The organism is Aeromonas sp. R7-1 (genome assembly GCF_040908115.1).
GTDB lineage: Bacteria > Pseudomonadota > Gammaproteobacteria > Enterobacterales > Aeromonadaceae > Aeromonas > Aeromonas caviae.
Map to the genome: position 1 here is coordinate 57,672 of NZ_JBFODD010000048.1, position 49,174 is coordinate 106,845.

Annotated in this window: 49 protein-coding genes, 1 tRNA gene and 1 riboswitch (1 of these 51 running past the window's edge); of the genes, 33 read left to right on the plus strand and 17 right to left on the minus strand. The window is 61.4% G+C overall.

Annotated features, from left to right (window positions below; translation table 11 throughout):
- The 5 genes from pdhA to AB5Y51_RS12730 form a co-directional block, all read left to right on the plus strand.
- Positions 1 to 262, plus strand: partial view of a pyruvate dehydrogenase (acetyl-transferring) E1 component subunit alpha gene (gene pdhA / locus AB5Y51_RS12710; RefSeq protein ID WP_319903967.1) — the final stretch only. The gene continues 827 nt to the left of window position 1, outside the view; the window shows 262 of its 1,089 coding nt (coding positions 828-1,089); its start codon lies beyond the left edge, outside the window; it ends in the stop codon at positions 260 to 262.
- The gene (locus AB5Y51_RS12715; RefSeq protein WP_010675313.1) at positions 259 to 1,245 is read left to right on the plus strand and encodes an alpha-ketoacid dehydrogenase subunit beta; all 987 of its coding nucleotides are present in this window, start codon (positions 259 to 261) and stop codon (positions 1,243 to 1,245) included. The genes pdhA and AB5Y51_RS12715 overlap by 4 nt, the downstream gene beginning before the upstream one ends.
- A 94-nt stretch (positions 1,246 to 1,339) precedes the next feature.
- Positions 1,340 to 2,440 (plus strand): dihydrolipoamide acetyltransferase family protein, encoded by a 1,101-nt coding sequence (locus AB5Y51_RS12720; RefSeq protein WP_201969354.1) that lies wholly within the window; start codon positions 1,340 to 1,342, stop codon positions 2,438 to 2,440.
- A gap of 206 nt (positions 2,441 to 2,646) precedes the next feature.
- Positions 2,647 to 2,856 carry a cold-shock protein gene (locus tag AB5Y51_RS12725; RefSeq protein WP_005302803.1) on the plus strand — a complete coding sequence of 70 codons (210 nt, stop codon included), beginning with the start codon at positions 2,647 to 2,649 and terminating at the stop codon, positions 2,854 to 2,856.
- A gap of 76 nt (positions 2,857 to 2,932) precedes the next feature.
- Positions 2,933 to 3,244, plus strand: coding sequence for a hypothetical protein (locus tag AB5Y51_RS12730; protein ID WP_103254967.1), 312 nt, complete (start codon positions 2,933 to 2,935; stop codon positions 3,242 to 3,244).
- Here the strand turns inward: AB5Y51_RS12730 and AB5Y51_RS12735 are convergent.
- Positions 3,231 to 3,479 (minus strand): TIGR02647 family protein, encoded by a 249-nt coding sequence (locus AB5Y51_RS12735; RefSeq protein WP_039040223.1) that lies wholly within the window; start codon positions 3,477 to 3,479, stop codon positions 3,231 to 3,233. The genes AB5Y51_RS12730 and AB5Y51_RS12735 overlap by 14 nt on opposite strands.
- A gap of 246 nt (positions 3,480 to 3,725) precedes the next feature.
- Between AB5Y51_RS12735 and AB5Y51_RS12740 the strand changes: the two genes are divergently transcribed.
- Together AB5Y51_RS12740 and AB5Y51_RS12745 are read left to right on the plus strand one after the other, a co-directional pair.
- A complete protein-coding gene (locus AB5Y51_RS12740) occupies positions 3,726 to 4,274 on the plus strand; it encodes a hypothetical protein (RefSeq protein ID WP_368178547.1) in 549 nt (182 codons plus the stop codon).
- A 94-nt stretch (positions 4,275 to 4,368) separates the two neighbouring features.
- A complete protein-coding gene (locus AB5Y51_RS12745; protein WP_010675308.1) occupies positions 4,369 to 4,761 on the plus strand; it encodes a DUF2750 domain-containing protein in 393 nt (130 codons plus the stop codon).
- Between the two features lie 89 nt (positions 4,762 to 4,850).
- Here AB5Y51_RS12745 and AB5Y51_RS12750 read toward each other — a convergent pair whose 3' ends face one another.
- Both AB5Y51_RS12750 and AB5Y51_RS12755 read right to left on the minus strand, forming a co-directional pair.
- A complete protein-coding gene (locus tag AB5Y51_RS12750; RefSeq protein WP_368178548.1) occupies positions 4,851 to 6,701 on the minus strand; it encodes an extracellular solute-binding protein in 1,851 nt (616 codons plus the stop codon).
- 90 nt (positions 6,702 to 6,791) lie between these two features.
- Entirely contained in the window at positions 6,792 to 7,685 is an 894-nt protein-coding gene (locus AB5Y51_RS12755) for an EamA family transporter (RefSeq protein WP_368178549.1), read from the minus strand.
- Between the two features lie 178 nt (positions 7,686 to 7,863).
- Between AB5Y51_RS12755 and AB5Y51_RS12760 the strand changes: the two genes are divergently transcribed.
- Entirely contained in the window at positions 7,864 to 8,052 is a 189-nt protein-coding gene (locus AB5Y51_RS12760; RefSeq protein WP_257707086.1) for a hypothetical protein, read from the plus strand.
- On the opposite strand, the gene AB5Y51_RS12765 is transcribed toward AB5Y51_RS12760, so the two are convergent.
- A complete protein-coding gene (locus tag AB5Y51_RS12765; RefSeq protein WP_041214868.1) occupies positions 8,049 to 9,239 on the minus strand; it encodes an HD-GYP domain-containing protein in 1,191 nt (396 codons plus the stop codon). The genes AB5Y51_RS12760 and AB5Y51_RS12765 overlap by 4 nt on opposite strands.
- Before the next feature lie 172 nt (positions 9,240 to 9,411).
- Between AB5Y51_RS12765 and rsuA the strand changes: the two genes are divergently transcribed.
- The gene (gene rsuA, locus AB5Y51_RS12770; RefSeq protein ID WP_039040228.1) at positions 9,412 to 10,104 is read left to right on the plus strand and encodes a 16S rRNA pseudouridine(516) synthase RsuA; all 693 of its coding nucleotides are present in this window, start codon (positions 9,412 to 9,414) and stop codon (positions 10,102 to 10,104) included.
- A 101-nt stretch (positions 10,105 to 10,205) separates the two neighbouring features.
- Here the strand turns inward: rsuA and AB5Y51_RS12775 are convergent, their stop codons facing one another.
- Positions 10,206 to 11,108 carry a DMT family transporter gene (locus AB5Y51_RS12775; RefSeq protein WP_039040229.1) on the minus strand — a complete coding sequence of 301 codons (903 nt, stop codon included), beginning with the start codon at positions 11,106 to 11,108 and terminating at the stop codon, positions 10,206 to 10,208.
- A 290-nt stretch (positions 11,109 to 11,398) separates the two neighbouring features.
- Between AB5Y51_RS12775 and AB5Y51_RS12780 the strand changes: the two genes are divergently transcribed.
- Positions 11,399 to 13,036: a peptide ABC transporter substrate-binding protein gene (locus AB5Y51_RS12780; protein ID WP_039040230.1), complete on the plus strand. Its 1,638-nt coding sequence runs from the start codon at positions 11,399 to 11,401 to the stop codon at positions 13,034 to 13,036.
- 10 nt (positions 13,037 to 13,046) lie between these two features.
- Complete coding sequence (gene yfcE / locus AB5Y51_RS12785) at positions 13,047 to 13,589, plus strand: phosphodiesterase (protein WP_183149724.1); 543 nt, start codon at positions 13,047 to 13,049, stop codon at positions 13,587 to 13,589.
- A 43-nt stretch (positions 13,590 to 13,632) separates the two neighbouring features.
- Here yfcE and AB5Y51_RS12790 read toward each other — a convergent pair whose 3' ends face one another.
- From AB5Y51_RS12790 to flgA, 3 genes are all read right to left on the minus strand, one after another.
- Positions 13,633 to 14,049, minus strand: coding sequence for a flagella synthesis protein FlgN (locus tag AB5Y51_RS12790; RefSeq protein ID WP_039040232.1), 417 nt, complete (start codon positions 14,047 to 14,049; stop codon positions 13,633 to 13,635).
- Positions 14,046 to 14,366 carry a flagellar biosynthesis anti-sigma factor FlgM gene (flgM, locus tag AB5Y51_RS12795; protein ID WP_010675298.1) on the minus strand — a complete coding sequence of 107 codons (321 nt, stop codon included), beginning with the start codon at positions 14,364 to 14,366 and terminating at the stop codon, positions 14,046 to 14,048. The genes AB5Y51_RS12790 and flgM overlap by 4 nt, the downstream gene beginning before the upstream one ends.
- Positions 14,367 to 14,460: 94 nt before the next feature.
- Positions 14,461 to 15,066 carry a flagellar basal body P-ring formation chaperone FlgA gene (gene flgA / locus AB5Y51_RS12800; RefSeq protein WP_039040281.1) on the minus strand — a complete coding sequence of 202 codons (606 nt, stop codon included), beginning with the start codon at positions 15,064 to 15,066 and terminating at the stop codon, positions 14,461 to 14,463.
- Between the two features lie 237 nt (positions 15,067 to 15,303).
- Here flgA and AB5Y51_RS12805 point away from each other — a divergent pair, with 237 nt between their 5' ends.
- The 14 genes from AB5Y51_RS12805 (at position 15,304) to mgtE (ending at position 29,837) form a co-directional block, all read left to right on the plus strand.
- Entirely contained in the window at positions 15,304 to 16,215 is a 912-nt protein-coding gene (locus AB5Y51_RS12805; RefSeq protein ID WP_010675296.1) for a chemotaxis protein CheV, read from the plus strand.
- Positions 16,216 to 16,232: 17 nt separating this feature from the next.
- Positions 16,233 to 17,057 carry a protein-glutamate O-methyltransferase CheR gene (locus AB5Y51_RS12810; protein WP_010675295.1) on the plus strand — a complete coding sequence of 275 codons (825 nt, stop codon included), beginning with the start codon at positions 16,233 to 16,235 and terminating at the stop codon, positions 17,055 to 17,057.
- Positions 17,058 to 17,118: 61 nt separating this feature from the next.
- A complete protein-coding gene (gene flgB, locus AB5Y51_RS12815) occupies positions 17,119 to 17,520 on the plus strand; it encodes a flagellar basal body rod protein FlgB (protein WP_010675294.1) in 402 nt (133 codons plus the stop codon).
- Positions 17,517 to 17,936: a flagellar basal body rod protein FlgC gene (gene flgC / locus AB5Y51_RS12820; protein WP_005329775.1), complete on the plus strand. Its 420-nt coding sequence runs from the start codon at positions 17,517 to 17,519 to the stop codon at positions 17,934 to 17,936. The genes flgB and flgC overlap by 4 nt, the downstream gene beginning before the upstream one ends.
- Before the next feature lie 90 nt (positions 17,937 to 18,026).
- A complete protein-coding gene (locus tag AB5Y51_RS12825; RefSeq protein WP_183149726.1) occupies positions 18,027 to 18,764 on the plus strand; it encodes a flagellar hook assembly protein FlgD in 738 nt (245 codons plus the stop codon).
- Between the two features lie 10 nt (positions 18,765 to 18,774).
- A complete protein-coding gene (flgE, locus tag AB5Y51_RS12830) occupies positions 18,775 to 20,121 on the plus strand; it encodes a flagellar hook protein FlgE (RefSeq protein WP_039040233.1) in 1,347 nt (448 codons plus the stop codon).
- Between the two features lie 146 nt (positions 20,122 to 20,267).
- The gene (gene flgF, locus AB5Y51_RS12835) at positions 20,268 to 21,014 is read left to right on the plus strand and encodes a flagellar basal-body rod protein FlgF (protein ID WP_010675291.1); all 747 of its coding nucleotides are present in this window, start codon (positions 20,268 to 20,270) and stop codon (positions 21,012 to 21,014) included.
- 14 nt (positions 21,015 to 21,028) lie between these two features.
- Positions 21,029 to 21,817, plus strand: a complete 789-nt coding sequence (flgG, locus tag AB5Y51_RS12840; RefSeq protein ID WP_010675290.1) for a flagellar basal-body rod protein FlgG — start codon at positions 21,029 to 21,031, stop codon at positions 21,815 to 21,817.
- Positions 21,818 to 21,833: 16 nt separating this feature from the next.
- Positions 21,834 to 22,505, plus strand: coding sequence for a flagellar basal body L-ring protein FlgH (gene flgH, locus AB5Y51_RS12845; RefSeq protein ID WP_010675289.1), 672 nt, complete (start codon positions 21,834 to 21,836; stop codon positions 22,503 to 22,505).
- 60 nt (positions 22,506 to 22,565) lie between these two features.
- Positions 22,566 to 23,663, plus strand: a complete 1,098-nt coding sequence (locus tag AB5Y51_RS12850) for a flagellar basal body P-ring protein FlgI (protein ID WP_010675288.1) — start codon at positions 22,566 to 22,568, stop codon at positions 23,661 to 23,663.
- Between the two features lie 46 nt (positions 23,664 to 23,709).
- Positions 23,710 to 24,810, plus strand: coding sequence for a flagellar assembly peptidoglycan hydrolase FlgJ (gene flgJ / locus AB5Y51_RS12855; RefSeq protein ID WP_042879594.1), 1,101 nt, complete (start codon positions 23,710 to 23,712; stop codon positions 24,808 to 24,810).
- A 3-nt stretch (positions 24,811 to 24,813) separates the two neighbouring features.
- Positions 24,814 to 26,811, plus strand: a complete 1,998-nt coding sequence (gene flgK / locus AB5Y51_RS12860; RefSeq protein WP_042017550.1) for a flagellar hook-associated protein FlgK — start codon at positions 24,814 to 24,816, stop codon at positions 26,809 to 26,811.
- Between the two features lie 3 nt (positions 26,812 to 26,814).
- Positions 26,815 to 28,023 carry a flagellar hook-associated protein FlgL gene (gene flgL / locus AB5Y51_RS12865; RefSeq protein WP_010675285.1) on the plus strand — a complete coding sequence of 403 codons (1,209 nt, stop codon included), beginning with the start codon at positions 26,815 to 26,817 and terminating at the stop codon, positions 28,021 to 28,023.
- A 177-nt stretch (positions 28,024 to 28,200) separates the two neighbouring features.
- Positions 28,201 to 28,370, plus strand: a riboswitch (M-box (ykoK) riboswitch).
- A gap of 123 nt (positions 28,371 to 28,493) precedes the next feature.
- Positions 28,494 to 29,837: a magnesium transporter gene (gene mgtE, locus AB5Y51_RS12870; RefSeq protein ID WP_368178550.1), complete on the plus strand. Its 1,344-nt coding sequence runs from the start codon at positions 28,494 to 28,496 to the stop codon at positions 29,835 to 29,837.
- 60 nt (positions 29,838 to 29,897) lie between these two features.
- On the opposite strand, the gene ppx is transcribed toward mgtE, so the two are convergent.
- The 3 genes from ppx to AB5Y51_RS12885 all read right to left on the minus strand — a co-directional run bounded on the left by ppx (position 29,898) and on the right by AB5Y51_RS12885 (position 34,036).
- Positions 29,898 to 31,388, minus strand: a complete 1,491-nt coding sequence (gene ppx / locus AB5Y51_RS12875) for an exopolyphosphatase (protein WP_010675283.1) — start codon at positions 31,386 to 31,388, stop codon at positions 29,898 to 29,900.
- Positions 31,378 to 33,447, minus strand: a complete 2,070-nt coding sequence (ppk1, locus tag AB5Y51_RS12880) for a polyphosphate kinase 1 (protein WP_368178551.1) — start codon at positions 33,445 to 33,447, stop codon at positions 31,378 to 31,380. The genes ppx and ppk1 overlap by 11 nt, the downstream gene beginning before the upstream one ends.
- Positions 33,448 to 33,523: 76 nt before the next feature.
- On the minus strand, positions 33,524 to 34,036 hold the full coding sequence (locus tag AB5Y51_RS12885) for a glycine cleavage system protein R (protein ID WP_010675281.1): 513 nt from the start codon (positions 34,034 to 34,036) through the stop codon (positions 33,524 to 33,526).
- Positions 34,037 to 34,294: 258 nt separating this feature from the next.
- Here AB5Y51_RS12885 and AB5Y51_RS12890 point away from each other — a divergent pair, with 258 nt between their 5' ends.
- From AB5Y51_RS12890 to AB5Y51_RS12910, 5 genes are all read left to right on the plus strand, one after another.
- The gene (locus AB5Y51_RS12890; RefSeq protein ID WP_368178552.1) at positions 34,295 to 35,134 is read left to right on the plus strand and encodes a DUF2726 domain-containing protein; all 840 of its coding nucleotides are present in this window, start codon (positions 34,295 to 34,297) and stop codon (positions 35,132 to 35,134) included.
- A 239-nt stretch (positions 35,135 to 35,373) separates the two neighbouring features.
- On the plus strand, positions 35,374 to 36,792 hold the full coding sequence (locus tag AB5Y51_RS12895; RefSeq protein WP_041213159.1) for a sigma-54 dependent transcriptional regulator: 1,419 nt from the start codon (positions 35,374 to 35,376) through the stop codon (positions 36,790 to 36,792).
- A 105-nt stretch (positions 36,793 to 36,897) separates the two neighbouring features.
- Positions 36,898 to 37,932, plus strand: coding sequence for a PAS domain-containing sensor histidine kinase (locus tag AB5Y51_RS12900; RefSeq protein ID WP_368178553.1), 1,035 nt, complete (start codon positions 36,898 to 36,900; stop codon positions 37,930 to 37,932).
- A gap of 70 nt (positions 37,933 to 38,002) precedes the next feature.
- Positions 38,003 to 39,337, plus strand: a complete 1,335-nt coding sequence (locus AB5Y51_RS12905) for a sigma-54 dependent transcriptional regulator (protein ID WP_182936089.1) — start codon at positions 38,003 to 38,005, stop codon at positions 39,335 to 39,337.
- Between the two features lie 107 nt (positions 39,338 to 39,444).
- Positions 39,445 to 40,206 (plus strand): Nif3-like dinuclear metal center hexameric protein, encoded by a 762-nt coding sequence (locus tag AB5Y51_RS12910; RefSeq protein WP_368178554.1) that lies wholly within the window; start codon positions 39,445 to 39,447, stop codon positions 40,204 to 40,206.
- Between the two features lie 114 nt (positions 40,207 to 40,320).
- On the opposite strand, the gene purN is transcribed toward AB5Y51_RS12910, so the two are convergent.
- Both purN and purM read right to left on the minus strand, forming a co-directional pair.
- Positions 40,321 to 40,959: a phosphoribosylglycinamide formyltransferase gene (gene purN / locus AB5Y51_RS12915; RefSeq protein WP_048208753.1), complete on the minus strand. Its 639-nt coding sequence runs from the start codon at positions 40,957 to 40,959 to the stop codon at positions 40,321 to 40,323.
- 32 nt (positions 40,960 to 40,991) lie between these two features.
- Complete coding sequence (gene purM, locus AB5Y51_RS12920) at positions 40,992 to 42,029, minus strand: phosphoribosylformylglycinamidine cyclo-ligase (protein WP_368178555.1); 1,038 nt, start codon at positions 42,027 to 42,029, stop codon at positions 40,992 to 40,994.
- Between the two features lie 176 nt (positions 42,030 to 42,205).
- Between purM and upp the strand changes: the two genes are divergently transcribed.
- From upp to hda, 3 genes are all read left to right on the plus strand, one after another.
- Positions 42,206 to 42,832, plus strand: a complete 627-nt coding sequence (gene upp, locus AB5Y51_RS12925; protein WP_005302745.1) for a uracil phosphoribosyltransferase — start codon at positions 42,206 to 42,208, stop codon at positions 42,830 to 42,832.
- 140 nt (positions 42,833 to 42,972) lie between these two features.
- Positions 42,973 to 44,001 carry a DUF2066 domain-containing protein gene (locus tag AB5Y51_RS12930; RefSeq protein ID WP_042864114.1) on the plus strand — a complete coding sequence of 343 codons (1,029 nt, stop codon included), beginning with the start codon at positions 42,973 to 42,975 and terminating at the stop codon, positions 43,999 to 44,001.
- Positions 44,002 to 44,103: 102 nt separating this feature from the next.
- The gene (gene hda, locus AB5Y51_RS12935; protein WP_010675272.1) at positions 44,104 to 44,805 is read left to right on the plus strand and encodes a DnaA inactivator Hda; all 702 of its coding nucleotides are present in this window, start codon (positions 44,104 to 44,106) and stop codon (positions 44,803 to 44,805) included.
- Between the two features lie 206 nt (positions 44,806 to 45,011).
- Here the strand turns inward: hda and aceA are convergent, their stop codons facing one another.
- The 4 genes from aceA to AB5Y51_RS12955 form a co-directional block, all read right to left on the minus strand.
- Positions 45,012 to 46,325, minus strand: a complete 1,314-nt coding sequence (gene aceA / locus AB5Y51_RS12940) for an isocitrate lyase (RefSeq protein WP_042864113.1) — start codon at positions 46,323 to 46,325, stop codon at positions 45,012 to 45,014.
- A 69-nt stretch (positions 46,326 to 46,394) separates the two neighbouring features.
- The gene (aceB, locus tag AB5Y51_RS12945; protein ID WP_042864112.1) at positions 46,395 to 48,002 is read right to left on the minus strand and encodes a malate synthase A; all 1,608 of its coding nucleotides are present in this window, start codon (positions 48,000 to 48,002) and stop codon (positions 46,395 to 46,397) included.
- A 692-nt stretch (positions 48,003 to 48,694) separates the two neighbouring features.
- On the minus strand, positions 48,695 to 48,835 hold the full coding sequence (locus tag AB5Y51_RS12950) for a hypothetical protein (protein WP_010675269.1): 141 nt from the start codon (positions 48,833 to 48,835) through the stop codon (positions 48,695 to 48,697).
- A 257-nt stretch (positions 48,836 to 49,092) separates the two neighbouring features.
- Positions 49,093 to 49,169, minus strand: a tRNA-Pro gene (locus tag AB5Y51_RS12955).
- Positions 49,170 to 49,174 lie beyond the last annotated feature (5 nt).

The following is a 49,174-nucleotide window of genomic DNA, read 5'->3' on the forward strand; positions in this document are numbered from 1 at the left end:
AGCGGCCTGGGCCAGGGAACCGGTCAAGCGGCTGCGCCAGTTCATGTTTGAACGGGGCTGGTGGGACGAGCAGCAGGAACAGGCGCTGCTGGCAGAGGCGGGCCGGGAAGTGGAACGCGCCGTTGCCGCCTATGAGGCCATCACGCCCCAGGCGCCGGAGACCCTGCTCGATTACCAGTTTGCCGAGCTGCCGAAGGCCTATCTTGCCCAGCGCCAGCGCATCATCGCCAAGGGCATGCAGCAGAGCGGGGAGGGACTATGAGCGATATCACGCTGCTCGAAGCGATCAATCTGGCGTTGCACCACGAGATGGCACGCGATCCTGATGTGGTGGTACTGGGGGAGGATGTGGGGGTCAACGGCGGTGTGTTTCGCGCCACTGTGGGGCTTCGCGATAAATTCGGGTTCAAGCGGGTCATCGATACGCCGCTGGCCGAAGGACTCATCGCCGGGGTGGCGGTGGGCATGGCGACCCAGGGGCTCAAACCCGTGGCCGAATTCCAGTTCCAGGGCTTCATCTTCCCGGGCATGGAGCAGATCATCTGCCAGGCGGCACGGATGCGAAACCGGACCCGTGGCCGCGTCACCTGTCCCATCGTTTACCGCTCCCCCTACGGCGCCGGCATCCATTCACCCGAGCACCACAGCGAGAGCGTCGAGGCCCTGTTTGCCCATATCCCCGGGCTGCGGGTCGTGATCCCTTCGAGCCCGAAGCGGGCTTACGGCCTGCTGCTGTCGGCCATTCGGGATCCGGATCCCGTGATGTTCTTCGAGCCGGATCGCATCTATCGCTCCATGAAGTCGGATGTGGTGGATGACGGCGTCGGCCTGCCGCTGGATGTCTGCTTCACCCTGCGTCCCGGCCGGGACATCACTGTGGTGGCCTGGGGTGCCTGCATCCAGGAAGTCATGCGTGCGGCGCACCTGCTGGCGGAGCAGGACATCCAGTGCGAGGTGCTGGATCTTGCCACCATCAAACCCCTGGACATGGAGAGCATCCTGACCTCGGTACGCAAGACCGGGAGGCTGCTGGTGGTACACGAAGCCTGTGGCAGTTTCGGTGTGGGTGCCGAAATCGTGTCCCAGGTGACCGAAGAGGCGATGACTGCCCTCAAGGCGCCGCCAAGACGCCTCACCGGCGTGGATGCCGCCGTCCCCTACTATCGCAACGAGGAGTATTACCTCATCACCGAGCAGGAGATCGCGCAGGCGGCTCGGCAACTGATGGAGAACCAGTGGCTATGACGCACGACAGGTACGGATGCGCAAGTGCCAGGGCCACAGGGCTCCATGGTGTCTGTCAATGTTTGGTGATGTCCCAGCAGAGGGAGAGCAGGTCATGAAATTTTTCAAATTGCCGGATCTGGGCGAAGGACTGGCCGAGGCCGAGATCGTCGAGTGGAAGGTGAGCGCCGGTGATACGGTGCAGGTAGATCAGGTACTGCTGTCGGTGGAGACAGCCAAGGCGCTGGTGGATGTGCCCTCACCGGTGGCCGGGGTCATCGCCAGATTGTGCGGGCAGGAGGGGGACATCCTCCACATCGGGGCACCGCTGGTGGAGTTTGAAGGGGGCGAGGATGACGGCACCGTCGTTGGCAAGGTCAGCGCCCATCAGCAGCATATCGAGGATCATTTCGTGGTGGGGGCCATGGCGCCCGGCGGCACGCTGGTGCAAGCCATGCCAGCGGTCCGTCTGCTGGCGCAAAAACTGGGGCTGGACATCGACAAGGTCAAGGGAACCGGCAGCGCTGGCATGGTGACCGAGCAGGATGTGCAACAGGCGTTCGAGGCCCAGCAGGAGAGCGGCAACGAATTCCTGAAAGGCTCGCGCCGGGCCATGGCCAAGGCGATGGAGCTCTCGCACCGGACTGTGGTGCCGGTGAGCATCACCGACGAAGTGGACTTGCGCCACTGGCGCCCGGATGAAGATGTGACGGTGCGCCTCATCAAGGCGATCGGCGTGGCGTGTCGGGCCGAACCCTCCATGAACGCGTGGTTTGACGGAGAGACCCTGTCGCGGCGCCTGTTCAGGGAGGTCAACGTGGCCATTGCGGTCGACTCCAGACATGGGCTCTATGTGCCCGTGATGGAGAACGTGGCAGAGCGGGACCCGGCTGACATACGGCAGGGGCTGGATCGGATGATCGCCGATGTGAAGGCCCGTGCCGTGCCGCGGGAAATGCTGCAGGGGGCAACCATCACCCTCACCAACTTTGGCGCCATCGCCGGCCGTTACGCCAGCCCCATCGTCACACCACCCCAGGTGGCCATCATAGGAGCGGGCAAGTTGTTCGAGAAGGTGGTGTTCATCCACGGCGAGGCGCGCCCGGTGCGTGCACTTCCCCTGTCGATGACGTTTGACCACAGAGCCTGCACCGGTGGAGAGGCGGCTCGCTTCCTCAAAGCTCTGGTTCAGGCACTGGAGTCGGCACAGGTCTAAACCGCCGTACCCCGCTGCTGGCGGGGTACAAATTTGTTTGCGTAATCGACAAAGGCACGTATAATCTCAACCAGCTTGAAAGGGCGATAGTTATGTCAATGAATATGATGTTTTACATCTTTTCCTGTTGTTCATAAGTAATCCCGTTTTTTGAGCTTTACCCGCTGAAAAGCATAAGTAATTATTTTGAATACAGGTTTAAAGATATGTCTAACATGATCACCGGTACCGTTAAGTTTTTCAACGAAACCAAAGGTTTTGGCTTCATCCAGCAAGAAAACGGCCCGGACGTTTTCGTTCACTTCAGCGCCATCCAAGGTAACGGCTTCCGTACCCTGGCTGAAGGTCAGCGCGTACAGTTCTCTGTGACCCAAGGTCAAAAAGGCCCGCAGGCTGAGAACGTAACTGCTCTGTAATTCTTGCAGAATTTAAGAAAGCCGTGGTACCTCTGGTGCCACGGCTTTTTGTTTTCATGGCTTCTCAATACGCGTCATGACCCTGATCTCCTCCCTCTTGCTGACCGTGGCGTTGACCGGTCAGGCCAGCACGCCAACGCCGGATCCTGCGGTGAATGATGCCGTGTCCGTGTGTCAACAGTTTGTACATGTTCGTCTGGGAAACGCGGTGAAACCCGATGAGATCAGGGTACAGCCGGTGCCAAAACGGGCGGGAGAGTGGCTGGTCGATGGCAAGATAAAAGGACCCGAAGGTCCTTTGCTGTTTGCTTGTCTGCTGCGGCAAGGAGAGCGCTGGGAGTTGCTCAACTTCTCGCTCTGGGCACCACAACCGCTCAATTCGGCTTGAGTGCGACCAGCAGGTGTTGGAGATGCTCCAGCATGGTCATGCCGAAAGGGGTCAGATAGCCGCCATCTACCGCGGTGATCAGGCCCTGGCTGTGCAGGCGCGCTGCCGCCTGGCAAAGCGCTTCCGACATGTCGCTGCGCAGCTTGATCCCCAGGCTCATGTTGGCCGGATCAAAACACGCCAGTATTTTCAGCTCATTCACAAAATCGTCAGAAACCTGGTTGATCCCACTCATGGATGCACTCCTTACGCTAAAGATGTATGCAACCTAGCATCCCCGGTGCCTCTTTAGTGGGCGCTGGCTCAAACAATTGGCCTTTATCGGGGCCGCTCTGGTTCAAACGCTGCTTTTTTGGACGCTATCTATCACCGGCCCGGCTGGACGCAAACGCCCCCAGCAAGGCAAACATGCTAGAATGGCACCCTCGTTCACCCTCATGACCAGGCGTGATGCCAGGTCATTTTGTTCAAGGCGCGTCTCATGATCACTGTTACTCTGGTCTCTCTGCTGCACTCTCTGGGTCCCCGTTTTCCTGTTTATGCTCCCTCCTTGCTGCTCCCTCTCCTGGCGCAACATCAAGGAGATCTCTGGCTGCCGGCCATTCGTGGGGAAGACGTGACAACCCTGCGTCAGCATGGCAAGGATGCCCAGAGTCTGGCTACCTTGTCGGCAGGCTGGTGTGAATTCGCGGCCCAGAGCAAAGAGACGCCGGAGCTCGATGCGCTGGCAAGCTACGATGAGGAGATGCTGGACAACCTGCAGATGTACTGGCGCCACCCGAGCAAGATAAACAGCCCGATCACCGATAACCTGTTCGAGCTGCGCCGTGAGGTGGTGGACGAGGCCCATGGCGGCAAGCTGGTTGCTGCCTGGAGTGCCGCCCAGCAAGCACGGCTTGAGCAGATCATGGTGGGGGTCGCTGCGGGGCGGGATCAGCTCTGCTTTGTGGAGGTGGAGTCTGCCTACTGGCTGAGGGAGCGACTGGGTGAGACCGCGGGACTCCGGCTGTTGACCCCCGAGCTGAGGTGAGGCGATGGAAAGACGGTTGACCCATTACTCCTGCTGGACAAGGGGTCGGCAAGATGTGAACATGTCGCCCTTTATTGAACGAGAGACTTGACCGATGAGCTATGAACTTAGCGACACCGAGCGCAATGCCGCGCTGCAACTGAACGCCGATTACCGCTTTGATCACTTCATCAGCAAGCTGGTCGAGCACGAAGAGCTGTTTGTCCTGACCGACGAACACGGCGTCATGATGCTGACGACCGAAGAGGAAGACTGCATCCCGGTATGGCCGCATCCCGACTACGCCAAGGCCTGGGCCGAAGGGGAATGGGCCGAGTGCAAGCCGCAATCCATCACTCTCAAGGTGTGGCTGGATCGCTGGGTGGACGGCATGGAGCAGGATGATCTCTGCGTGGCCGTGTTCCCGACGCCGGATCAGGAAGGCATTGTGCTGGACCCGGCCGACGTCGCCGACGCCATTGCGCAAAAGCAGGCCAAACGCGGCTGAGTGCCCTCTGCCTGGTGCCATCCCGGTTGTAACAAAGACCCCGCCAATGTGCGGGGTCTTTTGTTTTGGGGCCGACGGTGCCAGCTGCCCTATTTTTGCTGGTAGGTGGTATCCGTGATGGTCACCGGCGGGAAGGTCTGCCCCCCTTTGATGGCGGCCCGGGTCTGCGCCTTTGCCGCTTCGTCAATCCAGAGCAGGCCGCCGAAGCTGTAACCCGAGTTGGAGCCGTCAAGGGGCCAGTAGAGCAAGTCGCTCTGGGGGGTTGCCGGCACCTTGGGCAGGCGTACCCAGCGCCAGGCGCCGGCCCGGGTATAGGGCACCTGATAGGCGGGGACGAAGCTGGCGAGCTCATAGAGTCGCTGCTGGATCTGGCGGGAGAGGTCGGCCTTCTTGCCGAAATCGAACGCCTTGTCGTATTGCTCCACCAGGGCCGAGATCCTGTCGTCATCGATGTTCATGATGTTGTTGGTCTGGGGCTTGTTGGCATTGACCCTGTGGAAGTGTTCCCAATAGGCGGGATAGCGACCGCCGCTCCAGGCCATCCAGGCACTCTGGTGTTTTTTCTCCAGCATGGATTTGAAGCCGGCAGACGCATCCATCAGATTGAGCTCGAGGTTGAGCCCCGCCTTTTTCGCCTCTTCCCGCAACAGGGTTAGGCGCTGGGCATGTTCCGCCGTGGTGTAGGTGATGCTGAGGGAGAGGGGCTGGCCCTTGTCGTTTCGCAAGATGCCATCCGGTCCGGTCTTGGTAAAGCCGGCCTTGGCAAAGAATTCGCGAGCAAGTGCGGGATCGAAGGGGCGCGCCTTGAGGTCGGTATTGGTGAAATCTCCCTGGCCCGAGCCATAGGTGTTGAGACGCTGGTAGTCCCCCCGCAGCAAGGTCGCGATCATCTTGTCCAGGGCGAGGGCGTGCTGGATGCCGAGTCTGACGTCGAGATTGCTCAGCAAGGGATCGGCCGTGTTGAGATAGAGCCCCATGGGGGGCTGAGGCGTCTGGTTGTAGAACCAGAGCCGCTCGATATAGCCCTTCTCGAATTCGGCGGTCTTGCTCTTGTCGTGCCACCAGTTGGGCATCACGAGGGGGAAGGTGTCGAGCTCACCGCGCAGGAAGTGCTGCCAGGCGATGTTCTGATCCCTGAGCACCTTGATCTCGATGCGATCCGGATTGAAGCGGTGCTGAAAGTAGCGCTCGTCGTTCCCCCACCAATCCTTGACCCGGTCGAAGGTAACCGACTTGCCCTTCTTGAGCTCGCCAATCTGGTAGGGGCCGGTGACCGGCAGCACCTTCCAGTTGTATTCCTTGACCCAGCTGGCGGTCAGCTTGATGGCGTGGCTGGGCTCCGGGGTGAAGGGGAGGGCTTCGAGCAGATCTTCCCGGCTCTTCTCGGTGCCGCTAGTGATGGCGAGGGTGTGATCGTCAAACTTGGTCACTTCGCTTATCTGGGTGCTGTAGTAGTTGTTGTACCAGGGGTCGTTGATCTCCTTGCTGCGCATCATCTTGAGGGTGAAGACCCAGTCGTCCGCAGTGACGGGCTGGCCGTCCGACCAGCGGGCCTTGGGGTTGATGCGAAAATAGAGCGTCTTGTTATCCGCGCCGAAAGCCCACTGATTGGCCAGCATGGGGATGGGGTTGCGCGTCACGGGATGGGTGCTCAGGAGCGGCAGGTTGGTCTCGCGCACGTAGGCTGCAAAGCCGCCGTTGGAATCCGGCCCGTATTTGCGCAAGGTGAGCGGAAAGCTCGACATGAAATCCCGGAAGGTGCCGCCTCGCTTGGCCTCTGGGTCTGCATAGACGGGATCGGTGTCGTTGCTCTCCCATTTGAGATCTGCCGGCAGGGTGGCACTCCAGCCGAACGGGCTCCAGCAGAAGGGGAGCAGCATGGCCGTGACCCGCATGATGCCTGGTAAAGAGGGGATGATCGAAAGTGACGGATGACGCATGTCCTTGCTCTCCTGATGATGGCGTCCTGCCGAAATAACGGGGTGGGCCCAAGAGGGCCTGACCCATGATGGGAAGTTTCCCGGGCGAGGTCAATCCTCGGTTTGGGTCTTCAAGAAGCGCATCTTGCCCCCCAGCAGATGCACCACGAAGCCGAGCAGCACCAGACCCGAGCCCAGCCATTGCAGGGGAGTGGGGTGTTCATCGAGCAGCAGGGCGGCGGCCACCATGCCGACACAGGGAACCAGCAGGGAGAGGGGGGCAACTTGGGCCACCGGATAGCGCATCAGCAGCCTCCCCCACAGGCCATAACCGAGCCAGGTGGCGATAAACGAGAGATAGAGCACGCACAAGACGCCCTGCCAACGGATGTTGAGCAGGCTGCTTGCGATGAGTTCGGGCCCCTCGAACAGCCAGGAGAGCGCGAAGAAGGGCAGGATGGGCACCAGCCCGCCCCAGGCGACCAGGCTTGGCAGAGAGGTGCGATAGCGCAGACCTATCTGGCGATTGATGACGTTGCCAAGGCCCCAGCAGGTGGCTGCGCACAGCGTCAGCACAAACCCGATGAGGGTGAGGTTGCCCTCGCCATGGGTGGCGATGAGATAAAGACCTGCTCCCGCCAGCGGCAGTGCCACCCAGTGGTGGGGCTGCCAGCGCTCTCCCAGCCAGATCATGGCGAACAGCAGGGTGAAGACCACCTGGGATTGCAGCACCAGGGAGGCCATGCCGGCGGGCATGCCGAATTTCATGGCGCAGAACAGGAAGGCAAACTGGCCCAGGCTGATGGCACCGCCATAGGCCAGCAGCCAGCGCCAGGGCATGGCAGGCCTGGGAACCAGCAGAATGGCGGGGAAGACGACTCCGACGAAACGTAGTGCTCCCAGCAGCAGTGGGGGGATGCCTTCCAGCCCCCACTTGATGGCAACGAAGTTGAGTCCCCAGCAGAGAATGACCAGGGCGGCCAGACACTTGTCCTTGGTTTGCATGCAGCATCCTTGTTTGAGCGGCGCCGGCACGGCAGGGCGCCGAAGGGGTCGAGCATACCTGCTATAGGGTGGGCACCGTCAAGGGCGCAGGTGTCTGCCGGGCGAGTGCGGGCGGGCTAAGCTAAAAGTGAGAGCCCGGATTGACGGGCTGGCGTCGATGGCTGACCGGAGGTGTTCCATGAGCGACCATACCCTGCTGCCCCATGGTGAAGACTTGCGCCGCGCGGTGCGCTGGCTCAGCGAACACCATCAACACGACATCCGGGCCATCGAAGAGGCCTGCCTGCGCTTCGATCTCTCCCCGCTGGATGAGGAGTTCCTGATTCGCCATTGCCGCGAGCAGCAGCCAACAAGCCGAACAGGTTAGACGAAGTTGGCCAGGTTGATGCCAAACTCCTTGGGGTCCACCGTGCTCTCTATGGTCTCCTGAACCCCGTTTTTGGCGAGATCCAGCCACTGCACCTCGAGATAATGGCGATGGCCTGCGTGATAGATCACCTTGACCACGGGCTTGAGCGGTTGCTGTTCGTTGCGCTGCATCACGATGGCCAGGCGCTGGTTGGAGAGCTGCACCAGGGTACCCACCGGATAGACCCCCATGCACTTGATGAACCTGGTTACCAGGTCGGCATCAAAATGCAGATCAACCCCCTTGAGCAGAATGCGAAACGCTTGGGTTGGCTGCATGCCCTGTTTGTAGACTCTGTCTGCCGTCACCGCATCGTAGACATCGACGATGCCGCTCATGCGGGTGTAGAGGGAGAGCTGATCCCCCTTGAGGCGCCGCGGGTAGCCGGTGCCATCGATCCGCTCGTGATGGTTGGCGGCCACCTCCAGCATGATGGGGGTGATGCCGGCGGTGGCGGCCAGGATGTCGTGGCTGTGGACCACGTGCTCGCGCATCACCTCCAGCTCCTCATCGGTGAGCTTGCCCGGTTTGTTGAGCACCTCGTCCGGGGTCATGATCTTGCCCACGTCGTGGAGCAGGCCACCGAGGGTCAGCTCCTTGAGCACGCTGCGATCCAGCCCCAGGTAGCGGCCGAAGTTCGCCAGGAGGATGGCGACATTCATGGAGTGCTCCATCAGGTAGGCATCCTTGGCACGGATCCGCGCCAGACAGAGCATGGCATCGCCGTGGGTGAACATGGTATCGACCATCTCTTCGGCCACGGCGGCAAGGGGCGTGATGTCGATGGGCTCTCCGGCTTTGAGATGGCGAATGAACTTGCCCTGGAGTTCGCGCGCTTCCTGATAGAGCCGACGGATCTTGAGCTCGCGCCCTTCACCACTGCCGATCTGACGAGAGGAGCCCGCCCCGTTTGTCACCACATCCGCCGGGCTTGCCGAGCCCCCTCCCGGCAGCTTGCTGCGGGCAAGATCCACCCGCACCGTCAGCACGCCGCGCCGGATCAGCGCCTCCACCTGCTGGGGGTTGGTCACCATGCCGGTCTGGGCAATCTCCATGGCGCCGGTCTGGCTGGCAATGGCAATGACGTACATGCCAGGTTTTAGCTGGCTGACGGGGATGACGGGGTGAGACTTCGTCGGCTTCATGGGTACATCCTGAGCTTATTATTATGTGTGATGTCGGTCTGCTGACGGCAGTCTATCACTGGCACATCATGGCGTCAGGCGCCATCTTGAGTCCCTGTCGCTTAGTACTGGTGTTGTCGGGTCTGACCGATATAATGTCGCCCCCAATCATGATGGATTCCGAGGTTTTTGCATGCGGCTCGACAAATTTCTTTGCGATTGCTCCGATTTGACCCGTTCCCAGGCGGGCAAGCTGATCCGTCAGGGGGAAGTGCTGGTAGACGGCGTGCTGGTCAAGCAGCCCGCCTTTCACATCAATGAGCAACACCAGATCGAGTTTGACGGTGTGACCTTGACCCTGAACCTGCAGAATCGCTACTTCATGCTGCACAAGCCGGAAGGATATGTCTGCTCCAACGAGGACCCGGATCACGCCACCGTGTTCCACCTGCTCGACGAGCCGGCCATGGGTAAACTGCACGTGGTGGGGCGCCTCGATCTCGATACCACCGGGCTGGTGCTGATCACCGATGACGGCCAGTGGTCCCATCGCATCACGTCGCCCCGGCACGAGTGTGCGAAGACCTACCACGTCTGGCTGGCTGATCCCGTGAGTGAAGAGGCCATCTCGCTCTTTGCCGACGGTATCTACCTGCGCAACGAGAACGACAAGACCCGCCCTGCGGAGCTGGAAATCCTTGACGAGCGGGAAGCACGCCTGACTATCCACGAGGGCAAGTATCACCAGGTGAAGCGGATGTTCGCCGCCATCGGCAACAAGGTGGTCGGGCTGCATCGGGAACGCATCGGCGATCTGGCTCTGGACGATGAGCTGGCACCGGGGGAATACCGGGAGCTGACCGAAGAGGAAGTGGCCCTGTTCTAGGGACGCGATCGCCTCTCTCCCTGTCCGGCAAGGGTGAGCATCGGCGGCTCAGTGCCGCCGATGGGCGTGTTGGTCCTTCCTTCTTGCAGGAGAGACGGAGCTCAGTTCCCCATTCCCAGCACCAGGGCCGTGCCCAGGGTGGCCAGCAGGGCTCCGGCCCAGGCGGGGAGCGAGGGACGCATCCCCGAGTGCCACCACAGCAAGGGCAGCAGAATGACCGGTGTGGTGGAAGACAAGATGGCCACCATGCCCACATCTCCCTGACGCAGGGCCACCAGGATCAGGGTCATTCCCAGCGTCATCGCCAGAAATCCGTTGATGCCTATCATGCCGAGCACCTGCCGGTTGATGGGGTTGTGCGGCATGGCGAGCGGCAGGCGCAGCGCCCGCAAGACGCAGTGTGCCAAGAGGGCGCTGGCCATGCGCACGCCGGAAGCGCTCACCGCGTCCACGGTGCCGCTCATCATCACCGGCTTGGCGATGATGGCTCCCAGGCTCTGGCACAGGGCTGCGGTGAGGCCAAGGGCTATGCCGACCACGAGGCGGCCGCGCACCTGCTCCCATTCGTTCTGCTGGTTGTCGCCACGACGACCAAACAGGATGGCGAGCATGACCCCGGCCAGGACCAGCAAGGCGCCTGGCAGGCGCCAACCATCGAGCCGCTCGCCAAAGAGCCAGAGCCCGAGCAGGGCGGAGAAGAGGGCGTGGCAGGAGAAGAGCAGACCGCTGCGCCTGGGGCCGAGTCGGTTCATGCAGGCAAAGAGGGCGGTGTCGCCGACGAAGATGCCGATGAGGCCGGAGAGGGCCAGCAGGGGAAGGGCGCTCTCGGTGAGGGTCTGCCAGCCTCCCGTCACCAGACTTGCGCTGGCCAGCATCAGGCTGACCAGGAACATCCGCCAGCGGCTGTAGGCAAAGGCCCCCAGATGGCGAGCCGGTTTGACGGAGATGAGGGCGGCGATCGCCCATAAACTGGCGGCAGCCAGCGCCAGCCATTCGTAACCCATAAAGACCCCTGAAACGGTAGACGACAACCGGACTTGCAGGCGACACATCGCCCCGGGGCGATTGCCAAGGGGGCAGGGGAGTGCGCCTTCTGGCGATTGCGCCCACCCGTGGCGGCCGTGTCGTCATAAAACCTTGAAAAAAATAGCCCGAAAGACTCCCTCTATCGGGCAGGCCCGATACAATACGGGTCGTCTTCGGGGATAACAAGCGCGGCATGTTGCATTCGGTTCCAGGCGCGCCGCCGGCCTTCCCCCCATTGCAGTCAAAAGAATTGAACGAGGTTGATGTCATGTTTTACCGTTTCGCCGCCAGGCCAGCCCGCCGCTGGCTCTCTCCCTTGCTGTTCGGGTTGATGGCGGTGCCGCCGCTTCAGGCCACTACCGTGGTGCAGCAGCCCGTGCTGTCGGACAGGCAGACCCTGGTCAAGGGCAATGGCGCCGAACCCGAGTCCCTCGATCCGGCCCTGATCCGCTCCGGTTTCCCGGGGGAGGTGGTGCTGGTGGACCTGTTCGAGGGGCTGGTGAGCGAGGATGGTCAGGGCAAGATAGTGCCCGCCCAGGCCCAGCGCTGGGAGACCAGCGAGGATGGGCTGGTGTGGCGCTTCTTCCTGCGTCCCCAGCTCAAATGGTCCAACGGCGAGCCCCTCACCGCCCGGGATTTCGTCTACGCCTGGCGGCGGCTGCTGAACCCGGCGCAGGCTTCCCCCTCCGCCGGCCTGCTGCTGGCGACCGGCATCAACAATGCCCAGTCCATCTATGCCGGGGCGCTCGACCTCGATGCCCTGGGGGTGGAGGCAGAAAGCGACCAGATCCTGAAAGTGACCCTGGAGCGCCCTGTTCCCTATTTCCTGCAACTGGTCAGCCAGCGCCCCTTCGTGCCGGTCAACGAGCGGGTCATCGCCCAGTTTGGCAAGCAGTGGACCCAGCCAGGCAAGATGGTGAGCAATGGCCCCTACAAGCTGGCGAGCTGGGTGGTGAACGAGCGCATCGAAGCCGAACGCAACCCCCAGTACTGGGATGACGCCCATACCCGGATCCAGCGGGTGACCTACCTGCCGCTCGCTTCCCAGCATGGGGAGCGGCTGCGTTACGAAGCGGGGGAGATCCAGCTCACCAACAAGGTGGCGCTGGAGTACTACCAGAAGACCATGCAGGAGGCACCGGAGCGGATCTGGGGTCTGCCGCTGCTTGGCACCTATCTTTATACTTTCAATCTCAATCGCCCCGAGTTGCAGGATGTGCGGGTGCGCCAGGCGCTCTCCATGGCCATCGATCGCCACCTGCTGACCGAGAAGGTGAGCGGCCAGGGGGAGCGCTCTGCCTGGTCACTGCTGCCCGCCATGCCGGGTTATGACGAGCTGGATATCCCCCTCTCCCGGGAAGACCAGCCGACCCGGTTGGCCCGGGCCGCCGCGCTGTTGGCCCAGGCGGGCTACAACAGCGCCCATCCCCTCAGGCTGACGCTGACCTACAACACGTCGGAGAACCACAAGAAGCTGGCCCTGGCGGTGGCGGCCATGTGGAAACCGCTGGGGGTCGAGGTCTCCCTCAACAACATGGAGTGGAATGCCTATCAGGTCGCCAAGGACAGTGGTGATTTCATGCTGGCTCGTTCATTTTTGTTTGGTGATTATGTCGAGCCGTCGTCCATGCTTGGCAGTTTCCGCTGCCAGGATCCCCAGAACGAGAGCGGCTACTGCAACCCCGCCTTCGATGGTCTGCTGCAGCAGGCCTCCGAGACCCTGGATGCCAACGCCCGGTCCGGGATCTATCATCAGGCCGAGCAACTGCTGATGGAGGAGGTGCCCGTCATCCCCGTCTATCACTACAACCAGATGCGACTGGTGGACCCGGCACTGCGCGGCTTGCCGAGCCGCAACCTCAAGGGCGCCATCGCCACCAAGGATCTCTATTTCAGCCAGCCATGAGGAGTGTGGAATGAAGATTGCCATCATCTCGGATCTGCACGGCAGTCTGACTGCCCTCGAGCAGGTGCTGGCGCAACTCGCTCCCTGGCAGCCTGATCACTATCTGCTGCTCGGGGATCTGCTCAATCACGGGCCGCGTAATCCGGTGCCGGCGGGGTATGATCCTGCCGCTGTGGCGGCAAGGCTCAACGAGCTGGCCCCCCGCATCATGGCGGTGCGTGGCAATTGTGATTCGGAGGTGGACCAGATGCTGCTCCACTTCCCCATCACGGCGCCCTACAACCAGCTGCTGGTGGATGGGCGGCGCTGGTTTGTCAGCCACGGTCATCTCTATGAGCCCGGCAACGTGCCCCTGCCAGCAGAGAGCCTGTTCATCAGCGGTCATACCCATGTGCCTGTGCTGCGCCAGGAGGGAGAGATTTTCCTGATGAACCCGGGGTCTATCTGTTTTCCAAGGGGCGAGTGGGTGGCCAGTTATGGGCGCTATGACGACGGCTGCATGAGCATCCATGCCTGCAAGGATGGAGAAACCCTGATGCAGCTAGTGCTCTGATGAGGGGCTGGCAAGGAGAGAAAACCAGAAGGGGGAGAGGAGATCAGGCCTTGATCCCGAAAGAGCGGGTGCCTGAGCGGGTATTGCCTTTGGCGTCATAGGTCAGGGAGCTGCTGTCTCTGAGCTTGCTGAGGAAGCTGGCGAGACGGCGATTGGAAACAATGCTGAGTTCGAGCAGACGTCCATTGAGGTTGTTCTGCTCCTGACAGGCTTCCAGCTTGGCTTGAAGGGCCTGCAATTGGGTCGGGAAGGCGCCCAGCTGTTGCTGCAGGTCGGGTAGCTCTGCCAGAGTCTTGTCCAGCGTCTCGATGGCCACCAACAGTTGCTGCTTGCGATCGGCGAGTGCCGGCAAGGCAAGGGCCCGGTGAGCCTTGAGCAGGTCGAACTCCTCTGCCAGCAAGCCTTGCATCTGGGAGAGGTTGTCGTCCTGAGCGCGCAGCAGCGAAGGGAGGTCCATCATCCCAACCGTTTATCCAGATCGGCTTCGAAGCTGAACATCTTTCTGGCCACGGCTTCGCTGTTGACCTTGTACTCCCCACTGGCCACGGCCTTCTTCAGGCTCTCGACGCGGCTCTCGTTACCGGTGGAGGCGGTGTTGAGGGTCTTCTGCATCTGTTGCAATTGCTGCGCCTCACTGGTCAAGGAGACAGAGTCGCTCTTGACGGTCGTCGCACGGCTGCTCTCGCTGGAGGTCGCCGACTTGGTGGCTACACCTTGGCTGCTGCCGCTGTTTTGCAGGCGGTTGTTAGCCAAGTTGTTGATATTGTTGATAGCCATAAGGTTTACCTTCGTCTGCTTTGCTGTTCGCTTACCTGTATATCGGTGACGGCGGTCAGAACTTTAGAAAAAAATTGCGCAGTGCATTCATGTGTCAGAATGTCACGACCACGGAACCCACTGCACTGACCTGGCCTTGCACCGTTCTGCCCGAGCGCGTGTTGACAAGCCGGATCATGTCTCCGAAGCTGCCATCTTGCAAGGCGCGGGCCATGGTTTTGATCTGCATGCTGCTGTTTTCGGCGCTCAGGGTGACCTGGTCCCCTTTGCAGACCACGCATACCTGGGTGAGCCTGATTGGCTGGCCCGGTTTGAGCTCACGCTTGCTGCGTACCCCGATGAGGGCGGTCGGGTCGGTAAGGTAGTCGCCACGGATCAGGGTCTGGTCCTGGTATGCCAGGGTCAGCATGGGTTCACTCAAAATGTCTCCCTTGGCAACCGGGACGGCGACGGTGACATAGGGTTTCTGGATGCTGACCCGGACCGGTAGATAGAGATCCCAGGATTTCTCTCCCTCGCACTTGAGGTAGACGGTGGTGTTGCGACGGATCTCCATCCTGGCGGGGAGGGAAATGGTGAGGGCATCTTCGCAGCGCGTGAGGGGGAGACGCTCGTCAATGGTACCGGCCTTGACGTCGGCCTGTGCATCGAGGGGAATATCGAGCTGGTCGAGCACGAACGCCTGTGCCTGTTCTTGCAAATAGTCGGTGACCTCGGACGCCATGGCGTGAGACAGACTGCAAAACGGCAGTAAGATAAGGAAAAGTCTACTAATCATTTTTGCTTACCGGTCGATAAGTTATTCACGTATACCACCGTAGTTAACTATGCTTGCTCCAGAATTATTCGGTTGTTGAAACAACGATGATCTGATGCAAGCCAATGTGCATGCATAATGACATGCACGATCAGTGCCAAGCATTTTTAGGGAGTGTTTATGGCGAGTATTCTGGACTCGGTCAACCAGCGAACCCAGCTAGTGGGACAAAACAGGCTGGAGCTGCTGTTGTTTCGTCTCAATGGACGTCAAAGATTTGGCATCAACGTATTCAAGGTACGCGAGGTGCTGCAGTGTCCCCCTCTGACCGTCATGCCCAAGCTCAACTCCTGCATTCGCGGCGTGGCACATATCCGCGGCCAGACCATCTCGGTGATCGATCTCAGCATGGCGATGGGCAAACGCCCCATCCAGGACCTCTCCAAGTGCTTCATCATCATCTCCGAGTACAACCGCTCCATTCAGGGGTTCCTGGTCCACTCGGTCGAGCGCATCATCAACATGAACTGGGAGTCCATCCTGCCGCCACCCAAAGGGGCAGGTCGCATCAACTACATGACGGCGGTGACCGAGGTAGATGGTGAGCTGGTGGAGATCCTGGACGTGGAGCGCATTCTCAACGAGATCTCGCCGGTCTCCACCGAGGTGTCCACCGAACTGGTGGAAGCAAGCGTGGAGCGCAATCCTCACGGGCGTCCCGTGCTGGTTGCGGACGACTCTTCGGTTGCGCGCAAGCAGGTTCAACGGGCACTGGAGGCTATCGGGGTGCAATGCGTGCTGGCCAAGGATGGACGGGAAGCGCTCAACATGTTGCTGGAGATGTCCAAGAACGGTCCCATCAAGGATCAGATAGCCCTGGTCATTTCGGACATCGAGATGCCGGAGATGGACGGTTATACCTTCACCGCCGAGATCCGCAACAATCCCAACCTCAAGGATTTGCATGTTATCCTGCACACTTCCCTCAGTGGGGTGTTCAATCAGGCCATGGTGCAGAAAGTCGGAGCGAACAATTTCATTGCCAAATTCCAGCCGGATGAATTGGCCAAGGCCGTACAAGGCGCTCTCTAATCAAGAAGAACAACTGCATGAAGACACTTTCGGACGACTTATACAGGCAATTCAGCAATTTTCTGGCGCAACAGAGCGGCATAGTGCTGGGTGACAACAAACAGTATCTGGTCAAGAGCCGCCTGTCGCCCTTGATGACTCAGTTTGGTATCGAGAGTCTGTCTGATCTGGTCACCCGGGCGATGAGCGTGCGCGAGCGGGAGCTCAAGATGGCGGTGGTCGATGCCATGACCACCAACGAGACCCTGTGGTTTCGCGATACCTATCCGTTCCAGCTGCTGAGCGACAAGATTTTCCCGGAGCTTGGCAAGAGCGGTCGTCCCATCAAGATATGGTCTGCCGCCTCTTCATCCGGGCAGGAACCCTACTCCATCGCCATGACGGCGCTGGAGCAGCAAGTCAAGCGGCCGGGTACCTTGCCGGGCGGGGTGCAGATAGTGGGGACCGATATCTCCAGCACCATGCTCAACCAGTGCAAGGAGGGTGTCTACGATAGCCTGGCGCTGGCTCGCGGGCTCTCCCCCGAGCGCAAGCGACTCTTTTTCGAACCCTGTGGCGACAACAAGATGCGGGTGGTGGAGCGTGTCAGAAAATTGACCAGCTTCCGTCCCCTCAACCTGCTGGAGAGCTACAGCCTGCTCGGCAAGTTTGACATCATCTTCTGCCGCAACGTGCTCATCTACTTTGCGCCCGAAGTGAAATCCAAGATCCTCAACCAGTTCGCCAGCAGCCTCAATCCTGGCGGCTACCTGATGCTGGGGGCCTCAGAGTCTCTGGCCGGCCTCACCGACAAGTTCGAGATGATCCGCTGCAACCCCGGCATCGTCTACAAGGTCAAATAACCCCGCTCAATACCCTCTTGGCACACCTCTTGCTAAATATTCATGAAGCAGGAGGTGTGCTATGGCAATTTCATTCGACAAGGCATTCGGTGTTCATCAGTACACGCTGAGCGTGCGCGCCAAGCGTGCTGAGGTGTTGTCCAGCAACATCGCCAATGCGGACACGCCGGGCTTCAAGGCCCGTGACATCGACTTCTCACAGGCGTTGCAGGATGCCCAGGGCCAGCAAGGGTTCGGGCTCAGCACCACCAGCGAAAAGCACTTCGCCTTGCAGATGGATACCCCGGGCACGACCCAGTACCGCAATCCCCTGCAACCGGATACCGGTGACGGCAACACGGTGGACGTGCAGCAGGAGCGCAGCGAGTTCCTGCGCAACAGCCTCGAATACCAGGCCTCCCTTGAATTCATGAACAGCAAGATAAGCGGCCTGCTCAAGGCACTGAAAGGAGAGCAAGGATGAGTTTGTTCAAGGTCTTTGACATTGCAGGCTCTGCCATGAGCGCGCAGTCCGTTCGTCTCAACACGGTGGCGAGCAACATGGCCAACGCTGACAGCGTCAGCTCCAGCGTGGAAAAAACTTACCACGCCAGGCGGCCAGTCTTTGCCGCCCAGCTGGATCAGGCCATGTCCGACAAGCAGGCCTCGGTCGGGGTGGATGTGAAGGGCATTGTCGAGAGTGATGCGCCCCTGCTCAAGGAGTACAACCCGAATCACCCCATGGCGGACAAGGATGGCTTCATCTTCAAGCCCAACGTCAACATGGTGGAAGAGATGGCGGACATGATAGCGGCGTCGCGCAGCTACCAGACCAACGTCCAGGTGGCCGATGCGGCCAAGAAAATGTTGCAGCAGACCCTGGGTCTGGGCAAGTCCTGACAGAGGTGAACCCGGATGAGAGTGACCCGTGATCGCCTGCCAGGCGGCAACAATCGGCCCAGTGGGCACGCCCTAGAGGGGGGAGCATAAGTGGCAGATACCTATGACAGCCTGCTGGGCGTCAACCGGACGACGTCGGCCCAGACCAGTACGGTCAACACCAGTACCCAGAAAAAGGAGCTGGATCAGGAGTCCTTCCTGAAGCTGCTGACCATGCAGCTCTCCTATCAGGATCCGTTCAAACCGGTGGACAACGCCCAGATGCTTTCCCAGATGACCTCGATGTCGACGTCTCAGGGGATCAGCAGCCTCTCCACCCAGATGGAGAGCCTCAACAGCCTGATGACCTCCAGCCAGGCGCTGCAGGCCTCCGCGCTGGTGGGACAGAACGTGCTGATCCCGTCCAACACGGGTTACGTGGAGAAGGGGGGTACCCTCACGGGGGTCATCGCCACCGGCGATGGCGGCAGCAACATCAAGGTGACGGTGAAGGACGAGAGCGGCCAGGTCATCAGGGAGTTCTCCATCGAAGGGAGCCACAAGGGGAACGTGGCCTTCGAATGGGATGGCAAGGACAAGTCCGGCAACCAGGCCAAGAGCGGCAAATATTCGATAGAGGCGCATGCCACCGTCGACGGCAAGTCGGAGAGCGTCCCCGCCCTGACTTACGCCAAGGTGGAGAGCGTCACCCTGGGAACGAGCACCAACCCCAGCACCCTCAAACTCAAGGGACTGGGTGGCATCTACCTGACCGATGTATTGGAAATTGGCGCGACGACCGGCAAGACCACCACCCAGTCGGCTTCGTCCTCTAACGCAGTGATCTAAGGAGAAAGACATGTCATTCAACAATGCCCTCAGCGGCATCAATGCGGCTCAAAAAGACCTGAACGTCACCGCGAACAACATTGCCAACGTCAATACCACCGGCTTCAAGGAGTCCCGTGCCGAGTTTGCCGACGTCTATGCCAACTCCATCTTCGTCAACGCCAAGACCCAGGTCGGCAACGGGGTGGCGACTGGCGCGGTGGCCCAGCAGTTCCACCAGGGCGCGCTGCAATTCACCAACAACGCGCTGGATCTCGCCATCCAGGGCAACGGCTTCTTCGTGACCTCGGACGGCCTGACCAACCTGGATCGCACCTACACCCGTGCGGGCGCCTTCAAGCTCAATGAAAGCAGCTACATGGTCAGCAACTCCGGCGGTTATCTGCAAGGGTACGAGATCAACTCTGATGGCACCCCCAAGGCGGTGAGCATCAACGCTACCAAGCCCATCCAGATCCCGGACAAGGCCGGTGAGCCGGTGCAGACCACGACGGTCGAGGCTGGTTTCAACCTGCCTTCCAGCACGAAAACGCTGATGGATGTCAATGCCTCCAAATTCGATCCCACTGACTCGACCACCTACTCCTCCTCTACTTCCGTGGTGGTCTATGACTCCCTGGGCGAGCCACACACCATCACCCAGTACTTCACCAAGGAAGCGGATCCGGCCGATCCTACCCAAGCGGCGGTGCCGACTGCCTGGCGTATGTACCTCTATGAAGGGGACAAGCCCATCGACATCGTAGGCGGTACGGCCACCACCATGGCGACCGGTCTGAGCCAGGCTCCCCTGAGCGCCCGGGTGACCTTCGATGCCTCCGGCAAGATGGTCACACCCACCACCCCGGCGGTCATCAAGACGGAACCCCTGGGGGCGACAGGGGCTGGTATCATCACCAATGGCGCCGATGGCACCCAGGAGATTGAGTTCAAGCTTGGTACCGTGACCCAGTACGCCTCCCCCTTTGAAGTGAGCAAGCTGACCCAGGACGGCTCCACCGTCGGTCGCCTGACCAAGGTGGAGATCGGGGCGGATGGCATTGTCTCCGCCACTTACAGCAACGCCACCACCGTCAAGGTGGCCATGGTGGCCATGGCGAAGTTTGCCAATGCCCAGGGGCTCACCCAGGTCGGCGACACCTCCTGGCGCCAGTCCCTGCTCTCTGGCGATGCCTTGCCCGGCACCCCGAACTCCGGCACGTTCGGCTCCATCAAGTCGTCGGCACTGGAGCAGTCCAACGTGGACCTCACCACCGAGCTGGTCGATCTCATCACTGCCCAGCGCAACTTCCAGGCGAACTCCCGTTCCCTGGAAGTGAACAGCTCCCTGCAGCAGAACATACTGCAGATCCGCTAAGACGGCGGGTAGTTGGCAGGGGCGCTTCGGCGCCCCTTGTCATTTCCGTCCCGCCTCATTTCCTCCTTTCATTCCGTCTTTGTCATCTCTCTTGGCATTCAACTTGCAGTTGAGCTGTGAGAGTCATCTGTTTGACGGAGGATCCCATGGATCACCTGCTTTACATCGCCATGTCCGGGGCCAAGGAGAACATGAACAGCCTGGCTGTTCGTGGCAACAACCTTGCCAACGCCAACACCATTGGCTTCAAGTCTGACTTCGAGCAGGCGCGCAGCATGCAGGCGTTTGGCGAAGGGCTGCCCACGCGGGTGTTCGCCATGACCGAGCGGCCGGGCCAGAACCTGCAGCACGGCATGCTGATGACCACGGGTCGGGATCTTGACGTTGCCGTCGATGGGCCAGGCTGGATTGCGGTGCAGGATCCCAACGGTGCGGAAGCCTATACCCGCATGGGCAACCTCCAGCTCAATGCCACCGGCAATCTGCAGACTTCCACCGGTCTGAATGTGGTGGATGATGCCGGTCAGCCCATCGTGCTGCCCCTGCCCATGGAGAAAATTGAGATCAATCGTGACGGTACCATCAGCGGCCGTCCCGAGGGGGCAGCCGCCAACCTGCCGGAAGATTTCCAGCGTATCAAGCTGGTCAACCCGGCGGCAGATGCGGTGGAGAAAGGCCAGGACGGCCTGTTTCGCCGAAAGGATGGCCAGAATGAGGCCGCGTCTGCGGATGTGGGCCTGATCGCCGGCTCCCTCGAGGGGAGCAACGTCAACGTGGTCGACGAGATGACCAACCTTATTCGCTTGCAACGTCAGTTTGAAACTCAGGTCAAGATCATGAAGACCGCCGAGGAGAACGACGAGGCACAAACCCAGCTGCTGCGTATCAGCTAATCAAGGAGCACCCCATGAATCCTGCACTCTGGATCAGCAAGACCGGCCTCGATGCCCAGCAGACCAACATCTCGGTCACCTCGAACAACCTGGCGAACGCCAGCACAGTGGGCTACAAGAAGGCGCGAGCCATCTTCGAGGATCTGCTGTATCAGAACATCAACCAGCCTGGCGGTCGTTCCTCGGCGGACACCGAGCTCCCTTCCGGCCTGATGCTGGGGGCGGGGGCCAAGGTGGTCGCCACCCAGAAAAACCACAGTCAGGGCAACGTCCAGACCACGGACAACTCCCTTGATCTGATGATCAGCGGCCGCGGCTACTTCGAAATCCAGCTGCCCGATGGCAGCGCCGCCTATACCCGCAACGGCCAGTTCACCCTGAACGACGAGGGGACCATCGTCACCCCGGGCAACGGTTACCCGCTGCAACCGGAGATCCAGATCCCCGAGAACGCCCAGAGCGTCACCGTGGGGGAGGATGGCCAGGTCTCCGTCCAGCTCAAGGGGGATGGCCAATCCCAGGTGGTGGGCCAGATCAACACCACGGACTTCGTCAACCCCACCGGCCTGCAGCCCATGGGGGAGAACCTCTTCCTCGAGACCCAGTCCAGCGGCGCCCCCATTCAGGGGACTGCCGGCGCGGACGGGCTGGGGGTGATCAAGCAGGGGATGCTGGAGACCTCCAACGTCAACGTGACCGAGGAGCTGGTGAATCTCATCCAGGCTCAGCGGGTCTACGAGATGAACTCCAAGGTCATCTCCGCCGTCGACTCCATGATGTCCTTCCTGACCCAGCGGACCTGATGAAAGGAGTGTCATGATGAAAGCCATATGGATGCTGGGACTGCTGACGCTGGCGGGTTGCACCAGTACCCCCAATACCGCCAAACCGGATGACCCGGATTTCGCCCCCGTCTACGGGGAGTCAGAGCCGGTGTCGGTGCGCCCGACCGGCGCCATCTTCCAGCCCGAGCAGGTCAACGGCATCTACTCGGACATCAAGGCGCACCGGGTGGGTGACATCATCACCATCCAGTTGGCGGAGTCGACCTCGGCGTCGAAAAAGGCCAACACCCAGAGCGGCAAGGACAACAAGCTGGCGCTCGACCCCGTCACCCTGGGTGGCGTGCCGGTCACGGCGGGGCCCTACGATCTGTCGGCCTCCATCGGCCAGAACAGTGCCTTCAAGGGGCAGGCCAAGGCGGATCAGAGCAACAGCCTGCAGGGCAACATTTCGGTCAGCGTGGTCAAGGTACTGCCAAACGGCAACCTGCTGGTGCGCGGCGAGAAGTGGATCATGCTCAACAATGGCAACGAATACATCCGTATCACCGGTCTGGTGCGCCCGGAGGACGTGAGCTCGGAAAACAGCGTCTCCTCCCAGCGGGTGGCCAATGCGCGTATCTATTACGGCGGTACCGGGGATCTGGCGAACACCCAGGAACAGGGCTGGCTCACCAGCTTCTTCAACGGCCCCTGGTGGCCCATTTAAGACTCAAGAGTCCGGGGCGTTCACGGGCCCTGGATCAGGAAGGTTTTGTTAGGAGATGTCATGAACCGATTCCGTCTGCTTGCCCTGCTGTGCTGCCTGCTGCCCTTCGGGCTGGCGCACGCATCCCGCATCAAGGACCTCGCCTCGGTGGAAGGGGTGCGCAGCAACCAGCTGATCGGTTACGGTCTGGTGGTGGGCCTGCCCGGCACGGGGGAGAAGAACAACGCCTTCACCGAGCAGACCTTCAGGACCATGCTCAACAACTTCGGCATCAAGGTGCCTGACAACATCAAGCCCAAGATCAAGGACGTGGCACCGGTGGCCATCCACGCGGATCTGCCCCCCTTCTCCAAGCCGGGCCAGACCATAGACGTCACCGTCTCCGCCATCGGCGAGGCGAAGAGCCTGCGTGGCGGCACCCTGCTCCAGACCTTCCTGAAAGGGCTGGATGGCCGCGTCTATGCGGTGGCCCAGGGCAGCCTGGTGGTCGGTGGCCTCGGGGCCGAAGGGGCGGACGGCTCCAAGGTAGTGGTGAACACGCCCACAGTGGGGCGCATCGCCAACGGGGCGACTGTGGAGCGGGAGGTTCCCAACTCCTTCAGCCAGGGCGACACCATCACCTTCAACCTGAACCGGCCGGACTTCACCACCGCCCGCCGTCTGGCGGACGTGGTCAACGATCTGGTGGGTCCGAACACCGCCCAGGCGATGGACGCCACCTCCATCAAGGTATTCGCACCGCGGGATCCGGCCCAGCGGGTCTCCTACCTCTCCACCATCGAGAACCTGGAAGTGGACCCGGCGAGCGAGTCCGCCAAGATCATCGTGAATTCGCGTACCGGGACCATCGTCATCGGCAGCGAGGTCAAGCTGCGCCCGGCGGCCATCAGCCACGGTGGGCTGACGGTCACCATCGCCGAGAACCAGCAGGTCTCCCAACCCAATCCGCTCGCTGGCGGGCAGACGGCGGTCACCAACAACTCCACCATCAACGTGCAGCAGGATCCCGGTCGGATGTTCAAGCTCGATACCGGCGCGACCCTGGACGACCTGGTGCGGGCGGTGAACCAGGTGGGGGTCGCCCCCGGGGATCTGATGGCGATCCTGGAGGCGCTGCAGCAGGCGGGCGCGATCCAGGGCCAACTGGTCATTCTGTAATTTCGTGAGCGGCAAGCGGTTGCCACGGGCGGCAAAGAGGTAGGTTATGGCAGAGTTCGACACCCAGAGCGGTATCAATATTGGCATGGTGCAGGATGTCCAGAACCTGGACAAACTGCGCCAGATGAGCCTGAGCAAGGAGGGGAAGCAAGGGGCCCTGATGGCGGCCGCCCGCCAGTTCGAATCCATCTTCACCCAGACCCTGTTCAAGGGGATGCGCCAGGCCAACTCGGTGCTCACCGAGGGCAACCCGATGAACAGCAGCTACACCCAGTTCTATGAAGGGATGCTGGACGAGCAGCGGGTTGCCGACATGTCGAGCAAGGGGGGGCTGGGCATTGCAGAGATGGTGGCCAGGCAGCTCTCACCCGAGCAGACCTTCACCCATCAGGATGGCCGGGTACTCAAGCTGCCCCAGCGTACCGAGCGGGTCTACAAGCCCTATCAACCCCCCAGTGCCTCCAACGATCTGATTGCTGCCGCCAAAGTTGGCAAAGATTTTGCTGATAACGAAATGAAGGGTGAGCTGAATGGGGCCGAGCGTACGCTGGCCCTGCCAAGACGCCCCCACCGCACCGTGCCGCCCATGGGCAGCAGCCAGAGGCCTTCGGCCCTGGATGGCAGCGCCAAGGTGTTTGACAGCCCGGAAGAGTTCGTCGACAGGCTGATGCCGCTGGCCAAGAAGGCGGCGGACAAGCTGGGGTTGAGCCCGGCGGTGCTGGTGGCCCAGGCCGCCCTTGAGAGTGGCTGGGGCAAGCGGGTGATCAAGGATGCAGACGGAAACGTGACGCACAACCTGTTCGGCATCAAGGCCGATCCGCGTTGGGAAGGCCCCAAGGCGGTGGTGAGCACCCTGGAATACGAGCAAGGGGTGGCCTCGCGCCAGAAGGCGGCGTTTCGCTCCTACGAGTCGTTCGAAGAGAGCTTCAACGACTACGTGGATTTCCTGACCTCTGGGAGTCGCTACAAGGGGGCGCTGGCCAAGGTGGACAGCCCGGAACGTTACTTCGAGGCGTTGCAGCAGGCCGGTTATGCCACCGATCCCCAGTACGCCAGGAAACTTAAACAAGTGTTGCGCAGTGATGCCATCGCCGGTTACTCGACGCCCGGCAACATTGCAGACAGGAACACAGAGATGGAGCTGTAAGCTATGGCAAGCGATCTGCTTGGAATTGGGACCTCGGGTGTGTTGGCCCAGCAGCGACTGCTGCAGACCACCAGCAACAACATAGTGAACGTCAATAGCCAGGGCTATGTACGTGAACGCACCCTGATCTACACCAATTCCGTCGGATTGGGGACGGGCGACATGGTGAGCGAGCGGATCATCAACGCCTATGCCCAGGCCGAGGTGCGCCGGGATACGTCCGCCTATCAGGCGGCCAACACCCGCTACGATCAACTGTTCCGGCTCGACAGCCTGCTCGGTGATGCCAGCAACAGCGTGGGGACCACCATCACCTCCTATTTCAAGGCTTTCCACACCGCCAACGAGTCACCGTCCGAGATCGGGGGGCGCAAGACGACCCTGAGTGAACTGAGCGGCATGGTGGACAGATTCCATACCCTCTCCGCCCAGCTCGACAAGCAGTCCGATACCATCAACGCCACCATAGGGGACGAGACGGACAGGGTGAACAGCCTGCTGAACAGCATCAACGATCTGAACCAGGCCATCGTCCGCACCCAAGGCTCCCCTGAAGAGAACCTGATGCTGTTCGATCAGCGGGATGAGGCCATTCGCCAGCTCTCCGAGAAGATGGAGATCCGCACCGTGACCCAGCCCAATGGCAGCATGCTGGTCAACATGAGCACAGGGCACTCCCTGGTGCTCGATGGCGGCGTGGCCCAGTTCAAGGTGGTGCCGGGGGACCCGGATTCCCGTGAGCCTTCCCTGCAGCTGACCCTGGGCAAGAACCAGGCCAGCATCAACGACCAGGATATTGGCGGTGCCATCGGTGGCCTCTTCACCGCGCGCCGGGATCTGGAGCCCGCCAAGCGGGAGCTGGGGCAGCTGGCCGTCGCCCTGGGGGATGCCATGAACCAGCAGAACCGGCTGGGGATGGATCTCGACAACGAGCTTGGGGGGGATCTCTTCACCCTCAAGGGAAGCCAGGGGCTGCCCTACGCCAGCAACCAGGGTAACGGGGCGGCCAGCGTCAACTTCGTCCCCGGCAAGGGGAGCGAGGTCACCACCTTCGACTACGAGGTGCGGTTCAACAGCGCCACCGGTTACGAGGTATTCGCCATCGACGGTAGCGGGCAGCGTACCTCGCTTGCCACGGGGACCACGCCGCCAGCCACCTTCGAGGTGGCGGGGCACGGCATCGAAATCGATCTCTCCGGCACTCCGGTCGCGGGTGACAAGATCTTGTTGCAACCCACCCGGAATGCGGCTGCCAACCTGGAGCAGGCGATCACCCGTCCCGAGGATATCGCGCTGGCATCCCCCCTGAAGGCGGACAAGGGATCCCAGAACCTGGGCTCGGGCGAGATAACGCTGGGCGGTGTCTACAACACCGGCACGGGCTCGGGTTTTGGCACCAACACTCTGGACCCGAGTGCACCCCAGGTCATCAAGATCGACGGCAGCGGCAACTACGAGGTCTATGACAAGAACAACAACCTGCTCGGTGTGGCCCCCGCCTCCAGCAAGGGAAAGAACCTGATGGCCGCCCTCGAGAGCCCCCTGGGGGGGCCCAAGGTCTACGCCGATCCGACCCAGAGCCCGGGCTATGAGTTCAGCATCACCGGCAAGGTGGAGGCCAACGACAGCTTCACGCTCAGCTACAACAAGGATGGCTTTGCGGACAACGCCAACGGCCTGGCGCTGGCGGAGCTGCAGAACAAGGAGCTGGTGCGCAAGAACAACAACGCCGCCACCAGCAACGACAAGATGACCTTCAACGATGCCTACTCGGGTCTGGTGAGCGGCATTGGCAACAAGACCAGCCAGGCCAAGACCCTGTTGCAGGCCAACGAGGCGAAGCTGACCCAGAGTACCGCCATCTTCGAGAGTGTCTCCGGCGTCAATCTGGAGGAGGAGGCGGCCAACCTCATCCGCTTCCAGCAGTCCTATGCGGCCTCGGCCCAGATAGTGAACACCGCCAAGACCATCTTCGACACCCTGCTCTCCTCCGTGAGGTAAGTCATGCGCATCACCACCAACATGATCTATGACCGCAATCTTGCCTCCATGAGCAAGGTGAGCGAGCGCCAGAACACCGCCTACAACCAGTTGATGACGGGGGATAAATTCTCCCGTTCCGGGGAGGACCCGGCCGGTATGAGCCAGAAGATGGCGCTGACCAAGGAGATCGATCTCTTCAAGCAGTACGGCGTCAACGGCAGCCTGCTGGAGAACAGCCTTGGCCACGAGGAGACGGTGCTCACCTCCCTCAACAACGCCATGCTGAGTGCCCAGACCCTGATCCAGAAGGCGAACAACTCCGCCATGGGCTCCGAGGAGCGCAACGCCATCGCGAGCGAACTGGAGGGGCTGCAAAAGCAGATGTTCGACCTGATGAACAGCAAGAACTCCCAGGGGGAGTACATCTTCGGCGGCAATCAGAGCAAGACCCAGCCCTTCGTCAAGGATGCCAGCGGCAACTATGTGTTCCAGGGGGACACGGGGCAGCGCAACATCCAGGTCTCTCCCACGGTGCAGATCCCGGCCAACGACTCCGGTTTCGATCTGTTCGAGATGGTGGCGACCCGGCGCACCGCCAGCGCCGCCAGTGGCAACATCCAGGTGTCGGTGGCGGATCAGGGGAACTTCGAGAGCTTCTATCGCAACAACTATGATGCTTCCCTGCCGAGCAACCAGTATGCGGTCAGCACCCTGGCCGGGCCGCCGGACACCTACGAGATCCGTGACAGCGGTGGCACCCTGCTGCAAAGCGGCGACTATGTGGCGGGCAACAAGATCCCCTTCAACGGCCTGGCGCTCACCCTCGACCTCCCTGCGGGGTCGGCGACCCAGAACTTCGTGCTGGATACCCCGAAAAACGACAACATCCTCAATGGCATGTCCGATTTCATCTCCGCCATGCGCGATCCGACCCTGTCGGAGAGCGATTTCCAGCTGGCGGTCTCCGATGCCACCACCCACATGAGCAACGCCAGAACCAAGATAGACCGGGGACTGGGGGAGCTGGGGGGAAGGATGAACAGCCTGGAGCAGGTGATGAGCTCCAACGACGGACTCAGCACCCTGAACCAGCAGGCGCGGGCCAAGGTGTCCGAGGCGGACATGTACGAGGTGATCGCGGCCCTCTCCAAGGAGGATGCAGCCATGAGCGCCTCCCAGCTCGCCTTCAGCAAGATAAGCAAGCTGACCCTCTTCGACTATATCCGCTGACGCTTGTCCGTTGACCGCAGGCTCCCCCGTGCCACGCACGGGGGAGCCTCGTTTCATGAAAGGCCCGCCGTCCGGCCAATTTGTAACAACCCGTTGCCAGGGGCCCGTTTGCCTTGACTCGACCTGCGCCTGGGCAGATGATGCCGCCCGCACGGTAGCGCCGTGCAATCAATGTTCGCAGCATCTCGTTAGGCGAGGCTCCTGCATAAACACAGGCCACTGATCTCACGACGTCCAGAGACGCCCAAGATCAGGACAGTTTTCATCGGATTAAGGTGTCAACCCAAGTGGCTTCCGGCATGCCGGATACGTTATGCAGTGCTAAAGCTGGTACGTGGGGATGAAAACACGCCGGACGGCGTCATTTCCTGCCTGTTACTCGTCAATCAAATTGCTGTTTTCTTGCCGTTGCATCCGGCCAGGTGCCGGAGGCGTTCAGGTTCGCCTGAAATCACATGAGGACATCTGTGATGAAGAAAACACACACCCTGCTCAATCGTCATCAACTGCTCGACCCGGTTGCCCTGCGCAACTGGTTGGCGCACAACCTGGATCCGGTGGCCCGTGCCGATCAGCTTCTGACCCTGCGCCCGGAAGAGCTCAACTGCATCTTCGATACTCTCTCCATGCCGGAAGGGGCGTCCTTGCTCGCCTCCCTCCCGGCGGAGTGTGCCGGCCATCTGCTGCTCAGGCTGTATGGCAGCATCGTGGGAATACTGCAGGGCACCCTGGCCCGTCGGGACCTGCTGGCCATCCTGCGCAGGCTCGACGAGCACGATCGCAAGACTCTGCTCGCCCGGCTGCCGGAGCCCGCCCGCAAAGCCTTCCAGTCCCTGCTGGCCTGGCCGAACGAGTCGGTGGGGGCCAACATGCGCCACGAATACCTGGCAGTGGAGGCCGATGCGACGGTGGAAAGCGCCAAGCAGCTGATCCACGGGGCCTGGGATCAGGCCAGGCTGTTCGGTCATCTCTATGTGGTTGACGGCGAGCAGCGCCTGCTTGGCAGCGTCTCCCTCAAGTCGCTGCTGATCGCCGATCCGCTGCTGCCGGTAGGGGACCTGATGGAGGGGGAGGCGGTGCGCATCAACGCCCGGGCGGATCAGGAGCTGGCGGCCCGCCTGCTCATTGATCGCGACCTCTCGCTCCTGCCGGTGGAAGATCAGGGTCGTCTGGTGGGGGTCTTCCACGTGGACGATGCCGCCGACATCCTGGAGCTGGAGTCCACCGAGGATGCGGAGCTGCAAGGGGGCTCCTCGCCGCTGGATACCCCCTATCTGCAGGCCACCCCCTGGCAGTTGTGGCGCAAGCGGGTGGGCTGGTTGCTGATCCTGTTCGTGGCGGAAGCCTACACAGGCACCGTGCTGCGAGCCTTTGAAGAGCAGCTGGAGGCAGCCATCGCCCTGGCCTTCTTCATCCCGCTCCTCATCGGTACCGGTGGCAACAGCGGTACCCAGATCACCACCACCATAGTGCGTGCCATGGCGGTGGGGGAGGTGAGCCTGAAAAACCTCGGCACCGTGCTGAAAAAGGAGATCTCCACCGGTCTGCTCATCTCGGCCGCCATCGCACTGGCGGCCTGGGTGCGGGCCTGGAGCCTGGGGGTGGGGCCCGAGATCGGCATGGTGGTGACCCTGACCATCGTCGCCATCGTGCTCTGGAGCGCCACTGTCGCCTCGGTGATCCCCATGGTGCTGCGTCGCTTTCGCATCGACCCGGCGGTGGTCTCCGCCCCCTTCATCGCCACCCTGGTGGACGGTACCGGCCTCATCATCTACTTCGAGATAGCCAAGCTGATCCTGCCGGATCTGCAGTAGGAAAGGACAAGAGACAAAAAGGCAGCCATCGGCTGCCTTTTTTTTTCGTAGAGGAGCGGATCACCCGAGCTGGAACAGCAGGGGCCAACCCTGCTCGTGGCAGTAGCGGTGCTCCTTTTCCAGATTCTGCATCAGCAACTTGTTCTCGTCGCACCAGTCGAGCGGCAGGGTGACCACCAGCTGATCCCCGGCGGCCTGCACGTTCCACTCGGGCAGCAGGTTGTCCTGACGCCTGTGGTGGGCCGCCACCGCGAGGCGCAGGATGCGGATGCAGCGCAGCACCGTCTGCTCGTCGTGGTTGGGCAGGGCCGGCAGCTCGGAGAGCTTGAGCCCCTTGCGATGAAAGCGCACCAGGGCCGCCAGCAGGGCCTGATCGTCCTGGTTGAAGCCGGGCAGGTCGGTGTTTTGCAAGATGTAGGCGGAGTGTTTGTGGATGCCGCTGTAGTTGATGGCAAGGCCGATTTCGTGCAGCCGCGCCGCCCAGCCGAGGATGGCGCGATAGGGCTCTTCCGGCATCTCCCAGGGGCCGCTCAGGGCGTCGAACAGGGAGAGGACGCTGCGTTCTACCCGGGTGGCCTGGCGCTTGTCGATGCGATAGTGGGTGCTGAGGGCGAGCGCGGTACGTTCGCGAATGTCGTGATGCTGCAGGCGCTCCTCGAACTCGTAGAGCAACCCTTCGCGCAGGGCGCCGTCGGAGTACTCCATCCGCTCGATGGGCAGGGAAGTGAAGAGCCCGAGCAGGATGGCCACCGCGGCGGCGAACACCCCCTGACGCTCCTCGGTGAGGCCCGCCAGCTTGAGCTGATCGACCCGCTTGTGCTTGAGCATCTCTTCCTTCAGCCGCTCCAGTCCCGCCAGGGTGATGGCACCATCGGTCCACTCTTCTCCCTGCAACACGTCGCGCACGGTGCGGATGGAGCCCGAGCTGCCGAGGCAGCTCTGCCAGCCCAGCTTGCGGTACTGGTTGATGATGGGGGCGAGCTGGTGCTGGGCTTCCAGCACGGCGGCGTTGAAGGCCTTCTCGCCGAGCTTGCCGTTGCCAAAGAAGCTCTGGGTGAAGCTCACGCAGCCCATCTTGCGGCTGGTGAGCGCCTTGTGCTCAAACCCTTCGCCGATGATGAGCTCGGTGCTGCCGCCGCCGATGTCCACCACCAGCACCTGACCTTCGATGTGCTGGGTGTGGGCCACTCCCTGATAGATGAGGCGGGCCTCTTCCTGGCCGCTTATGATCTCGATGGGGTGGTTGAGCACCTTGGCCGCCTCGCGCACGAAGTCGCGGGCGTTGCTGGCGCGGCGCAATGTGTAGGTGCCGGCGATGCGGATCTGATCCGGCTTGATGTTGGTGAGCCGCTCGGCGAACAGGGCGAGGCAGTCCAGCCCGCGGGCCATGGCCTCCGGGGACATGCGGCGCTGCTCATCCATCCCTTCGGCGAGGCGCACTCGCTCCTTGATGCGATCGATGATCTGCATCCGCCCCTCGGTGAGGCGGGCAATGACCATGTGGAAGCTGTTCGAGCCCAGATCGACAGCGGCGTACAGACTATTGTCCATGGTTTGACTCTATGCGTTTGAGGTAGTCGTAAATCGCCACTTGGGAACGGACCTTGCGGCGGTTGCCCCGCTTCACGTACTCGTTCCTCTGGTCGGCATCGATCACCCGCGCCTTGCAGGTATCACTCAGTTGTAGCTCGAGAATGTCGAGGATGCGCTGCTTGAGCCGCTCGTCATAGATGGGGGTGCCCACCTCGATGCGACCGTCGATGTTGCGGCTCATCCAGTCGGCACTGGAGATATAGAGCTGGGGATTGCCCTTGTTGTGAAACACCATCACCCGCGGATGTTCGAGGAAACGGTCGATGATGCTGATGACCCGGATGTTGTCGCTCAGACCCGGCACCCCCGGGCGCAGGGCGCACATGCCCCGGATGATCATCTGGATGGGCACCCCGGCCTGGCCGGCGGCATAGAGCCGGTTGATGAGGTCTCTGTCCACCAGGTTGTTGATCTTGAGGGTGATACCGCTGGGTTGCCCCGCCTTGGCGTTGGTCAGCTCGTTGTCGATGAGGCGATAGAGCTGGCGGCGGCTGTTGATGGGGGAGACCAGCAGGTGGTTGAACTTGTAGCGCCGGTACGGGTACTCGATGTACTCGAACACGCTCTCCACCTCGGCGGTGATGTCCGGATGGCGGGTCAGCAGGGAGAAGTCGGTGTAGATCTTGGCGGTCTTCTCGTTGAAGTTGCCGGTCCCGATATGGGCGTAGCGCACCGCCTCGCCGTTCTCGTGGCGGGTGATGAGGCAGAGCTTGGAGTGGATCTTGAGGCTGGGCACCCCGAACACCACCTTGACGCCTGCGTCGGTCAGGATGTTGGCCCAGTCGATGTTGGCCGCCTCGTCGAAGCGGGCGCGCAGCTCCACCACCACGGTCACTTTCTTGCCGTTGTTGGCGGCGTCGATGAGGGAGTGGATGATCCGCGACTTCTTGGCCACCCGGTAGATGTTGATGCGAATGGCGCTGACCGCCGGGTCGAAGGCCGCCTGGCGCACCAGCTCGGTGAAGTGGTGGAACTTGTGGTACGGGTAGTAGAGCAGGATGTCCTGCTTGGCGATGGCGTCGAAGGCGTTGACGAAGCCGTCAAAGTCGCGGCAGTCCAGGGCCGGCAGCTTGGGGTTTTCCAGATAATCCCGGCCCACATTGGGGAAGCCGATGAAATCCTTGAAGTTGTGATAGCGCCCACCGGGCATGATGGCGTCGTAGGAGCTGATCTGCAGCTTGAGCTTCAAGAAGCTTATCATGGCCGCCGGCATTTCCCGCTCGTAGACGAAGCGCACCGGCATGGCGGTGAGGCGCTGTTTCAAGCCGTCACTCATCTTGTCCACCAGGCTCAAGTCCAGCTGGTCGGAGAGGTCATATTCGGCATCCCGGGTCAGCTTGACCGCGTAGGCGGCAATCTCGTCGTAGTCGAAGAAGCCCTTGAAGATCTCGTCCAGACAGAAGCGGATAACGTTGTCCAGGATGATGATCTGCTTCTTGCGACGGGTGCCCTCCGGCGGTAGCTGGAAGAAGCGGGGCAGATCGTCGGTGGGTACTTCCACCAGGGCGTACTGGATCACCTGGCCGTTCTTCTTCATCTCGATGGCGAGATAGGTGTGCTCGTCTTTCAGGAACTTGACCGGGTTGACCTCCTTGTTGAGGAGGATGGGAATGATGTGGCGCAGCACCTTTTCCCGGAAGAAGATCCGCAGCCACTGCTGGATGGACTCGGAGAGCTGGCTTTCGTTCACCAGGAAGATGTTGTGGCGAGCCAGCGCGATCAGCAGCTCCTTGTAGGTGTTGTCGAACGCCTCGCCGAGCGCCATCACCTTCTGCTGGATGGCGCGCAGCAGCACCTTGGCCTCGTCGTCGCCGCCGTGGACTTCGTTGATGAGGATGCGGCGCTTGACGTCCGACACCCGTACCTTGAAGAACTCGTCCTGATTGGAGGAGAAAATCCCGAGGAAGCGGACCCGCTCGATGAGGGGTACCGTCTTGTCCATCGCCTCTTGCAACACCCGTTCATTGAATGAGAGCCAGCTAAGCTCTTTCTCTTCATACTGCTTGTCGGTGCTCATCTGGTGCCTCTTTGCTCTGGTTGCGTCTGCGCGGAAGTTATGGCGTCAAACCATGACAAATTTATGACAGGCGACACTATTCGCTCAGATCCTGATCGATGTCGACGACGAGGTCGTCGGAGAGGGACTCCAGGGCCGTGACGAGATCGTCCAGTTCGAGCTGCGGCGGCAGGGCCACCAGGGCGTGGGCATAGAAGAGGGGGGCGCCTGAGTGGGGCGCAGGTTCGCAACCTGTGGTGAGGTCGGCGACGTTGATGTTGAGCTGTCGCAGGATGCTGGCCACTTCGTGGACGATGCCCGGTCTGTCGTTGCCGGTGACGCTCAGCATCACCTGATGGGCCGGTTGCGGGCTGAGCTGCCCTTCGGCGAAGCTCACGGTGAGGCCAGGCAGCATCACCAGGGCCTCGCACAGGCTGCGGTAATGCTCGTCAGGCACGGCGACGTGCAAAATGCCGGCAAATTGCCCCGCCAGCTCGCTCATGGAGCTGGCCAGCCAGTTGCCCTGCTGCCGGGTGATGGTATCGGCCAGGCTCTCGACGATCCCGGGTTTGTCTGCGCCGATCACGGTGACGACCAATTGCTTTTGCATCCTGCTCTCCTTGAATGGGGCTGCGTGGGGTCCGTTGACACCTGGCGGCGACGGGGTGCGCGCCAGAACGTCCATGGGCTCTAGCATTGTGCCTGCTGTGACAGGTCATATGAAGCCCGCCTTGCGCAAATTCAGTGAAAAAACGCGAATGCCGGGACGGGCTTGATTTCTGCGCTGCCTGAGTCGCTTTCCCCGTGGTAGAGTGTGCCCCTTCCTCTGGTGTGAACTGAATTTGTCTTGTAAACGGGATGTGCGTGTATGAATAGCCTTGTCGTATCGGGAGCCGTGTTGCTGGGGTTGCTCCTGCTGGTGATCGTCTGGCGCAGGGAGAAAGGGGGCAAGGCCGAGCCCTATGATCTGCAGGAAACCTTGATGAGCCCAGCGGAGCGCACCTTCTTCGGGGTGCTTGATCAGGCGGTGGGGGACAAGGCCCATGTCTTTGCCAAGGTACGAGCCTCCTATGTACTGACGCCCGAGGCGCACCTTGGCAAGGGCAAGCGCCAGCAGGCGCTCGGCAAGATAGGGGAGAAGCACTTCGATTTTCTGCTCTGCCACCCGGCGGATCTCTCTTTCCTGTGTGCCGTGGAGCTGGATGACGAGGGGCACCGCCACCAGAAGCGCAAGGCGCGGGATCTCTTCCTGAAGGCGGCCTGCGATGGCGCCGGCCTGCCGCTGTTGCAGATCCCGGCCAGCAGCCACTACCAGGTCGACGAGTTGCGGGAGCAACTGCTGCCCCTGCTGGCGAGAACGACGGCGCCGGTGGATGACCTGCTGCCCGGCGAGCGCCGCGAACCGACCTTCAGCCCGCTGCTGCTCGATGGTGTCGATCTGGGCACGTCACACCCGGGGGTTGCCAGGGAGCCCCAGGTGCCGCCCCCCCAGGCCGAAGAGGCAATGCCCGTGTTGATGGAGGAGAATCCCTTCCTCGATCCGGATGAGGAGGAGCCCCGGGAGACGATCCCCCATTGCCCCCGCTGTGCCGCGCCCCTGGTGGCACGGGAAGCACGAAAGGGTCCCCACGCCGGTCGCCTGTTCCTCGCCTGCAGCCGGTTTCCCGAGTGCCGCTATGCCGCTCCCCAGGAGAGCGTGAAGCACTGATCCCTCCTCTGACGCCGCGCCCTGTCGGCGTCATTCTTTCCCCTTCGCTGGTTTTCATCCGATACTTAATCTGGCTGGAAGCGTGATCCCCGTCCCGCCAGGGTCCGGGAGGATGCGACAAGTTTTGACAATCCGCCAGAATTTTGGCACTTTGTCCCCCTTATGACACAGTGCGAAATTGGTTTTAATAAGCACTTAAAAAACAATAACTTGGCGTCAGGTGTGAAAATATGGATAGGATGGCTATGGGTGTGCTGCTTGTTGATGCCGATGATGTGCGGCGCCAGCAACTGGGGACTGTGCTCTCCTTCATGGGGATCCCCTGGCAGGAGGTGGTAGAGAGCGATCTCGATGTGGCCATCGAGACTGCCGGGCCCTTGCAGGGGATTCTGGCCGGGGAACTGCGCGAGCGCGCCCTGAGTGAGCTGCTTGCCGCCCACCCTCGTCTGCCCTTTCTCTCCCTGATGCCAGCGAGCCATGGCTGCAGCAACTTCATCGGGGTGGCCGAGGCCCCCTTTACCTATGAGTCCCTCACCCGTCACCTGCACTTCTGCCAGGCCTTCATCTCCCTGCATCCCCGTCATCAGACCCACGACAAGGGTCAGACCCTGCTGCGCCTGCTGGTGGGCAAGGGGAGGGGCATCCAGGAGGTGCGCCGTCTCATCGGCCAGGTGGCCGAGACCGACGCCAACGTACTGATCCTCGGTGAGTCCGGGACCGGCAAGGAGGTGGTGGCTCGCGCCATCCACGAGCTGTCCGCCCGAAGCGCGGGGCCCTTCGTGCCCATCAACTGCGGCGCCATTCCGGCGGAGCTGCTCGAGAGCGAGCTGTTCGGTCACGAGAAGGGGGCCTTCACCGGTGCCATTGCCGCCCGGCGCGGCCGCTTCGAACTGGCCCAGGGGGGCACCCTCTTCCTCGACGAAATCGGCGACATGCCGCTGCCGATGCAGGTCAAGTTGCTGCGGGTGCTGCAGGAGCGCCAGTTCGACCGGGTCGGGGGCGGCAAGGCCGTCCAGGCAGATGTGAGGGTGATCGCGGCGACCCACCGGGATCTGGAAGCCATGATCCGCACCCAGGCATTTCGCGAAGATCTCTACTACCGCCTCAACGTGTTCCCCATCGAGACGCCCCCCCTGCGGGATCGGGCCGACGACATCCCGCTGCTGCTGCAGGAGCTGCTCAATCGCCATGCCGAACAGCACAAGGGGATCATCCGTCTGACCCAGCGCGCCATGGAGTCCCTGATGCAGTACGCCTGGCCCGGCAACGTGCGCGAGCTGTCCAACCTCATCGAGCGCCTGCTCATCCTCTATCCGAACCAGATCGTCGATGTGGCGGATCTGCCCGGCCGCTATCGCCTGCTGCCCTGCGAGCCACGAGATGAACGGCTCACCGAGATGGACGAGCGGGACGCCTTGGCTGCCGTGTTCCAGTCCCCACCAGAGCTGGATCCCGGCATCGCCATGCCCCTGCCCATGCAGTTGCCCCAGGAAGGAGTCAACCTCAAGGAGATGCTGGCCGACCTCGAGGTGGAGCTGATCCGCCAGGCCCTGGAGTCCCAGGACGGGGTGGTGGCCCGCGCCGCCGACCTGCTCAGCATGCGCCGTACCACCCTGGTGGAGAAGATGAAGAAGTACGGCATGAGCAAGGACAATTGAGGTCAATGCTTTGACGCATTGACCCAATGCATTGATAAATAACGTCTATTTTGCTGGCATGGAAATTGAATAAGCTGACTCAATCGCCAGTTTGAGGTCAGCTTTATGACAATCTTGCAGCAGGATGCCCCCCTCCAGTCACATGAAGTGAGTCAGCTTTACGCCATCTTCACGGCGCTGCCGACCGGCGTGCTGCTGCTCGATGGCGAGGGGCTGATCACCCGCGCAAACCCTGCCGCCCTGGCGCTGCTGGGGGAGCCACTGGAGGGCCTCTCCTGGCGCCAGATCATCGCCCGCTGCTTCGAACCCCGTGAGGATGACGGTCACGAGATCTCCTTGCGAGACGGCCGTCGGGTCCAGCTGTCGACCCAGCCGCTGCCGGATCAGCCCGGCCAACTGGTGTTCATTACCGACTTGACCGAGACCCGCCAGTTGCAGGACAGGGTCAACCACATGAAGCGCCTCTCCGCCCTTGGCAACATGGCGGCTTCTCTGGCGCACCAGATCCGCACCCCGCTCTCCGCCGCCATGCTCTATGCGGCCAACCTGGCCAACCGCACCCTCAAGCCTGAATCCCGCAGCCAGTTCCAGCAAAAATTGATGGCCAGGTTGCAAGACCTGGAAAAACAGATCAACGACATCCTGCTGTTTGCCCGCAATGGCGACAACCAGGTGGTGGCGCCCCTCTCGGTGCAGGGCTTGCTGGCGGAAGTGCAGGCGGGGGCCGAAGCCTTCTGCCAGCAGCAGGGCTGCGCCTTGCATCTGGAGGCCCCTGAGCCCGATCTCTGTCTGCTTGCCAACAGCAGTGCCCTGGCGGGGGCCATCAACAACCTCATCGCCAACGCCCGGCAGGCCGGTGCCGATTCGCTCCTGGTGAGCGCTGCACGCAGCGGCAACCGGGTGGAGATGCGGGTCATCGACAACGGCAAGGGGATGGCCCCCTCCCTGCTCAACCAGATCTTCGAACCCTTCTTTACCACCCGTTCCCAGGGCACGGGCCTCGGTCTTGCGGTGGTGCAGTCGGTGGTACGAGCCCATCAGGGGGAGGTAAGCGTGGCCTCGGTCCCTGGCGAGGGCACCTGTTTTACCCTGTCCTTCCCCCTGCATCAGCAACAGGTTCAGTTGGGGGGCGTGGCATGATGCGCGCAAAAGCCGGAGCGCCGGTGAAGATGATTCTCGACAAGGCCATGTTGGTTGTAGGAGGTGTGGCATGACCCAGGCTCGTATTCTGGTGGTGGAAGATGACAACGGCCTGCGCGAGGCGCTGGTGGATACCCTGCTGCTCGGTGGCTATGAGTGCCGCGAGGTGGACAGCGGCGAGCGGGCCCTGCTTGCCCTGTCCCGTCAGCGCTTTGACATGGTGATCTCCGACATCCAGATGGGGGGCATGGATGGTCTGACCCTGCTCGCCAACATCCGCCAGCAATATCCCCAGGTGCCTGTGCTCCTGATGACGGCCTACGCCAACATCGACGGGGCGGTGCGCGCCATGCGCGAGGGGGCGATCGACTATCTGGCCAAGCCCTTCTCCCCCGAGGTGCTGCTCAACCAGGTCAGCCGTTATGTGCCGGCCCAGAAGGTGGAGAAGCGTGCCGTGGTGTACGGGGACCCCAGGACTGCGGAGCTGTTCCAGCTGGCGACCCGGGTGGCGAGAAGCGAAGCTACCGTCATGGTGACCGGACCGAGCGGGACGGGCAAGGAGGTGTTGGCTCGCTACATTCACGACCACTCCAGCCGGGCAGAGCAGGCCTTCGTCGCCATCAACTGCGCCGCCATTCCGGAGAACATGCTGGAGGCGACCCTGTTTGGCTACGAGAAGGGCGCCTTCACCGGTGCGGTGCAGGGGTGCCCTGGCAAGTTCGAGCAGGCTCAGGGAGGAACCCTGCTGCTCGACGAGATCACCGAGATGGATCTGGGGTTGCAGGCCAAGCTGCTGCGGGTCTTGCAGGAGAAAGAGGTGGAGCGGCTCGGCAGCCGCAAGATGATCCCCCTCGATGTGCGGGTCATTGCCACCAGCAACCGGGATCTGAAAAAAGCGGTGCAGGACGGGTTGTTCCGCGAGGATCTCTACTACCGCCTCAACGTCTTCCCCCTGCGCTGGACGGCGCTCTGGGAGCGCCCGGGGGACATCCTTCCCCTGGCGGAGCATCTGCTGGCGCTGCATGCCAGCCAGATGGGGCTGTCGACGCCGCAGCTCGCAGAGGACGCCCGAGAGCGTCTGATGGCTCACCCCTGGCCCGGCAACGTGCGCGAGCTCGACAACGTGGTGCAGCGCGCCCTGATCCTCAGTCCAGACGGCCTCATCGACTGTGAGCACCTGATCCTGGAGGAGACGGACGAGACCCTGGTGCGGCCGCTCGAGCGGCTGTCAGGGGAGGGGCTTGGCGGCGAACTCAAGCAGCAGGAGCACCAGATCATTCTGGACACCCTGCAGGAGTGCAACGGCAGTCGCAAAGCGGTGGCCGACAAGCTCGGCATCAGCCCGCGCACCCTGCGCTACAAGCTGGCCCAGATGCGTGACGCCGGCATCGAGCTGCCCGCCTAGGCCTGACAGGCGCATGGCCTTGCCGGTCCGGCTCGATTATCATGGGCCCTGACGATCGGAATCCGGCTCCCCGCACAGTGCGTGGGGAGCCCAGCTAGGAGACCCCCATGATCTCTCATCGTAAACTGGAAAGCCTGCTCAACCACCTGCTCGAACCCCATGCCATCAAGGATTACTGCCCCAACGGCCTGCAGGTGGAGGGGCGCGAGCGCATTCGCAAGGTGGTGACCGGCGTCACCGCCAGCCAGGCCCTCATCGATGCCGCCGTGGCCGCCGATGCTGACGCCATCCTGGTCCATCACGGCTACTTCTGGAGCGGCGAGCCGGCCCAGATCACCGGCATGAAGCAGCGTCGTCTCAAGACCCTCTTGACCCACGACATCAACCTGTTTGCCTACCACCTGCCGCTGGACGTGCACCCCGAGGTGGGGAACAACGCCCAGCTTGCCAGGCTGCTCGGCATCAAGGTGCGTCGCGGCCTCGAACCCTGGAACAGCAAGAGCGTCGCCATGGTGGGGAAGCTGGAGGAGCCCATGAGCGGCAGCGATTTTGCCAAGCTGATTGCCGAGCGTCTCGGTCGCGAGCCGCTTCATTGTGGTGACAGTGGTCCCGAGCTCATCCGCTCCGTGGCCTGGTGCACCGGCGGTGGTCAGAGCTACATCAGCCAGGCGGCGGAGCAGGGCATCGATGCCTTCATCTCCGGCGAAGCCTCCGAGCAGACCATCCACACCGCCCGCGAGATGGGCATGCACTTCTACGCCGCAGGCCACCACGCCACCGAACGTTACGGCGTCAAGACGCTGGGAGAGTGGCTCGCCACCGTACACGGGTTGGAGGTGACCTTTATCGATATCGACAATCCGGTGTAGGGCCGATTAGCCGCGCAGCGGCGTCATTGGACGTGATGACAACCATTGCGCTGGTCGATGGAAATGACAAGGGAGGCCTAAGCCTCCCTTGTTGTGTCTTACTGCTGCTAGCGGTTACTCGCTGGCATAGCCTGCCAGGCCAAGCTGCTTGCCATCGAGGAAGGCAGACCCTTCTCGCATCTGCAAGCGCCCTTCACAGAACCACTGCACCACCAGGGGGTAGATGCTGTGCTCCTGCACCTGGACCCGGGCGGCGACCTCGTCGGCACTGTCCCCTTCGAAGATGGGGACCCGTGCCTGGAGGATCACCGGGCCGCCGTCAAGCTCTTCGGTGACGAAGTGGACGCTGGCGCCGTGCTCGTCATCACCGGCCTCGATGGCGCGCTGGTGGGTGTGCAGACCCTGGTATTTCGGCAGCAACGAGGGGTGGATATTGATCATCCTCCCCGCGAAGTGGCGCACGAGGTCGGCGCTCAGGATCCGCATAAAGCCGGCCAGCACCACCAGATCCGGCTGATAATCCGCCATCAGAGCCAGCAGGGCGACATCATACTCCTCCCGGCTGGCGAACTGCTGCTGGGCCAGGATGGCGGTTGCCACCCCGGCTTCCCTGGCCCGCACCAGGCCATAGGCATCAGCCTTATTGCTGATGACGCCGACCACCTGACCGGCAATCTTGCCGCCGGCACAGCCGTCGAGGATGGCCTGCAGGTTGCTGCCGCTGCCTGAGATGAGGACGAGGATGCGTTTCATAGGGGAGGTCATCTGGCCGTTGATCCGATCATTCATTGAATGATGACCTGCTCCTCACCATCGGCCGCCTTGGCGATGTGGCCGATGTGCCAGGCGTTCTCGCCTTCGGCCTTGAGCAGGGCCAGGGCCTTGTCAAGCTGATCCGCCGGCAGGGCGATGATCATGCCGACGCCGCAGTTGAAAGTGCGATACATCTCGTGGCGGGTGACGTTGCCTGCCTGTTGCAGCCAGCTGAACACCGCCGGCCACTGCCAGCTCTGCTCGTCGATCACCGCCTGGGTGTTGGCGGGCAGCACGCGCGGGATGTTCTCCCAGAAGCCGCCGCCGGTGATGTGGGACAGGGCGTGGATCTCGCACTCCTTGATGAGCTTGAGCACGGGCTTCACGTAGATGTGGGTCGGCTCCAGCAGGGCGTTGGCCAGGGTGGTCTCACCCAGCGGCTGCTGCACGTCGGCCTTGGAGACTTCCAGGATCTTGCGAATGAGGGAGAAGCCGTTGGAGTGGGGACCGCTGGCGGCCAGGGCGATCAGGGCATCCCCTTCGCCAACCTTGCTGCCGTCGATGATCTCGCTCTTTTCCACCACGCCGACGCAGAAACCGGCGATGTCGTAATCTTCCCCTTCATACATGCCAGGCATTTCGGCAGTTTCACCGCCAACCAGGGCACAGCCGGACTGTTCGCAGCCGGCGCCGATGCCGGTGACCACGGCAGCGGCAGTGTCCACGTCCAGTTTGCCGGTGGCATAGTAGTCGAGGAAGAAGAGGGGCTCGGCGCCCTGCACGATGAGGTCATTGACGCACATGGCGACCAAGTCGATCCCCACGGTGTCGTGCTTCTTCAGGTCGATGGCCAGACGCAGCTTGGTGCCCACCCCGTCGGTACCGGAGACCAGTACCGGTTCCTTGTAGCCAGCAGGGATTTGACACAGGGCCCCAAAGCCGCCAAGACCACCAAGGACTTCAGGACGACGAGTGCGTTTTGACACGCCCTTGATACGTTCAACCAGTGCATTGCCGGCATCGATATCTACGCCAGCATCCTTGTAGCTCAGTGAGGTTTTGTCAGTCACGCGTATTCCCCGTCATATAAAGAAGTGGAGGGTAAAATTCGGGGCGTATTCTACCAGCGGGCACGAAAAACCAGAAAGAAAATCGTTTGCGCGTTTTTGAATCGAAAAGCTCTACAAGCCGTGGCTTTTGTTGTATGATTCCGCGATTTTTTTGGCGCCGGTTAGAGGAGATAATAATGAAAGTCGTTGAAGTCAAACACCCCCTGGTCAAGCACAAGATCGGCCTGATGCGCGAAGGCGACATCAGCACCAAGCGTTTCCGTGAACTGGCCAAGGAAGTGGGCAGTTTGTTGACCTACGAAGCGACCTCTGACTTCGAAACCGAAAAAGTGACCATCGATGGCTGGAACGGCCCTGTGGAAGTCGACCAGATCAAGGGCAAGAAGGTCACCGTCGTGCCCATCCTGCGCGCCGGTCTTGGCATGATGGACGGCGTGCTGGAGCACATGCCGAGCGCCCGCGTCAGCGTGGTCGGTATCTATCGCGATGAAGAGACCCTGCAGCCTGTCCCCTACTTCGAGAAGATCGTCAGCAACATCGAAGAGCGTCTTGCCCTGGTCATCGACCCCATGCTGGCCACCGGCGGCTCCATGATCGCCACCATCGATCTGCTCAAGAAGAAAGGTTGCCAGTCCATCAAGGTGCTGGTGCTGGTTGCCGCGCCGGAAGGCATCAAGGCCCTGGAAGCCGCTCACCCGGACGTGGAGCTGTTCTGTGCCTCCATCGACCAGGGGTTGAACGAGAAAGGCTATATCGTCCCGGGTCTGGGGGATGCTGGCGACAAGATCTTCGGCACCAAGTAAGCATCACCCCATCGCCGCGCCCAAGGCGCGCAAACGGAGCCGGCACCCTGCCGGCTCCGCTGTTTCTCCCCCCTTTGCTTGCTGCCATGCGCGCCTTGCCGCTACCATAAGCACCATCCCCCATTTCGAGAATCTTCTTTATGCTGAAACGCTTAGCGACTCTCCTCTGCTGCTGTCTGCCACTCGTGGTGTCGGCCGCCCAGGTAACCGACCTCTATCAGGGCAAGGCTCCCACCAGTGGCGACATGACGGCCGCCCAGTCCCAGGCGCTGGGGGATGTGCTCGTCAAGGTGACGGGCAAGCGCGATATCCTCACCCAGCCGGATGTGGTGAAGGCCCTGGCGGCGCCGGCGGATTACGTGCAGCAATACAGCTATCAGGACATCGGCTCGGTCAAGTTTCTCAAGGCGGATTTCAATGTGGCCAAGGTGAACGCCCTGGTCGGCCAGAGCAAGTTTGCCCTGCTGGGCCCGGTGCGGCCGCAGGTCGCCATCTGGCTGGTGGTCGACGAAGGGGAGCGGCGCATTCTGCCGGATCAGTCCGGCGATGGCTGGTCCGAGGCGCTGCGTGCTCAGACCCAGGCCATGGGGCTGCCGGTCAGTCTCCCGCTGATGGACTTGGATGACAACATGGCGGTCAATGCCACCGATGTCTGGGGCCGCTTTGCCGATCCCGTGCTCAAGGCGAGCCAGCGTTACGGCGCCGAAATGGTGGTGCTCGGCAAACTGAGCCCGGAGGGGGAGGCCTGGAGCATCGACTGGGGTCTTTATGGGACCAAGCCGGGGGCGCAGGCAGGAGAGCTGACCGAGCTGACCAAGGGCTCGGGTTCAGGTACCCAGGCCGAGGTGGCAAAGGGCTTTGCCGATGCCCTTGCCGGTTGGCTGGTGCAGCAGTACGGTACCCGTCTCTCCGGTGTCGCCTCCAGCCAGACCCTGGTGGTGGAGGGGCTGTCCGACATCGATGGCATGATCCAGATCCAGAAGCTGCTGCAGGGGATGGCCAGTGTCACCAAGGTGGCCATCGGCAAGCTGGAAGGGGACAAGGTGACCTTCAACCTCTCGCTGCAGGGGGACAAGGCCGAGCTGGTGAGGGGGTTGCAACTGGAGAGTCGCCTGCATCAGGTGGAAGACAACGAGAGCGGCCTGCGCTATCAATGGTCGCAGCCCTGATCCCGGGGAAGGATCCTGACCGCCCGGCATGGTCCGGGCGGTTCTCTATCTGCCCCGCTGGTGATACACTTGCCCGCAAATATCACAGTCAAAGCCCAACGAGTGAAGCAACCGGCCCAACTGTCTTTAGCCGTACAACTACCGGATGATGAAACCTTCGTCAGTTTTTATCCCGGCAACAACGCCCATCTGATCACCGCCCTCAAGAATGCGGCCATCGGTCAGGGCTCGCCCTTCCTCTATTTCTGGGGAGCCAAGGGGTCGGGCCGCTCCCATCTGCTCCATGCTACCTGTGCCGAGGTCAACGCCCGCGACGCGGCGGCTGCCTATCTCTCCCTCGATCAATTCGAACAGCTCGACCCCAGCATGCTCGATGCCCTGGAGAGCCTGCCCCTGGTCTGTCTTGACAGCCTGGAGGCGATCGCCGGCAACGCCCTGTGGGAGCGGGCGCTGTTCGACTTCTACAATCGCTGGAAGGAGAAGGGGGAGGGGACGCTCATCGTTACCGGCTGCAGCGCGCCACGCAAGCTGGGGCTGCAACTGCCGGATCTCGCGTCCCGTCTCGACTGGGGAGTGAGCTTCCACCTCGACGAGCTGGACGACGAGGGCAAACTCAGCGCCCTGCAACTGCGCGCCGAGCTGCGGGGTTTCAAGCTGCCCATCGACGTGGGCCGTTTCCTGCTCAATCGCCTCTCCCGCGACATGCGCACCCTGCTTGCCACCCTCAATCGTCTCGACAACGCCTCCTTCCGTGCCAAGCGCAAGCTGACCATCCCTTTCGTCAAAGAGATCCTCGAGCTCTGAAAACCTATCCCATTAGGCTATCTTATTCGCCATTTTGAACCTGGGCAGTGCTCGAAATCCTCACGTACTACAGTACGCTCCGGTTTCTGCGCGCTGTCCGTGTTCAAACTGCCTTCAACGATTACGCCTACTGGGAGAGGTTCTAAGCCCCATAACGACAAACCCCGGGACTTGGCCGGGGTTTGTTTGCGAGCATTACTCAGCTATCAGTGGAACTGATCCTCTTCGGTCGAGCCGGTCAGCGCGGTCACCGACGACTGGCCGCCCTGAATGACGGTGGTCACCTTGTCGAAGTAACCGGTACCCACTTCCTGCTGGTGTGCCACGAAGGTGTAGCCCCGCTCGGCGGCGGCGAATTCCGGCTGCTGCACCATCTCGACATAGTGCTTCATTCCCTCGCCACGGGCGTACTGGTAGGCCAGCTCGTACATGTGGAACCACATGTTGTGGATACCCGCCAGGGTGATGAACTGGTACTTGTAGCCCATGTCGGAGAGCTCCTGCTGGAAGCAGGCGATGGTGGCATCGTCCAGGTTCTTCTTCCAGTTGAAGCTCGGGGAACAGTTGTAGGCCAGGATCTTGTCCGGGTACTGGGCCTTGATGGCCTCGGCAAATTTGCGCGCCTCGTCCAGATCGGGCTTGGCGGTCTCGCACCACACCATGTCGGCGTAAGGGGCGTAGGCCAGGCCGCGGGAGATGGCCTGCTCGATGCCGGCCTGCACCTTGTAGAAGCCCTCACTGGTGCGCTCACCGGTCAGGAAGCCGGCATCGTAGGGGTCGGCATCCGTGGTCAGCAGATCCGCTGCGTTGGCGTCGGTGCGGGCGATCACCAGGGTGGTGGTGCCGCAGACATCTGCCGCGAGGCGGGCTGCGATGAGCTTTTGCACCGCTTCCTGGGTCGGGACCAGTACCTTGCCGCCCATGTGGCCGCACTTTTTCACGGACGCGAGCTGATCTTCGAAGTGCACGCCGGCGGCGCCCGCTTCAATCATCCCCTTCATCAGCTCGAAGGCGTTCAGCACGCCGCCGAAACCTGCCTCCGCATCCGCTACGATGGGCAGGAAGTAGTCGATGAAGCCCTTGTCCTCTGGTCCAACCTTGTTGGCCCACTGGATCTGGTCGGCCCGGGCGAAGGAGTTGTTGATGCGCTCCACCACGGACGGCACCGAGTTGGCCGGGTAGAGGGACTGATCCGGGTACATGGTGGAGGAGAGGTTGTTGTCCGCCGCCACCTGCCAGCCGGAGAGATAGATGGCTTCGATGCCGGCCTTGGCCTGCTGCACCGCCTGGCCGCCGGTCAGGGCGCCGAGGCAGTTTACATAGCCTTTCTTGGCGCCGCCGTGGATCAGCTCCCACAGTTTGTCGGCGCCGCGTTGGGCCAGAGTGTGTGCCGGCTGCAGGCTGCCACGCAGGTTCACCACGTCCTCGGCGCTGTAGCCGCGCTTGATCCCTTTCCAGCGGGGGTTTTCTGCCCAGTCTTTCTCGATAGCCTGGATCTGTTGCTCACGGGTCAGTGCCATATCAGTTCCCTCTTTCATTGATTTCACGTTTCCATTGACTTGTTATGGGGGCCGTTACCGGCCCGGGTCTCACAGCCGCTCGTAGCCGGGCAGCGTCAGAAAATCGATGAGTGTGTCGGCGCAGGTGATCTCGTCCATCAGGGCGCTCGCCTCGGCGAAACGGCCCGATTGCCAGCGGGCCTCGCCCACTTCGCCTCTGACCACCTCCTGCTCCTCGGCCAGCATCTGGCGGAACAGCGCCTTGGTCACCGCCTGACCGTTGGAGAGGGTCTTGCCGTGGCGGATCCACTGCCAGATGGAGGTGCGGGAGATCTCGGCGGTGGCGGCATCTTCCATCAGTCCGTAGATGGGCACGCAGCCGTTGCCGTTGATCCAGGCTTCCAGATATTGCAGGGCGACGCGGATATTGGTGCGCATGCCCGCCTCGGTGCGCTCGCCCTCACAGGGGGCCAGCAGGTCGGCGGCCGTGATGGGGGCATCCTGCTCGCGCAGCACGCCGATCTGGTTCTGGGCACCCGCCGGAATGGTGGCGTTGAACACCGCCATGGCGGTATCGGCCAGACCGGGGTGGGCGACCCAGGTGCCATCGTGGCCGTTGTCGGCCTCGCGCTGCTTGTCCGCGTGCACCTTGGCAAACACCTGTTCGTTGACGGCCGCGTCCTTGGCCGGAATAAAGGCAGCCATGCCCCCCATCGCCAGCGCGCCGCGCTTGTGGCAGGTCTTGATGAGGAGTCGCGAGTAGGCAGAGAGGAACGGCTTGTCCATGGTCACCACCTGACGATCCGGCAGGACGCGATCCGGGTGGTTTTTCAAGGTCTTGATATAGCTGAAGATGTAGTCCCAGCGACCGCAGTTGAGGGCAACGATGTGATCCTTCATCTGATAGAGCAGCTCGTCCATCTCGAATACCGCCGGCAGGGTCTCGATGAGTACGGTGGCCTTGATGGTACCGCGGGGCAGACCGAATTTGTCCTCGGTCCAGGCGAACACCTCGCTCCACCAGCGCCCTTCCAGATGGCTCTGCAGCTTGGGTACGTAGAAGTAGGGACCGGAGCCCTTGGCCAGCAACGCCTTGTGGTTGTGCAGGAAATAGAGGGCGAAGTCGAACAGGCCGCCGGGAATGGGGGCACCATCAAAGGTGACGTGCTTCTCCGGCAGATGCAGACCGCGCACCCGGCAGATGAGCACGGCCGGGTTGGGATTCAGGGTATAGGCCTTCCCCTCCGGGCTCTGGTAGGCAATGGTGCCGTTGACCGCATCGCGCAGGTTGATCTGGCCCTCGATCACCTTGTTCCAGGCCGGGGCCAGGGAGTCCTCGAAGTCGGCCATGAAGACCTTGACGTTGGCGTTGAGGGCATTGATCACCATTTTGCGCTCGACCGGGCCGGTGATCTCCACACGGCGGTCCTGCAGATCGGCGGGAATGCCGCGCACCGTCCAGTCACCATCGCGAATGTGGGCGGTCTCTGGCAGGAAGTCCGGCAACTCGCCGCCATCGATACGGGCCTGGCGTGCGACTCGCTGCTTCAGCAGCTCATTGCGTTGGGGAGCGAAACGTTCCACCAGTTCGGACACCAGGGCCACCGCATCCGGCGTCAGGATCTGCGCGTAATCGGGAAGCATCTCGCCTTGAATGCGCAGGCGGGTGCTGCTGATGGTCTGGGCCGGTGCCGACATAGTGGGTACTCCTCCAAAAGTTACATTTTGAATTTATTAACTACGACTAACGTCTATATCCCTTTCTTTCAAACTCCCCGTAACAGCGGGGTAACACGATTCATAAGGTGCAAAAGAATGGCGGATTCGTCAACTTGATTTTTAAAACAGGTGTTTTTTGATGATAGTTAAGATGCTGTTTTAAATGGATTTATGTGATTAGTGCAAAAGCTCTTTGCAGATGGTTATGCTCTTGGGTTGCCGGGGCGGCAGGGGGGAGGATTTCGGTAGAGGGGATGGGTTAAAAATGTAATTAATTACGTAATAAAATTACAAATGCAAAAACAAATCCCGACATTACTCCAAGCTTTGCAAAAACAGCTGTATGAAATGCCTTCGTTCAATCCAGCCTGCATGGGGGCTATGAAGTAACCGGGTAGTGAACTGGCGTTTAAAACTAAAATGTCAAATTGAGTCAAAATGGCGAAGGCGAACAGGAGAGAGGGAAATGACGAGCAATAACGTAGGTTTGTATCAAGCCGTGTCCATGAAGGAGAGGGAGGTTGGAACGCAGCAGATGGTCAATTAAACTGATTTTTGAAGAAAAACCAGCATTTTGTCGTTATTTGCGGTGGCGGTCTGTTGGCCTGGGTCAAGGGCGGTGCCGGACAGCAAAACCGGCGTCTTGAACCGCACTATGGCACGGGCTCGTCTCAGTAATCTTCATCCGGGGCGGCGAGATCGATCACATCGAGGTGCACTGAACTGCCAAACCCGTGCTCTGCGGAATCGAGCTCGGAGGGCGTGGGGGAGATCAGGGGCTGAACGGGCTGGGAGTCAACAGCTTGGGTCATGGATGCTTGCCTCATTGATTGCAAGCCGGTCGGTGATTCCATCACCCTAGTGTCCACCTCCCTGTTTTTATGGCCGGCGGAAAAGTTGCGTATCCTAGCGGCACTTTATGAAAGCTTCAAGTGGTTCTGTATAAAATTCATGCCAATAAAAAGCGGCGACCTGATGAACGGGGGAGGCGAGAGGGAAAAGAGGCAAGCGTCGGGCGTGCAGGCAAAAAAATAGCCCAGTCGTTTGACTGGGCTATTCTCGGGGAATTTGGTCGGTGTGAGAGGATTCGAACCTCCGACCCTCTACACCCCATGCAGATGCGCTACCTGGCTGCGCTACACACCGACGGA

What these genes read in the sequence shown, in the direction of transcription:
- AB5Y51_RS12715 (WP_010675313.1), top strand. Translation starts at nt 259, where the DNA reads ATGAGCGATATCACGCTGCTCGAAGCGATCAATCTGGCGTTGCACCAC.
- AB5Y51_RS12720 (WP_201969354.1), top strand. Translation starts at nt 1,340, where the DNA reads ATGAAATTTTTCAAATTGCCGGATCTGGGCGAAGGACTGGCCGAGGCC.
- AB5Y51_RS12725 (WP_005302803.1), top strand. Translation starts at nt 2,647, where the DNA reads ATGTCTAACATGATCACCGGTACCGTTAAGTTTTTCAACGAAACCAAA.
- AB5Y51_RS12730 (WP_103254967.1), top strand. Translation starts at nt 2,933, where the DNA reads ATGACCCTGATCTCCTCCCTCTTGCTGACCGTGGCGTTGACCGGTCAG.
- AB5Y51_RS12735 (WP_039040223.1), bottom strand. Translation starts at nt 3,479, where the DNA reads ATGAGTGGGATCAACCAGGTTTCTGACGATTTTGTGAATGAGCTGAAA.
- AB5Y51_RS12740 (WP_368178547.1), top strand. Translation starts at nt 3,726, where the DNA reads ATGATCACTGTTACTCTGGTCTCTCTGCTGCACTCTCTGGGTCCCCGT.
- AB5Y51_RS12745 (WP_010675308.1), top strand. Translation starts at nt 4,369, where the DNA reads ATGAGCTATGAACTTAGCGACACCGAGCGCAATGCCGCGCTGCAACTG.
- AB5Y51_RS12750 (WP_368178548.1), bottom strand. Translation starts at nt 6,701, where the DNA reads ATGCGTCATCCGTCACTTTCGATCATCCCCTCTTTACCAGGCATCATG.
- AB5Y51_RS12755 (WP_368178549.1), bottom strand. Translation starts at nt 7,685, where the DNA reads ATGCAAACCAAGGACAAGTGTCTGGCCGCCCTGGTCATTCTCTGCTGG.
- AB5Y51_RS12760 (WP_257707086.1), top strand. Translation starts at nt 7,864, where the DNA reads ATGAGCGACCATACCCTGCTGCCCCATGGTGAAGACTTGCGCCGCGCG.
- AB5Y51_RS12765 (WP_041214868.1), bottom strand. Translation starts at nt 9,239, where the DNA reads ATGAAGCCGACGAAGTCTCACCCCGTCATCCCCGTCAGCCAGCTAAAA.
- rsuA (WP_039040228.1), top strand. Translation starts at nt 9,412, where the DNA reads ATGCGGCTCGACAAATTTCTTTGCGATTGCTCCGATTTGACCCGTTCC.
- AB5Y51_RS12775 (WP_039040229.1), bottom strand. Translation starts at nt 11,108, where the DNA reads ATGGGTTACGAATGGCTGGCGCTGGCTGCCGCCAGTTTATGGGCGATC.
- AB5Y51_RS12780 (WP_039040230.1), top strand. Translation starts at nt 11,399, where the DNA reads ATGTTTTACCGTTTCGCCGCCAGGCCAGCCCGCCGCTGGCTCTCTCCC.
- yfcE (WP_183149724.1), top strand. Translation starts at nt 13,047, where the DNA reads ATGAAGATTGCCATCATCTCGGATCTGCACGGCAGTCTGACTGCCCTC.
- AB5Y51_RS12790 (WP_039040232.1), bottom strand. Translation starts at nt 14,049, where the DNA reads ATGATGGACCTCCCTTCGCTGCTGCGCGCTCAGGACGACAACCTCTCC.
- flgM (WP_010675298.1), bottom strand. Translation starts at nt 14,366, where the DNA reads ATGGCTATCAACAATATCAACAACTTGGCTAACAACCGCCTGCAAAAC.
- AB5Y51_RS12805 (WP_010675296.1), top strand. Translation starts at nt 15,304, where the DNA reads ATGGCGAGTATTCTGGACTCGGTCAACCAGCGAACCCAGCTAGTGGGA.
- AB5Y51_RS12810 (WP_010675295.1), top strand. Translation starts at nt 16,233, where the DNA reads ATGAAGACACTTTCGGACGACTTATACAGGCAATTCAGCAATTTTCTG.
- flgB (WP_010675294.1), top strand. Translation starts at nt 17,119, where the DNA reads ATGGCAATTTCATTCGACAAGGCATTCGGTGTTCATCAGTACACGCTG.
- flgC (WP_005329775.1), top strand. Translation starts at nt 17,517, where the DNA reads ATGAGTTTGTTCAAGGTCTTTGACATTGCAGGCTCTGCCATGAGCGCG.
- flgE (WP_039040233.1), top strand. Translation starts at nt 18,775, where the DNA reads ATGTCATTCAACAATGCCCTCAGCGGCATCAATGCGGCTCAAAAAGAC.
- flgF (WP_010675291.1), top strand. Translation starts at nt 20,268, where the DNA reads ATGGATCACCTGCTTTACATCGCCATGTCCGGGGCCAAGGAGAACATG.
- flgG (WP_010675290.1), top strand. Translation starts at nt 21,029, where the DNA reads ATGAATCCTGCACTCTGGATCAGCAAGACCGGCCTCGATGCCCAGCAG.
- flgH (WP_010675289.1), top strand. Translation starts at nt 21,834, where the DNA reads ATGAAAGCCATATGGATGCTGGGACTGCTGACGCTGGCGGGTTGCACC.
- AB5Y51_RS12850 (WP_010675288.1), top strand. Translation starts at nt 22,566, where the DNA reads ATGAACCGATTCCGTCTGCTTGCCCTGCTGTGCTGCCTGCTGCCCTTC.
- flgJ (WP_042879594.1), top strand. Translation starts at nt 23,710, where the DNA reads ATGGCAGAGTTCGACACCCAGAGCGGTATCAATATTGGCATGGTGCAG.
- flgK (WP_042017550.1), top strand. Translation starts at nt 24,814, where the DNA reads ATGGCAAGCGATCTGCTTGGAATTGGGACCTCGGGTGTGTTGGCCCAG.
- flgL (WP_010675285.1), top strand. Translation starts at nt 26,815, where the DNA reads ATGCGCATCACCACCAACATGATCTATGACCGCAATCTTGCCTCCATG.
- mgtE (WP_368178550.1), top strand. Translation starts at nt 28,494, where the DNA reads ATGAAGAAAACACACACCCTGCTCAATCGTCATCAACTGCTCGACCCG.
- ppx (WP_010675283.1), bottom strand. Translation starts at nt 31,388, where the DNA reads ATGGACAATAGTCTGTACGCCGCTGTCGATCTGGGCTCGAACAGCTTC.
- ppk1 (WP_368178551.1), bottom strand. Translation starts at nt 33,447, where the DNA reads ATGAGCACCGACAAGCAGTATGAAGAGAAAGAGCTTAGCTGGCTCTCA.
- AB5Y51_RS12885 (WP_010675281.1), bottom strand. Translation starts at nt 34,036, where the DNA reads ATGCAAAAGCAATTGGTCGTCACCGTGATCGGCGCAGACAAACCCGGG.
- AB5Y51_RS12890 (WP_368178552.1), top strand. Translation starts at nt 34,295, where the DNA reads ATGAATAGCCTTGTCGTATCGGGAGCCGTGTTGCTGGGGTTGCTCCTG.
- AB5Y51_RS12895 (WP_041213159.1), top strand. Translation starts at nt 35,374, where the DNA reads ATGGCTATGGGTGTGCTGCTTGTTGATGCCGATGATGTGCGGCGCCAG.
- AB5Y51_RS12900 (WP_368178553.1), top strand. Translation starts at nt 36,898, where the DNA reads ATGACAATCTTGCAGCAGGATGCCCCCCTCCAGTCACATGAAGTGAGT.
- AB5Y51_RS12905 (WP_182936089.1), top strand. Translation starts at nt 38,003, where the DNA reads ATGACCCAGGCTCGTATTCTGGTGGTGGAAGATGACAACGGCCTGCGC.
- AB5Y51_RS12910 (WP_368178554.1), top strand. Translation starts at nt 39,445, where the DNA reads ATGATCTCTCATCGTAAACTGGAAAGCCTGCTCAACCACCTGCTCGAA.
- purN (WP_048208753.1), bottom strand. Translation starts at nt 40,959, where the DNA reads ATGAAACGCATCCTCGTCCTCATCTCAGGCAGCGGCAGCAACCTGCAG.
- upp (WP_005302745.1), top strand. Translation starts at nt 42,206, where the DNA reads ATGAAAGTCGTTGAAGTCAAACACCCCCTGGTCAAGCACAAGATCGGC.
- AB5Y51_RS12930 (WP_042864114.1), top strand. Translation starts at nt 42,973, where the DNA reads ATGCTGAAACGCTTAGCGACTCTCCTCTGCTGCTGTCTGCCACTCGTG.
- aceA (WP_042864113.1), bottom strand. Translation starts at nt 46,325, where the DNA reads ATGGCACTGACCCGTGAGCAACAGATCCAGGCTATCGAGAAAGACTGG.
- aceB (WP_042864112.1), bottom strand. Translation starts at nt 48,002, where the DNA reads ATGTCGGCACCGGCCCAGACCATCAGCAGCACCCGCCTGCGCATTCAA.
- AB5Y51_RS12950 (WP_010675269.1), bottom strand. Translation starts at nt 48,835, where the DNA reads ATGACCCAAGCTGTTGACTCCCAGCCCGTTCAGCCCCTGATCTCCCCC.